The sequence below is a fragment of the Curtobacterium sp. MCPF17_046 genome, assembly GCF_003224295.1.
Classification (GTDB): Bacteria; Actinomycetota; Actinomycetes; order Actinomycetales; family Microbacteriaceae; genus Curtobacterium.
Window position 1 is genome coordinate 287,282 of sequence record NZ_QKLB01000001.1, and the last position, 55,685, is coordinate 342,966.

General features: G+C 72.0%; 57 protein-coding genes and 4 tRNA genes (1 of these 61 cut by a window edge). 35 read left to right on the top strand and 26 right to left on the bottom strand.

The genetic code is table 11. The features are described from left to right. The 5 genes in view from DEJ32_RS01320 to DEJ32_RS01340 are tightly spaced (at most 43 nt apart) and all read left to right on the top strand, a layout consistent with a single transcriptional unit that may run on beyond the window. A protein-coding gene (locus tag DEJ32_RS01320; protein WP_110825491.1) for a flagellar FliJ family protein crosses the window boundary here: on the top strand, positions 1 to 312 show its 3' portion. 114 nt of this gene lie to the left of the window's left edge; only the last 312 of its 426 coding nucleotides appear in the window; its start codon lies off the left edge, out of view; its stop codon occupies positions 310 to 312. After that, entirely contained in the window at positions 309 to 1,043 is a 735-nt protein-coding gene (locus tag DEJ32_RS01325; RefSeq protein WP_110900065.1) for a C40 family peptidase, read from the top strand. The genes DEJ32_RS01320 and DEJ32_RS01325 overlap by 4 nt, the downstream gene beginning before the upstream one ends. Next, positions 1,040 to 2,659 (top strand): flagellar hook-length control protein FliK, encoded by a 1,620-nt coding sequence (locus DEJ32_RS01330; RefSeq protein WP_110900066.1) that lies wholly within the window; start codon positions 1,040 to 1,042, stop codon positions 2,657 to 2,659. Before DEJ32_RS01325 ends, DEJ32_RS01330 begins: the two co-directional genes overlap by 4 nt. A gap of 26 nt (positions 2,660 to 2,685) precedes the next feature. Further along, positions 2,686 to 3,126: a flagellar hook assembly protein FlgD gene (locus DEJ32_RS01335; protein WP_110889747.1), complete on the top strand. Its 441-nt coding sequence runs from the start codon at positions 2,686 to 2,688 to the stop codon at positions 3,124 to 3,126. 43 nt (positions 3,127 to 3,169) lie between these two features. Continuing rightward, positions 3,170 to 4,345 (top strand): flagellar hook protein FlgE, encoded by a 1,176-nt coding sequence (locus DEJ32_RS01340; RefSeq protein ID WP_110825495.1) that lies wholly within the window; start codon positions 3,170 to 3,172, stop codon positions 4,343 to 4,345. An 80-nt stretch (positions 4,346 to 4,425) separates the two neighbouring features. Here the strand turns inward: DEJ32_RS01340 and DEJ32_RS01345 are convergent, their stop codons facing one another. From DEJ32_RS01345 to DEJ32_RS01370, 6 genes are all read right to left on the bottom strand, one after another. Then, positions 4,426 to 5,643 (bottom strand): MFS transporter, encoded by a 1,218-nt coding sequence (locus DEJ32_RS01345; RefSeq protein ID WP_110900067.1) that lies wholly within the window; start codon positions 5,641 to 5,643, stop codon positions 4,426 to 4,428. A gap of 63 nt (positions 5,644 to 5,706) precedes the next feature. Next, positions 5,707 to 6,690 carry an aldo/keto reductase gene (locus DEJ32_RS01350; RefSeq protein ID WP_110900068.1) on the bottom strand — a complete coding sequence of 328 codons (984 nt, stop codon included), beginning with the start codon at positions 6,688 to 6,690 and terminating at the stop codon, positions 5,707 to 5,709. Between the two features lie 7 nt (positions 6,691 to 6,697). Beyond that, positions 6,698 to 7,024 (bottom strand): carboxymuconolactone decarboxylase family protein, encoded by a 327-nt coding sequence (locus tag DEJ32_RS01355; RefSeq protein WP_110900069.1) that lies wholly within the window; start codon positions 7,022 to 7,024, stop codon positions 6,698 to 6,700. Then, on the bottom strand, positions 7,021 to 7,443 hold the full coding sequence (locus DEJ32_RS01360) for a cupin domain-containing protein (protein WP_110900070.1): 423 nt from the start codon (positions 7,441 to 7,443) through the stop codon (positions 7,021 to 7,023). Before DEJ32_RS01360 ends, DEJ32_RS01355 begins: the two co-directional genes overlap by 4 nt. A 29-nt stretch (positions 7,444 to 7,472) precedes the next feature. Further along, a complete protein-coding gene (locus DEJ32_RS01365) occupies positions 7,473 to 8,492 on the bottom strand; it encodes a zinc-dependent alcohol dehydrogenase family protein (RefSeq protein WP_110900071.1) in 1,020 nt (339 codons plus the stop codon). Between the two features lie 148 nt (positions 8,493 to 8,640). Then, positions 8,641 to 9,510: a helix-turn-helix transcriptional regulator gene (locus DEJ32_RS01370; protein ID WP_110900072.1), complete on the bottom strand. Its 870-nt coding sequence runs from the start codon at positions 9,508 to 9,510 to the stop codon at positions 8,641 to 8,643. A gap of 299 nt (positions 9,511 to 9,809) precedes the next feature. Between DEJ32_RS01370 and DEJ32_RS01375 the strand changes: the two genes are divergently transcribed. The 3 genes from DEJ32_RS01375 to DEJ32_RS01385 all read left to right on the top strand — a co-directional run bounded on the left by DEJ32_RS01375 (position 9,810) and on the right by DEJ32_RS01385 (position 12,841). After that, positions 9,810 to 11,375, top strand: coding sequence for an MFS transporter (locus DEJ32_RS01375; protein ID WP_258368863.1), 1,566 nt, complete (start codon positions 9,810 to 9,812; stop codon positions 11,373 to 11,375). Then, positions 11,368 to 12,054: an alpha/beta hydrolase fold domain-containing protein gene (locus DEJ32_RS01380; protein ID WP_110900074.1), complete on the top strand. Its 687-nt coding sequence runs from the start codon at positions 11,368 to 11,370 to the stop codon at positions 12,052 to 12,054. The genes DEJ32_RS01375 and DEJ32_RS01380 overlap by 8 nt, the downstream gene beginning before the upstream one ends. A gap of 130 nt (positions 12,055 to 12,184) precedes the next feature. Continuing rightward, positions 12,185 to 12,841, top strand: coding sequence for a hypothetical protein (locus DEJ32_RS01385; RefSeq protein WP_110900075.1), 657 nt, complete (start codon positions 12,185 to 12,187; stop codon positions 12,839 to 12,841). A 58-nt stretch (positions 12,842 to 12,899) separates the two neighbouring features. Here DEJ32_RS01385 and DEJ32_RS01390 read toward each other — a convergent pair whose 3' ends face one another. From DEJ32_RS01390 to DEJ32_RS01420, 7 genes are all read right to left on the bottom strand, one after another. Beyond that, on the bottom strand, positions 12,900 to 13,805 hold the full coding sequence (locus DEJ32_RS01390) for an NAD(P)-dependent oxidoreductase (RefSeq protein ID WP_181420547.1): 906 nt from the start codon (positions 13,803 to 13,805) through the stop codon (positions 12,900 to 12,902). After that, on the bottom strand, positions 13,802 to 14,995 hold the full coding sequence (locus tag DEJ32_RS01395; protein ID WP_110900077.1) for a cytochrome P450: 1,194 nt from the start codon (positions 14,993 to 14,995) through the stop codon (positions 13,802 to 13,804). Before DEJ32_RS01395 ends, DEJ32_RS01390 begins: the two co-directional genes overlap by 4 nt. After that, entirely contained in the window at positions 14,992 to 15,801 is an 810-nt protein-coding gene (locus DEJ32_RS01400) for a glycosyltransferase family A protein (protein ID WP_110900078.1), read from the bottom strand. The genes DEJ32_RS01395 and DEJ32_RS01400 overlap by 4 nt, the downstream gene beginning before the upstream one ends. A 70-nt stretch (positions 15,802 to 15,871) precedes the next feature. After that, positions 15,872 to 16,108 (bottom strand): hypothetical protein, encoded by a 237-nt coding sequence (locus DEJ32_RS01405; RefSeq protein ID WP_110900079.1) that lies wholly within the window; start codon positions 16,106 to 16,108, stop codon positions 15,872 to 15,874. Positions 16,109 to 16,250: 142 nt separating this feature from the next. Continuing rightward, entirely contained in the window at positions 16,251 to 17,138 is an 888-nt protein-coding gene (locus DEJ32_RS01410) for an SMP-30/gluconolactonase/LRE family protein (protein ID WP_181420548.1), read from the bottom strand. Positions 17,139 to 17,202: 64 nt separating this feature from the next. Then, positions 17,203 to 17,751: an alternate-type signal peptide domain-containing protein gene (locus tag DEJ32_RS01415; RefSeq protein ID WP_110889759.1), complete on the bottom strand. Its 549-nt coding sequence runs from the start codon at positions 17,749 to 17,751 to the stop codon at positions 17,203 to 17,205. 118 nt (positions 17,752 to 17,869) lie between these two features. Then, a complete protein-coding gene (locus DEJ32_RS01420) occupies positions 17,870 to 19,441 on the bottom strand; it encodes a peptide chain release factor 3 (RefSeq protein ID WP_110900081.1) in 1,572 nt (523 codons plus the stop codon). 138 nt (positions 19,442 to 19,579) lie between these two features. Between DEJ32_RS01420 and DEJ32_RS01425 the strand changes: the two genes are divergently transcribed. Next, complete coding sequence (locus tag DEJ32_RS01425; RefSeq protein ID WP_110900082.1) at positions 19,580 to 19,990, top strand: type II toxin-antitoxin system PemK/MazF family toxin; 411 nt, start codon at positions 19,580 to 19,582, stop codon at positions 19,988 to 19,990. Here DEJ32_RS01425 and DEJ32_RS01430 read toward each other — a convergent pair. After that, the gene (locus DEJ32_RS01430; RefSeq protein WP_110900083.1) at positions 19,914 to 20,315 is read right to left on the bottom strand and encodes a MerR family transcriptional regulator; all 402 of its coding nucleotides are present in this window, start codon (positions 20,313 to 20,315) and stop codon (positions 19,914 to 19,916) included. The genes DEJ32_RS01425 and DEJ32_RS01430 overlap by 77 nt on opposite strands. A 93-nt stretch (positions 20,316 to 20,408) precedes the next feature. Between DEJ32_RS01430 and DEJ32_RS01435 the strand changes: the two genes are divergently transcribed. The 3 genes from DEJ32_RS01435 (at position 20,409) to DEJ32_RS01445 (ending at position 23,226) form a co-directional block, all read left to right on the top strand. Then, complete coding sequence (locus DEJ32_RS01435; protein WP_110900084.1) at positions 20,409 to 21,110, top strand: SDR family oxidoreductase; 702 nt, start codon at positions 20,409 to 20,411, stop codon at positions 21,108 to 21,110. Positions 21,111 to 21,235: 125 nt separating this feature from the next. Then, positions 21,236 to 21,454 carry a hypothetical protein gene (locus DEJ32_RS01440; RefSeq protein ID WP_110889764.1) on the top strand — a complete coding sequence of 73 codons (219 nt, stop codon included), beginning with the start codon at positions 21,236 to 21,238 and terminating at the stop codon, positions 21,452 to 21,454. Positions 21,455 to 21,636: 182 nt separating this feature from the next. After that, entirely contained in the window at positions 21,637 to 23,226 is a 1,590-nt protein-coding gene (locus tag DEJ32_RS01445; protein WP_110900124.1) for a Na+/H+ antiporter, read from the top strand. A 63-nt stretch (positions 23,227 to 23,289) separates the two neighbouring features. Here the strand turns inward: DEJ32_RS01445 and DEJ32_RS01450 are convergent, their stop codons facing one another. Further along, entirely contained in the window at positions 23,290 to 23,889 is a 600-nt protein-coding gene (locus tag DEJ32_RS01450) for an ABC transporter ATP-binding protein (protein ID WP_110900085.1), read from the bottom strand. An 80-nt stretch (positions 23,890 to 23,969) separates the two neighbouring features. On the opposite strand from DEJ32_RS01450, the gene aztB reads away from it, so the two are divergent. The 17 genes from aztB to csrA all read left to right on the top strand — a co-directional run bounded on the left by aztB (position 23,970) and on the right by csrA (position 39,073). Beyond that, entirely contained in the window at positions 23,970 to 24,884 is a 915-nt protein-coding gene (gene aztB, locus DEJ32_RS01455) for a zinc ABC transporter permease AztB (protein WP_110900086.1), read from the top strand. Beyond that, positions 24,809 to 26,029, top strand: coding sequence for an ABC transporter (locus DEJ32_RS01460; RefSeq protein ID WP_110900087.1), 1,221 nt, complete (start codon positions 24,809 to 24,811; stop codon positions 26,027 to 26,029). Before aztB ends, DEJ32_RS01460 begins: the two co-directional genes overlap by 76 nt. Then, on the top strand, positions 26,026 to 26,949 hold the full coding sequence (locus DEJ32_RS01465; protein WP_181420549.1) for a metal ABC transporter substrate-binding protein: 924 nt from the start codon (positions 26,026 to 26,028) through the stop codon (positions 26,947 to 26,949). The genes DEJ32_RS01460 and DEJ32_RS01465 overlap by 4 nt, the downstream gene beginning before the upstream one ends. Before the next feature lie 26 nt (positions 26,950 to 26,975). Beyond that, positions 26,976 to 28,187: a hypothetical protein gene (locus tag DEJ32_RS01470; protein ID WP_181420550.1), complete on the top strand. Its 1,212-nt coding sequence runs from the start codon at positions 26,976 to 26,978 to the stop codon at positions 28,185 to 28,187. Positions 28,188 to 28,402: 215 nt separating this feature from the next. After that, positions 28,403 to 28,690, top strand: coding sequence for a flagellar FlbD family protein (locus tag DEJ32_RS01475; RefSeq protein ID WP_110900089.1), 288 nt, complete (start codon positions 28,403 to 28,405; stop codon positions 28,688 to 28,690). Position 28,691: 1 nt separating this feature from the next. Continuing rightward, on the top strand, positions 28,692 to 29,504 hold the full coding sequence (locus DEJ32_RS01480; RefSeq protein WP_110824883.1) for a motility protein A: 813 nt from the start codon (positions 28,692 to 28,694) through the stop codon (positions 29,502 to 29,504). Between the two features lie 2 nt (positions 29,505 to 29,506). After that, a complete protein-coding gene (locus DEJ32_RS01485) occupies positions 29,507 to 30,436 on the top strand; it encodes a flagellar motor protein MotB (RefSeq protein WP_110900090.1) in 930 nt (309 codons plus the stop codon). A gap of 66 nt (positions 30,437 to 30,502) precedes the next feature. Beyond that, the gene (locus DEJ32_RS01490) at positions 30,503 to 31,384 is read left to right on the top strand and encodes a flagellar motor switch protein FliM (protein ID WP_110825195.1); all 882 of its coding nucleotides are present in this window, start codon (positions 30,503 to 30,505) and stop codon (positions 31,382 to 31,384) included. Next, positions 31,381 to 32,094: a flagellar motor switch protein FliN gene (fliN, locus tag DEJ32_RS01495; RefSeq protein ID WP_110900091.1), complete on the top strand. Its 714-nt coding sequence runs from the start codon at positions 31,381 to 31,383 to the stop codon at positions 32,092 to 32,094. The genes DEJ32_RS01490 and fliN overlap by 4 nt, the downstream gene beginning before the upstream one ends. A gap of 5 nt (positions 32,095 to 32,099) precedes the next feature. Beyond that, positions 32,100 to 32,669: a flagellar biosynthetic protein FliO gene (locus tag DEJ32_RS01500; RefSeq protein WP_110900092.1), complete on the top strand. Its 570-nt coding sequence runs from the start codon at positions 32,100 to 32,102 to the stop codon at positions 32,667 to 32,669. Continuing rightward, positions 32,666 to 33,493: a flagellar type III secretion system pore protein FliP gene (gene fliP / locus DEJ32_RS01505; protein ID WP_110900093.1), complete on the top strand. Its 828-nt coding sequence runs from the start codon at positions 32,666 to 32,668 to the stop codon at positions 33,491 to 33,493. The genes DEJ32_RS01500 and fliP overlap by 4 nt, the downstream gene beginning before the upstream one ends. A gap of 24 nt (positions 33,494 to 33,517) precedes the next feature. Then, the gene (locus tag DEJ32_RS01510) at positions 33,518 to 33,793 is read left to right on the top strand and encodes a flagellar biosynthetic protein FliQ (RefSeq protein WP_110824888.1); all 276 of its coding nucleotides are present in this window, start codon (positions 33,518 to 33,520) and stop codon (positions 33,791 to 33,793) included. Further along, positions 33,793 to 34,554, top strand: coding sequence for a flagellar biosynthetic protein FliR (locus tag DEJ32_RS01515; protein WP_110824889.1), 762 nt, complete (start codon positions 33,793 to 33,795; stop codon positions 34,552 to 34,554). The genes DEJ32_RS01510 and DEJ32_RS01515 overlap by 1 nt, the downstream gene beginning before the upstream one ends. Before the next feature lie 4 nt (positions 34,555 to 34,558). Further along, the gene (locus tag DEJ32_RS01520) at positions 34,559 to 35,758 is read left to right on the top strand and encodes a flagellar biosynthesis protein FlhB (RefSeq protein WP_110900094.1); all 1,200 of its coding nucleotides are present in this window, start codon (positions 34,559 to 34,561) and stop codon (positions 35,756 to 35,758) included. Then, the gene (locus DEJ32_RS01525; RefSeq protein ID WP_110900095.1) at positions 35,755 to 37,809 is read left to right on the top strand and encodes a flagellar biosynthesis protein FlhA; all 2,055 of its coding nucleotides are present in this window, start codon (positions 35,755 to 35,757) and stop codon (positions 37,807 to 37,809) included. Before DEJ32_RS01520 ends, DEJ32_RS01525 begins: the two co-directional genes overlap by 4 nt. Next, the gene (locus tag DEJ32_RS01530; RefSeq protein ID WP_110900096.1) at positions 37,784 to 38,761 is read left to right on the top strand and encodes a hypothetical protein; all 978 of its coding nucleotides are present in this window, start codon (positions 37,784 to 37,786) and stop codon (positions 38,759 to 38,761) included. Before DEJ32_RS01525 ends, DEJ32_RS01530 begins: the two co-directional genes overlap by 26 nt. Before the next feature lie 63 nt (positions 38,762 to 38,824). Beyond that, the gene (csrA, locus tag DEJ32_RS01535; RefSeq protein WP_110824893.1) at positions 38,825 to 39,073 is read left to right on the top strand and encodes a carbon storage regulator CsrA; all 249 of its coding nucleotides are present in this window, start codon (positions 38,825 to 38,827) and stop codon (positions 39,071 to 39,073) included. Positions 39,074 to 39,177: 104 nt separating this feature from the next. Here csrA and DEJ32_RS01540 read toward each other — a convergent pair whose 3' ends face one another. From DEJ32_RS01540 to DEJ32_RS01565, 6 genes are all read right to left on the bottom strand, one after another. Beyond that, on the bottom strand, positions 39,178 to 41,313 hold the full coding sequence (locus tag DEJ32_RS01540) for an acyl-CoA dehydrogenase (protein ID WP_110900097.1): 2,136 nt from the start codon (positions 41,311 to 41,313) through the stop codon (positions 39,178 to 39,180). 345 nt (positions 41,314 to 41,658) lie between these two features. Next, positions 41,659 to 41,997, bottom strand: coding sequence for a hypothetical protein (locus DEJ32_RS01545; RefSeq protein ID WP_146234052.1), 339 nt, complete (start codon positions 41,995 to 41,997; stop codon positions 41,659 to 41,661). 68 nt (positions 41,998 to 42,065) lie between these two features. After that, complete coding sequence (locus DEJ32_RS01550) at positions 42,066 to 45,431, bottom strand: ATP-binding protein (RefSeq protein ID WP_110824896.1); 3,366 nt, start codon at positions 45,429 to 45,431, stop codon at positions 42,066 to 42,068. Beyond that, positions 45,428 to 46,243: a DUF4194 domain-containing protein gene (locus DEJ32_RS01555; protein WP_110900099.1), complete on the bottom strand. Its 816-nt coding sequence runs from the start codon at positions 46,241 to 46,243 to the stop codon at positions 45,428 to 45,430. The genes DEJ32_RS01550 and DEJ32_RS01555 overlap by 4 nt, the downstream gene beginning before the upstream one ends. Then, on the bottom strand, positions 46,240 to 47,760 hold the full coding sequence (locus DEJ32_RS01560; protein ID WP_110889783.1) for a DUF3375 family protein: 1,521 nt from the start codon (positions 47,758 to 47,760) through the stop codon (positions 46,240 to 46,242). Before DEJ32_RS01560 ends, DEJ32_RS01555 begins: the two co-directional genes overlap by 4 nt. A 114-nt stretch (positions 47,761 to 47,874) precedes the next feature. After that, positions 47,875 to 47,947: transfer RNA gene (locus DEJ32_RS01565), tRNA-Val, on the bottom strand. Positions 47,948 to 48,195: 248 nt separating this feature from the next. Here DEJ32_RS01565 and DEJ32_RS01570 point away from each other — a divergent pair. From DEJ32_RS01570 to DEJ32_RS01590, 5 genes are all read left to right on the top strand, one after another. Next, positions 48,196 to 48,267, top strand: a tRNA-Gly gene (locus DEJ32_RS01570). Positions 48,268 to 48,353: 86 nt separating this feature from the next. Next, positions 48,354 to 48,427 (top strand) — tRNA-Cys (locus DEJ32_RS01575). Between the two features lie 23 nt (positions 48,428 to 48,450). Then, positions 48,451 to 48,525, top strand: a tRNA-Val gene (locus DEJ32_RS01580). Between the two features lie 229 nt (positions 48,526 to 48,754). Beyond that, positions 48,755 to 49,075: a hypothetical protein gene (locus DEJ32_RS01585; protein WP_146234053.1), complete on the top strand. Its 321-nt coding sequence runs from the start codon at positions 48,755 to 48,757 to the stop codon at positions 49,073 to 49,075. Between the two features lie 29 nt (positions 49,076 to 49,104). Further along, a complete protein-coding gene (locus DEJ32_RS01590; protein ID WP_110900101.1) occupies positions 49,105 to 49,566 on the top strand; it encodes a hypothetical protein in 462 nt (153 codons plus the stop codon). Positions 49,567 to 50,647: 1,081 nt separating this feature from the next. Here the strand turns inward: DEJ32_RS01590 and DEJ32_RS15950 are convergent. The 4 genes from DEJ32_RS15950 to DEJ32_RS01615 form a co-directional block, all read right to left on the bottom strand. After that, the gene (locus DEJ32_RS15950) at positions 50,648 to 50,953 is read right to left on the bottom strand and encodes a hypothetical protein (RefSeq protein WP_181420551.1); all 306 of its coding nucleotides are present in this window, start codon (positions 50,951 to 50,953) and stop codon (positions 50,648 to 50,650) included. Positions 50,954 to 51,350: 397 nt separating this feature from the next. Then, entirely contained in the window at positions 51,351 to 51,881 is a 531-nt protein-coding gene (locus DEJ32_RS01605) for a hypothetical protein (RefSeq protein WP_110900103.1), read from the bottom strand. Between the two features lie 517 nt (positions 51,882 to 52,398). After that, complete coding sequence (locus DEJ32_RS01610; RefSeq protein WP_146234055.1) at positions 52,399 to 53,310, bottom strand: hypothetical protein; 912 nt, start codon at positions 53,308 to 53,310, stop codon at positions 52,399 to 52,401. Positions 53,311 to 53,353: 43 nt separating this feature from the next. Then, positions 53,354 to 54,100 carry a hypothetical protein gene (locus DEJ32_RS01615; RefSeq protein ID WP_110900105.1) on the bottom strand — a complete coding sequence of 249 codons (747 nt, stop codon included), beginning with the start codon at positions 54,098 to 54,100 and terminating at the stop codon, positions 53,354 to 53,356. A gap of 170 nt (positions 54,101 to 54,270) precedes the next feature. Between DEJ32_RS01615 and DEJ32_RS01620 the strand changes: the two genes are divergently transcribed. After that, the gene (locus DEJ32_RS01620) at positions 54,271 to 54,486 is read left to right on the top strand and encodes a hypothetical protein (RefSeq protein ID WP_110900106.1); all 216 of its coding nucleotides are present in this window, start codon (positions 54,271 to 54,273) and stop codon (positions 54,484 to 54,486) included. A 123-nt stretch (positions 54,487 to 54,609) separates the two neighbouring features. Here the strand turns inward: DEJ32_RS01620 and DEJ32_RS01625 are convergent, their stop codons facing one another. Further along, complete coding sequence (locus DEJ32_RS01625; RefSeq protein WP_110900126.1) at positions 54,610 to 55,647, bottom strand: LLM class flavin-dependent oxidoreductase; 1,038 nt, start codon at positions 55,645 to 55,647, stop codon at positions 54,610 to 54,612. Between the last annotated feature and the right edge of the window lie 38 nt (positions 55,648 to 55,685).

A 55,685-nucleotide genomic window follows, 5' to 3' on the forward strand; every position in this document is an offset into this window, starting at 1 on the left:
CGGATGGCCGCACGCCGCACCCTCGACGACGAGCCGCAGACGGTGACCGACGCAGCGACGCTCAGCGCCGTCGCGTCGGCCCGTGCCGCGACCCGGGGGATGCTCGAGGAACTCGACGCCGTCGTCCGGTCCCGCCGTGCCGACGCCGAGCGGGCGCAGGAGACCTACAACGCCGCACGCCGGTCCGCCCTCGGGCTGGAGAAGCTCGAGGGGCAGCACACCAGCCGTGTCGCCGCCGAGGACCTGCGTGCCGAACAGACCGCGCTCGACGAGATCGCCGCGCGCCGCCGCACCGAAGGGGGAAGCCGATGAGCATCGACGCCGTACTCTCGCGGATCAGTGAGATCCGCAGCCGGATCGAGACGCTGCAGGGCGGTACCACCGTGCCGACATCCGCCGCGTCCTCGTCCGCTTTCGCCGACGCCTTGGCCACCGCCACGGGTACCGGCACCGGCTCCGCCACGGCGGCGCCCGCCGCTCCGGCGAGCACGGCCGCCGCGTCTGCCGCCCCCGCGACCTCCGTCGACGCCGGGCACGGCACCATCGCGACCGGCAGCGGCGCGACCGGGGACGACGTCGTCGCCGCCGCGAAGCAGTACCTCGGCGTCCCGTACGTGTTCGGCGGCGAGACCCGGGCCGGCATGGACTGCTCCGGTCTCGTGCAGACCGTCTTCAAGGACCTCGGCGTGAGCATGCCCCGCGTCGTGCCGGACCAGGCCGACATGGGCGTCGCGGTGCCGTCGCTCGCGCAGGCGCAACCCGGTGACCTCATCATCCCGAAGGGCGAGGGGCACATCGTCATCTACCTGGGCGACGGCAAGGTCCTGCACGCGCCGCGGCCCGGCAAGGACGTCCGGATCGTCGACAACTGGTACTCGGACGGCGACATCGCCACCATCCGGCGCATCGTCCCCTCCGGCCAGGAGGCAGCAGCCGCTACCGCCGCGAAGTCCGTCCCGACGGTCGGTGCAGCGGGGACGCCGAGCACGACCGACCTGCAGACCGCGGCACTCAAGTCGCTCCTCGCCGGGAGCGCCGCATGAACGCCGTGACCGCTCCGCCGTCCGGAGTCGCCCCGGGGGCCGACGCGTCCCGTGGCCGGAGCACCAGCAGGCCGGACGCCGCTGCCGGCTTCGGACTGGCGTTGACGACCGCCGCCGCGCAGCTCGCCTCCGGGCGGTCCGACGACCGCGGTGTGGCCCCGGACGGCAGGACCTCGTCCGCGAGCCGGTCGTCGGCCGACACCGCCGCCCGACCGAGCGCCGACGCCGACGCCACAGCCCCCGCCGGCGACCCGTCGGTCGTCGACGCCGGTGTGGTCGCTCTCGGCGGGACCCTCCCGGTCGTGCCGACGAGTGGGACGGTGGCGTCGGGTACGCAGTCCGGTCCCGTATCCGCTGCGCCGGTCCCGGCGGCGAACGGTGGGACCCCGGGCACCGCAGACCCCGGCGAGCCGACCACGGCCGGCCCGGAGACCGTCGCGGTGACGACCGGCGGTCCGTCCGCCGCCGTCGCTGCCGCCGTCGCTGCCGCTCCGACCGGCCTCGACACGGCGGGAGCACTCGCTCCCGCGTCCGGACCGTCCACTACCGCCGCCGACCGGTCCTCGACCGGCAGCGAGACCACTCGTGCCGCGGACGTCGTCACGGCCGACGGCGCCGGTGGGCCCTCGGGCCCCTCCGCACCGATCGTCGCCGTGGGATCCCCGGACGCCGGCGCCGCGGTCGCGACGGGCGCGGTCCCGGCCATCGCGGTCCCGGCAGCCGCCGCCACCGGTTCCCCGAGCGGCTCGACAGCGGGCGCGACGGGCAGCGGGGTCGGTACGCCGACACCGGTCGCCACGGCACCGTCGGCCACCGGGCAGTCCGCTCCCGCTCAGGCAGACCCGGCACCGGCCACTCCCGCCCTGTCCACTCCGGCGCTGTCCACTCCGGCGCTGGCCACCCCGGCGCTGGCCACCCCGGCGCTGTCCACTCCGGCGCTGGCGGCCCCGGCCACGCCCGCTCCGACCACGGCCGGCGCGGCAGCCGGCGGCGCGCAGTCGGGCGCCGCTCGACCCGGCCACGCGGCGGGCGCAGCCGCTCCCGACCAGGGCGGGACGGGCCTCCCGGCCGTGACCAGAACAGACGCACCGGTCGTGCTCGCCGCCCCGGCGACCACCGGGTCGACCGCGGCGACCAGCGGCGCAACCGCACCCGCCGCCCCCATCGGCACCGCAGCGCCGAACCAGCCCCTCACCCAGCAGCTCGCGCGACCGCTGTTCTCGCTCGCGGCCGCCGGTCCCGGTCAGCACGTCGTGACCGTGCAGCTGACGCCCGACGCGCTCGGCCCGGTCACGGTCCGTGCCCACGTCACGGGGCACGGCATGCACGTCGAGCTGTTCGCCGCCTCCGACGCCGGGCGCGATGCCGTCCGCCAGATCCTGCCCGACCTGCGCCGCGAGGCCGCGGGCGGCACGACCCTCGACCTGTCCGCCCAGAACCGGCCGGGCGGTGACCCGGCCGACGCCGGAGCCCGCGACGGCCGCCGGGGAGCAGGTCCGGACACGGTCCGCACCGACCCCCGCCTGGCCGGCCGGGAGGCCCGCCTCACCGCTGCCTCCGACCTCCCCTCCGCCTCGACCACCGTCCGCACCGCGGGACTCGACGTCCTCGCCTGACCGGCCACCACGACAAGGAACACGACATGCCACTCGACGGGATCACCGGCTCCGTGGACACCGCCACGCAGGCCGCCGCCCTCGCGGCCGACACGGCGTCCTCGCGGTCGCAGACGATGGATTCCGAGGTCTTCATGAAGCTCCTCGTGACGCAGCTCCGCAACCAGGACCCGTCGTCGCCGATGGACACGAACCAGATGATCAGCCAGCAGACGCAGCTCGCGATGATGGAGCAGATCACCAACCAGACCACGACGGCCAACGAGGGCTTCTCGTTGCAGATGCGCATGGCCGCCGCGAACCTCGTCGGGAAGCAGGTCAGCTACACCGACGCCACCTCGGGCAAGGCCGTCACCGGGACCGCGACCGCGGTGTCCTACGCCGAGAGCGTGCCGACCGTGACCGTGAACGGGAAGGAGGTCGATCTCGACGTGATCTCCGGTATCTCCACCGCCTCCGGCTCCTGACCCTCCCTCTTCCTCCGCTTCCTCGTCCACGAAGGGACGCACCATGCTCCGCTCGCTCTACTCCGGCATCTCCGGCCTCCGCTCGCACCAGCAGATGCTCGACGTCACCGGCAACAACATCGCCAACGTGAACACCGTCGGGTTCAAGACCTCGACCACCGTGTTCCAGGACACCCTCTCCCAGATGACCCAGGGTGCCGGTGGCCCGCAGACCGGCATCGGTGGCACGAACCCCGCGCAGATCGGTCTCGGCGTGCAGGTCGCCGGTGTGTCGACCAACTTCGCCCAGGGCTCGGCGCAGGCCACCGGCAAGGCGACCGACCTGATGATCTCCGGCGACGGCTTCTTCGTCACCCGCCTCGGCAACGACACCGTCTACAGCCGCGCCGGCGCGTTCGACTTCGACGCCGACGGTCGCCTCGTCACCGCCGACGGCAAGATCGTGCAGGGCTACTCCGCCACCAACGGCGTCGTGAACGACGGCGGGCAGCTCACCGACATCACCCTGCCGCTGCAGGCCGCCGCGCCCGCCACCGCGACGAGTGCCGCCACCGTGTCCGGCAACCTGCCGTCCGACACCGCGGTGGGGGAGACCCTGAACCGCGACGCCACCGTCTTCGACCAGTACGGGACGAAGCACACCCTCTCGCTCGCCTACACGAAGACCGCGACCGGCTGGTCCGTCGCGGCCTCGAACGGGCAGGGCACCTCGGCCACCGGGACGATCGCCTTCGGCACCGACGGCAAGATCTCCCGCGGCGCCACCCTGCAGGTCGGTGGCATCGCGGTCGACATGACGCAGCTCACCGGCTTCGCGGCGCTGAACACCGCGTCGATCTCGTCGCAGAACGGCCACGAGGCGGGGTCGCTGCAGAGCTACTCCATCTCGAAGGACGGCACCGTGATGGGGACGTTCTCGAACGGTTCGTCGCTGGCCGTCGGACGGATCGCCCTCGCCACGTTCGCCAACCCGGCCGGCCTCGAGAAGACCGGGGCGTCGGGCTACCGCGCGACGGCGAACTCCGGCCAGGCGGCCGTCGGCGTCCCGGGGTCCGCGGGCGTGGGCTCCCTCGCGGCGGGCACGCTCGAGATGTCGAACGTCGACCTGTCGCAGGAGTTCACGAACCTCATCGTGGCGCAGCGCGGCTTCCAGGCGAACGCGCGCATCATCACCACCTCGGACGAGGTGCTGCAGGAGCTCACGAACCTGAAGCGCTGAGTCCACGGGGGACTCCGCCGGCTCCTGTCCAGGGGTGCTCCCGCAGTCCTGCGGGAGCACCCCTGTCCCTGTGGTGCGGCCTACGCGTCGTCGCTGGCGGGCCAGCGGGCGGGGAAGGCGGTGCGTCGGCCGACGAGCGTGAGCACGAACGCGACCATGCCGAGGACGGTCATCGTGGCGGGGAGCACGAGCCCGTCGAACGTCGTCAGGAGCAGGGCGCCGACGATGCCCGCGGCGAAGATCGCGACGTTGAAGGCGACGGGCAGGAACGCGCTGGCGACGTCCGCGTCGTCGCCGCCGGCGACGGTGAGGGCGGTCTGCAGTTGCGTCGACGCTCCTCCGAAACCGAGTCCCCAGAGCACCGCGGCGACGACGACCGCCGGGGCCGATGCGTGCACGGCGAGCAGGGTGACGGCGGCTGCGATGAAGACGAGGACGCTCGCGTGGAGGAGGGTCCGGGGGTGGCGGTCGATGACGGCTCCGGTGACCGCGACACCGCCGATGGAGGCGATGCCGTAGAGCAGCAGCAGCACGTCGACCCCGATGCCGTTCCCCGCGACGCGCAGGTACGGCTCGATGTACGTGTAGATGGTGTTGTGGCCGAGCATCCAGGCGGCGATGACGGCGAGCACGACCGCGACGCCGGGCTTGCTGATGACGCGTCGGACGGGAAGGCGCGAGGCGGCTGGTCGTCCCTCGACGTCGGGGACGACGACCACGATCAGCACCAGCACGACCACGCCGATGGCACTCAGGCCGCCGAATGACCACCGCCAGCCGAAGGCGGTGCCGAGTGCGGACCCGAGCGGTGTTCCGAGGGCGAACCCGAGCGGCGCACCCACGGACACGACGGCGAGCGAGAGGCCAGCACGGCTCGGTGGGCTGATCTTCCGGGCGTACGCGGCGAACATGCCCCAGACCACCCCGGAGGCGGCTCCTGCGAGCAGTCGGGATGCGAGCGAGAGCGCCACGACCCCGGACAGCGCGGTGAGGGTGTTCGCCAGCACCAGCACGGTGACCGCGGTGAGGAGCAGGGGCTTCCGGCGGAATCCGCGGGTGAGGGTGATCGCGGGGACCGTGACGACGATCGTGCCGAGGGCGTAGGCGCTGATCATCAGCCCGATGGTGCTCTCGCTGGTGCTGAGGCCGCTGGCGATCGCGGAGAGCAGCCCGGCCGGCATCGTCTCCATGGTGACGAGCACGAACCCCATGGCGGTGAGGAGGAACAGGCTGAGCCATGGCATGCGTTCCGGTGCGGCAGTCCCAGCAGGCGCCGCCGTCATCGCGTCGTTCGTCATGTCGTTCCTCTCGATCGGGGGAAGAGGCGGCCCGGCGGGAGCGATCCCGCCGGGCCGCTGGGGTCAGCGGTAGTAGCTCGGTCGGCGCAGGGCGTAGTGCCGCTCGAGGGCGTGCACCTCGTCGTCGGTGAGCTCGATGTGCACGGCCGCTGCGGCGTCGGAGAGGTGGTGCTCCTTCGTCGCGCCGACGATGGGTGCCGAGACGACGGGGTTGTGCAGGACCCAGGCCAGGGCCACCTGCGCCATCGAGACGCCGCGGCGTTCGGCGATCTGCTGAACGGCATCCACGACACCCTCGTCCTGATCGGTGAAGAGCGGGACGCCGTGCATGTCGACGTCGTCCTTGCCGGTGCCGCGGCCGGTGCCGGTCTGGTCCCAGGGACGCGCGACCATGCCCGCTGCCAGCGGCCCCCAGGGGATCGATCCCACGCCGGTGGACTGCAGGAGCGGGAACATCTCGCGCTCCTCTTCGCGCTGCAGGAGGCTGTACTGGTCCTGCATCGAGACGAAACGCGTCCAGCTGTTGCGTTCTGCGATGTGCTGCAGGGTCGCGAACTGCCACGCCCACATCGACGATGCCCCGATGTAGCGCGCCTTGCCTGACTTGACGACGTCGTGCAGCGCTTCCATCGTCTCCTCCATCGGTGTGGTGGGGTCGAAGCGGTGGATCTGGTACAGGTCGACGTAGTCGGTGCCGAGCCGGGTGAGGGAGGCGTCGATCTGCTGCATGATCGCCTTCCGGGACAGGCCGCGGTCGCCGGGGTTCGGCCCGGTCGGGAAGAACACCTTCGTGGCGAGCACGATCTGCTCACGGGAGGCGTACTCGCGGACGGCGCGGCCCACGATCTCCTCCGACGTGCCCTGGCTGTAGACGTTCGCCGTGTCCCAGAAGGTGATGCCGAGTTCGACGGCCTGCCGGAAGAACGGGGCTGCGGCCTGCTCGTCGAGCGTCCAGTCGAACTGGGTGCCCGGGGTGCCGAAGCTCATACAACCGAGGGTGATGCGGCTGACCTCCAGGCCGGAGGTGCCGAGACGGGTGTACTGCATGATGCTCCTAGTCGTGGAAGACGTCGCGGACGACGTTCGCGGCGGTCATGGCCTTCGGCCACCCCGTGGAGAAGGCGGGGTGGGTGATCGTCTCCACCAGTTCCTCCTCGGTGACGCCGTTCTCCTGCGCCCGGCCGAGGTGGAACCGGAGCTGTGCGGCGTCGCCGCCGGCGATGAGCGCCGCCACGGTGACGATGCTGCGGTCCCTGGCAGCGAGGCCGGGCCGGTTCCAGACGTCGTCGAACAGCACGTCATCGGTGAGGGCAGCGAGCTTCGGGGCGATGTCGCCGATTGCGCGGCGACCACCGCCGACCTGGCGGGGCTGGTTGCTCATCGAGTGGTACCTGCGGACGTGTGCGCGGCCTGGTACTGCTCGTCGGTGACGGGCTCGAGCCAACGCGTGGGGTCGGAGCCGTCCTCGTTCACGTCCAGCAGGGCGAGGTGCGCCATCAGGGTGTCGTCGGCAGCACCGTGCCAGTGTTCTTCCCCAGGCGGGGTCCACACGGTCTCGCCCGCGCGGATCCGGACCACTCGCCCGTCGCGGGTGCCGACGAAGCCGCTGCCCTCGACGCCGTGCAACGTCTGTCCGACGTCGTGGGAGTGCCAGTTGGAGCGAGCTCCGGGCGTGAAGCGCACCAGCGCGGCGGTGAGTCGGGAGGGTGCGGTCGGCCCGGTGATGGGGGTCACCCACGCGTCACCGGTGAAGGTGGTGCCGGGGCCGTGAGCCGTGGGCGTCACTGATCTGTGTTCCATGATGATTCCTTCGGGATGCTGGTGGCCGGTCAGAGGGTGAGGAGCACCTTCGTGGCGCGACGCTCGTCCATGGCCTTGTAGCCCTCGGCGGCCTGGTCGAGCGGGAGGGTGAGGTCGAAGACCTTGCCCGGATCAATCTCCCGGTCCCAGATGAGCTGGATCAGCTCAGGCAGGAAGCGGCGCACCGGCGCAGGTCCGCCGTGGATGTTCACACCGCACATGAACAAGGTGTCGCCCGTGATGGTCAGGTCGTGGGAGACGCCGACGAAGCCGAGGTGCCCACCGGGGCGGGTGGCACCGATGGCCTGGTCCATGGCGCCCTGCGTGCCGACTGCTTCGACCGTGCTGTGCGCGCCGAGTCCGTCGGTCAGTTCCTTCACCTTGGCGATGAAGTCGTCGCCGCGCTCCTCGAGCACGTCGGTGGCGCCGAAGTCGCGGGCCAGCGCCTGCCGGTCGGCGTGACGGCTGGAGACGATGATCCGGTCAGCGCCCAGCTGCTTCGCCGCGATCACCGCGCAGAGTCCGACCGCGCCGTCGCCGACGACCGCGACGGTCTTGCCGGGGCCGGCCCCCGCCGCGACGGCGGCGAACCAACCGGTGCCGAGCACGTCCGACGCAGCCATCAGCGACGGGATCAGGTCAGCGTCGGGCAGCCCGGGCGTCTTCACCAGGGTGCCGTCGGCGAGCGGGATGCGTGCCTTCGTGGACTGCGTGCCGATCGTACCCATCAGGACCCGGTGCGTGCAGAAGGACTGGTACCCGGCCTGACAGATCTCGCACGTGTTGTCGGAGGCCCAGAACGACCCGACGACGAAGGCGCCGGGCTGCACGGTCGTGACGTCGGCACCGATCTCCTCGACCACGCCGACGTATTCGTGGCCCATCGGCGCGTGGTCCACTGGCTCAGCGCCTCGGTACGGCCACAGGTCGGAACCACAGATGCACGTCGCTGCCAGCCGGATGACGGCGTCGGTGGGCTCGATGATCGTCGGGTCTTCGCGCTCTTCGACGGTGACGTCGCCGGGCGCGTTCATGACCACTCCACGCATGGGACTGCTCCTTGTTCGGGGACACGGCACCGGGCGGGGTGCCATGTCCTCCACTCAAGCGGTGGCTGCGCAGAAGAGGGAGTTCCTGGTGTGGGGTGTACGGAGAGAGGACCCCAGACCGGCGAGGACAGATCGGGGACGGGAAGGATCAATCGGTGCGCGTCGCCGAGGCCGCGGTCCACGACGCGAGCAGCTCGAGGGCGTGCGCGGTCGGGGACCCGGGTTCGGCTGCGTAGATGGTCATCGACAGGCCGGGATCGGAGAGCATGTCGACGCTCTCGTACGCGAGGTCGAGGTCCCCGACGACGGTGTGGTGGAACAGCTTGCTGCCCGCGCCGTGGAGGCGTACGTCTTGGCGGCCCCACCGCTGCCGGAAATCGGCACTCCGCGTGGAGAGCTCCCCGACGAGGTCCTGCAACGCCTTGTCGTGCGGGTCGCGACCGGCCTCCGTCCGCAGGATCGCGACGGCGGTGTCCGCGGCGACGTCCCAGTTCGGGTAGAAGCCATGGCTGTCGACGTGCAGGAAGGTGTAGCGGACGAAGTTCGGCGTCTCCCCCGGGTAGGCGTCGTAGAGCGCGGCATGCATGGCATGACCCAAGTGGTTCGCTGCGAGCAAGTCCATGCGACCGTTCCGGATGATGGCCGGGGCAGTGATGCTGTCGAGCACCCACTGCAGCGCCGAGCGTGGCTTCCACTGCTTCGCGGGACGCCGCCGAGGCCGCATGGCGGCGGCGGTGCCGTCGGCGGCCTGAGCGAGGTGGAACAGGTGCGCACGCTCGGCGTCGTCCAACTGCAACGCACGAGCCAGGGCGTCGAGCACCGACGCGGAGACGCCGGCGAGTGCACCGCGCTCGAGTTTGGCGTAGTACTCAGGGCTGACCCCGGCGATGGTCGCGACCTCACTGCGTCGGAGACCCTGGACGCGACGCACACCGGACACCTGGATGCCGGCCTGCTCCGGGCTGATGCGGGCGCGGCGCGAGGAGAGGAACTGTGCAGCGTCAGCGTGGTCGTCCATGTCGATGCACGATAGGCGATCGGCAACCGGGCAGGCACACCCTGCCGGTACACGTCGCGGCCGCTGTACGGGACCATGCCAGTGCCATCGCAGGGCACGCCGCCGTCCATCCGCCACCAGACCCGGCGCTCTGCGCTGCACTCGTCGCCGGTCGGCAACGTGGATCATCTCCTGCTGGCGCTCCGACGTTCCGTCCGTGTAGGGTCACGATCACTGAGGTAAAAGGCGCTGCTCTGTGCGGCGCACCAGCACGCGGCATCGAACGAGTCGCCACTTCTTCTCGCGAAGGAGTGTGCCCCGTGTCGCCCAGCCCCTCTCGTCTCTCCGATGCCTGGGTGGCCCTGGCGGGTCTCTCGTCGGTGTTCCTGTTCGAGATGCTCGACAACTCCGTGCTCAACGTCGCCCTGCCGAGCATCGGCCGCGACCTGGGGTCGACGACGACGGGCTTGCAGTGGGTGTCGGGTGCCTACTCGGTGACGTTCGGCGGCCTCATGCTGCTGTTCGGCGCCGTGGCCGACCGTGTCGGCCGTCGCCGAGTGATGCTGTCCGGCCTCGTCCTGCTCGCGGTGGCGAGCTTCGCCACCGCAGCGGTCACGACGACCGGGCAGCTCATCGCCGTGCGCGTCGTGATGGGCATCGCCGCGGCGATGACCACCCCCGGGTCGATGGCGTTGGCGTTCCGGCTCTTCGACGACGAGGGGCTCCGCGTGCGGGCGCTCACCGTCATCTCGACCGCGGGGCTCGTCGGACTGGCCGTCGGCCCGACGGTGGGCGGGTTCGTCCTCGCCGTCGCCCCGTGGCAGGTGCTGCTGCTGGCCGACGTGCCGATCGCGCTGCTCGCCCTCGTCGGCATCCGACTCGGGGTCGCCCGTGACGAAGCGTCAGCCCTCCGGCGCGACCCGGTCGACGTCATCGGCGGGCTGCTGGGCACCGCCACCGTGACGGCAGCGCTCGTGACGCCCACCCTCCTCGTCCACCCGGGGAGCACCTCCCGGTGGGGGTGGACCACCCTCGCCCTGGCCGCGGTGGCAGCGGCGGGCTTCGTCGTCCGCGAACGGACGGCGCCGCACCCGCTGATCGACCTGCACCTGCTCGCCCGACCGCTGGTGTCCAGCGGTCTCGCGTTCAAGGCCGCATCAGGACTCGCCGTGGCCGGGCTGTCGTACCTCGTGACGCTGCAGCTGCAGTTCGCCTGGGGGTGGCCGCCGGCACTGGCTGCGGTGGGGACCCTGCCGCAGGTCGTCGTCCTGCTGGCCGGCGGCAGGTTCGTCGGGCCGATCGTCCACCGGGTCGGCCTCGGCCGGGCTGCGTGGACGAGCGCAGCCGCGGTCGTGTCGGGTCTCGCCGTCTTCGGCGCCCTGAGCCGCCACGGCTACGTGTGGGTGCTCGTCGCGCTCGTGCTCGTCGCCGCCGGTATGCGGGTCGTCGGCGTCGTCGCCGGCGCTTCCGTGCTCACCGGTCTGCCTGCGGACCGCACCTCGGTCGGTGCCGCGCTCGTCGACACCTCGAGTGAACTCGCCGGGGGCGCCGCGGTCGCCGTGGCGGGAACCGTCGTCGCCGCCTTCGTCACCGGGAGCATCACCACGTCCGGGTTGACGGCCGTCCGCTCGGGCGCGTTCCAGGACGGCCTCGCCGTCGCAGGGCTCGGGCTCGCCTCCGTCGCCGCCCTGCTCGTCGTCGTCGGGATGCTCCGGACACGGATCGGCGACCGACCGGAGGACGCCGGCGGCGTGGACACTCCGGACGACGGCACCGCCCCGTCCGCCCAGACCGCCCCGTCCGCCCAGACCGCCCCGTCCGCCCAGACCGCCCCGACCGCCCCGACCTGTTCGACCACCCACACCGAGGAGACCACCCGTGCCTGAGACCACCGCCCTGCCCCGCCCGCCGTTCGACCCCGAGTTCGTCCCGTTCCTGACGGCCATGGACGAACGCGGCCGGTTCCACCTCACCGAGCACCCCGACCCCTACCCGGTCGAGGACTGCTACGCCGGCCTCGTCTGGACCGCCGAGCACGCCGACGACCTCGGCATCGACGCGGAGCGCATCGTCCTCGTCGGACAGAGCGCCGGCGCCGGGCTCGCCGCCGGCACCGCGATCCTCGCTCGTGACCGGCAGGGGCCGGGCGTGATCGGGCAGGTGCTCGTCAGTCCGATGCTCGACGACCGGGACGCCACCGTGTCGGCACGACAGTTCGACGGCGTGGGTGTCGCCGACCGGGAGATGACCGGGTTCGGCTGGGACGCGTACCTCGGCGACCGACGCGGTGGCGACGACGTGTCCGTCTCCGCCGCCCCCGGCCGGGCGACCGACCTCGCCGGGCTGCCGCCGGCGTACGTCGACTGCGGAAGCGCCGAGGTGTTCCGGGACGAGACCGTGGCCTACGCGAGCGCACTCTGGGCGGCGGGCGTACCGGCGGAGTTGCACGTGTGGCCGGGAGCGTTCCACGGGTCGACGAGCATGGTGCCGGAGGCGGTCCTGTCGCAGCGATCCGTCCGTGCCCTGCGGGAGTGGACCGGACGCCTCCTGGGGACCACCGCCTGACGGGACCCGGGCGGGCGCGCCCCCTCGTCGGGGGGAGGACGGTCCCGGGCCGTCTCCGCCCGGGACCCGTAGGCTCGGTGGTGGATCCGCCGGTGCACGGGGCGCACGGCGGGAGGCAAGGGGGAACCACATGTCCGTCACGTCCAGGATCACCACCGCAGCTGCGGCCGCCGTGCTCGTCGCCGTCGCACTGTCCGGCTGTGCCGGGAACGGGGGCACAGCGCCGCGGGCCGAGCGGTCCGCCCCGACGACTCCGGCGTCGACGACACCGACACCGGTGTCCCCGACGCGCACACCGACGGCGGAGGCGGCACCGCCCACCGACCTCACCTTCGAGGACGGCGCCGCCCTCTCCGCCAGCAGCCTGCCCGCGTTCAGCCTCGAGGTCTCGGGACTCGACGGGTGGGAGCAGACCGGCGAGGACCCGACCGCCGGGTCGCGGGAGTACACGAACGCGGACGGTTCGGTCGCCACGATCACGCAGCAGCGCATCACCGACCTCGACCCGGCCATGGGCGACCGGGCGGCCACGGTGCAGATGTTCACCGCGGCGGGCCTGCCGGCCGAGCAGCTCGAGGAACAGCTCCTGCCGACGATGACCGGTGGCACGGCACAGTTCCTGTCGATCGCGGGGCAGGGCAGCGACGGGTCGTGGTCCGCGACGGTGGCGCGCGCGTTCGCGAAGCCCGGAGCGGCGCTCATCGTGAAGGTGCGGACGTCCTCGCAGGAGGCGCTCCGCCCGGACCTGCACGACGTCCTCGTGCACGCGCAGGTCGCCCTGACCTGACCTGGTCGTCGTGCCCTCGACCGGGCCGGTCAGCACGACGTGGCCCGCCCGGACCTGCTCAGCTCGGGCGCAGGGCCGCGAGCCGTGCGAGGGTCCCCGGCTCGGGCGCCCACCCGAGGAGTTCCTCCGTCCCGCCCACGTCGTAGGTGCGCTCGAGACCGAGCTGCCGGACCGAGTACGGGGAGATGCCCGACCGGCCCCGGGCGACCGCGGCGACGTGCCGAGCGGTGCGCATCGGCACGTGCACGACCCGCAGCGGCCGGCCGACGACGGCCCGGAAGGCGTCCCCGATGGGGACCGGGTCGTCGTCCGTCACGTTCACCGCGTGCGTGCCGTCGACGTCGGCACGGAGTGCGGCGAGGACGGCGGCGGCGAGGTTGTCGACCCAGGTGAGCGCGTGGGGGGCGCGTCCGCCCAGCGGGAGCGGCAGCACCCCGTACCGCGAGGCACGCAGCACGCGGGGGAGCAGCGTGGCGTCGCCGGAGCCGTAGACGGCGTGCGGGCGGAGGATGACCGCCGACGCGCGGCGGGCCGCCACGAGCTGCCCTTCGTTCGCGAGCTTCGACTCACCGTAGGTGCCGAACCAGCGGTAGCGGCCCGTCGCCTCGGCCGGCTGGGCGCGGACGGACGGGCGAGCGAGGTCGTACACCGAGGACGAGCTGACGTGGACGACCCTGCCCGTCGTGAGGGCGAGCGCGGATTCCATGATCCGGGAGTTCCGGTCGAACATGCCCCGGTCGAACCCGTCCCGGACCTCCGCTGCGCAGTGGACGAGCGGCACGTCCCCGAGCCGCGGCACCCGGGCGCGACCGGCGGCGAGGTCGACGTGGACGTGCTCGTCGGCGCCGCCCCGACCGGGACGGCGCCCGAGGTCGATGACGTGGTGCCCCTCCCGCTTCAGGGCCGAGATGACCCGGCCCCCGACGAACCCGCTCCCGCCGGTGACGGCGACGGTGCTCGTCACGGCGTGCGCTCCGCACGGACGACGAGCCGGCTGTAGGAGGCGGCCATCGTGCGCTGCTTCCGCACCCGTGACCGGACCCGGAGCGGACCGGCCGCCGCGGCCGCACGGGCGAGCGCCGCTGCGAACACCTCCGCCTCGAGGGTGGCGAGCGGCATCCCGATGCAGAAGTGCGCTCCGGCGCCGAACCACAGCTGCCGCATCTCCTTCGGCACGGGGCGGGAGGGGTCGAAGTCGCCGGCCCGGGCACAGGCGAAGATGTTCGCGAGGATGATCCGCTCCCCGGCGCGGACACGGACGCCGTCGACGCGGTGGTCGCGGAGCACGCTGCGGATCATGACGGGTGAGGGCACGGTGACGCGCATCGCCTCCGCGACGGCCGCGGGGACGTCCTCGGGGTGTCGGGCCAGGTGGTCGAGGTGGCCGGACTCGATGACCAGGTTCGTGAAGCGCGGGACGAAGCTGACGATCGTCTCGGTCCCGGCCACGATCATCGCGGTGACGACCGACACGGTGTCCTCCTCGGTGATCCCCTCGGCTCGCATGAGCGCGGGGACCGTCCCGGGAGCGGCCGCTCGGTAGGCGGCGCGGGTGCTCGCGTTGAGGACGGCGAGCTTCTCGTGGACCACCGCGAGTTGCGCGTCCGAGAACTCCTTCGTCGTCAGGGTGACGAAGCCGAGGATCTCCCGGGCCCGGCCGAGCTGCGCCGCGGCGTCGTCCTCCGGGTACCCGGTCAAGCGACAGATGATGAGCGCGGCCGCGCGTTCGATGACGGCCACGACGTCGACGTCCTCGCGTCGGCCCACCGCGTCCTCGAACCGGTCCATCTCCGGGGTGAGCACCTCGTCGACGATGCTGCGGAGGAACCGCTGCGAGAACAGGGGGGTGAGCTTCCGGCGCAGGTGCGCGTGCTCCTCCCCGTCCATGTTGAGCAGGCCCCTCGGACCGATGATGGGCGTCCAGAGCCGGTCCGAGCCTCCCGGCCCGACCTTCGAGTAGGTGACCGGGTTGAGGAGGATCTGTCGCATCCGCGCCGCGTCGCTGACGACGACCCCGAGACCGGGGACCCGCACGACCCGGCCGAGCCGGGTGATCCCGCGGAGCGCCAGGTAGCCGGCACGGTGGGCGTGCAGGACGACGCGGCGGTCCTCCCGCGTGGCTCGTCGCGCGGCACGCGCGTCGATGCCGGTCACGGTCGGACGTCCACCGTGCTCGTGGACCGCGGGCGGTACCGGTGGCCGGCGTACCAGGCGAGCGACCGGACGATGCCCCACACGGCGATCCGGCGGACGGACATCGTGACGACCATCTCGCGGTGCAGGCCGTACCGGTCCGTCACCCGCCGGACGGCGTTGGTGAGGTCGCGGTCCTCGTGCGTGTCCTCGATGGCGGTCCGCGGGAACCCGCCGACGCGCTCGTACAGTTCGCTGGTGATGGCGAGGTTGTTCCCGGCGACCATCACGTAGGGGCCCTGGTACTGCCTGCCCCGGTTCTCCGGCAGGAGGCGCCCGCACCAGATCGCGACCTCGTTGACGACGCACAGGAACCGGTAGCGGAGCGGCCCGACCGGGAGGTCGTCGCGCCGTGGCAGCGTCAGGCCGCCGAAGAACAGGTGGTCCGTCTCGGTGAACAGGCGCTTGACGGTGGCGGTCCAGTCCGGGGCCGGGATGCAGTCCGCGTCCGTCCGGACGAGGTGCGTGCACCCGGCGGCGATCGCGGCGCGGGCGGCGGTGTCCGATGCGGCACCGGTGCCCTTCTGCCGCTCGACGACGACCTGCCAGGACAGGTCGTGCCGACGGACGTGGTCGGCGACGATCCGCTCCGTGCCGTCGGTCGACCCGTTGTCGCAGACGACGACGGTGAAGTCCGGGTCGACCTGGTCGCGGAGCGCGTCGAGCAGACCGGGGACGAGGCGCGCCTCGTTCCAGGCGGGGACGATGACACCGAGACGGATGCCGGCGCTCGTCTCGGGGTTGTCGGACGGGACGGTACGGGACATGGTCGCTCTCCGGACTGACGGAACTCGTGCGCGCGGTGCCGCCGAGGCGGGGTCGTGCGCGGACGGCTCGTCAGGCGACGGAGGACATCCCTGCGGCACCGGAGGTCCCGGCGTGCGCTGCCCTCGAGATGCCCTCGGCGGTCGACCGCGCTGCGTCCATGTCGGCGACCGCGCGGTCCCCGACGGCCCGGTCCGGACGTCCCAGGTGGCCGAGGACTCTCCGTCGGCGGCGGTCCTGCAGCTCGAGGACGACGAGTGCGGACACGACGAGCACGGCCACGGCGGTGAGTGTCAGGACGACGATCACGGTGTTCCCCCCTTCCCGGACGATGTCCGGTAGGGACAACCTAGCGGCCCGGGGACCGCTGCTGGGAACGGTCTCCTGGGAGCGTGTCGGATCGTCCCGGGGGACTGCCGTCCCGGGGACTGCCGTCCCGGGGGACTGCCGGTCAGGCGCCGTCCGGCGCGACAGTCGGCGGCCCGGGGACGGCGACCTGCACGGCACTGATCCGACCCGCGCGTGTCTGCGCGGTGGTGGCCGGGTCGTAGCTGTCCGCGGTGGCGAGGTACAGCGTCCGGCCGTCGGGTCCGCCGAGCGCGCAGTCGATCGCGCAGAGCCCGGGGGCGTCGATGCGGTCCGTGACCTCGCCGCCCTCGACGACGCGCAGGAACTCGCCCGTGTCGACCGAGCAGACCCAGATCGCCCCCTCGCTGTCCACCGTGCTCCCGTCGGGTGTGACCCCGTCCGGCAGCGCCGCCCACTCGCGTCGTCCCGTCAGGCTGCCGTCCGGCTCGATGTCGAACGCGGTCAGACGGCCGCCCCAGGTCTCGCTGACCACCAGGGTCCGCGTCCCGGGCAGCACGTTCGCACTGTTCGGGAACACCAGTCCGTCCGCGGCGAGCCGGGAGGAGCCGTCCCGGTCGATCACGTACAGCGGGCCGGGGCGCAGCTCCTCGCCGCCGTACAGGTCGTACCCGAACGCGCCGATGTACGTGCGGCCGCTCTCCGGGTCGACGACCAGGTCGTTCAGGAGCGACGGCTCGGTGGCGGACAAGTCCGCGAAGACGCTCGTCGTCCCCACGGCGTCCACCGCCACGACCGTGCGGGACTCCATCGCGCTGACGACGAGCCGTCCGTCGGGCAACCACCCGAGCCCGGACGACTGGCCGTCCACGGTGGTCTCCAGACGCGGCCCGTCCTCCGTGCCGGGGTCGATCGAGAAGACCTCGCCCGTGTGCATGTCGGAGTACCAGAGCCGCCCGCGGTACCAGCGGTTCCCCTCGGGGAAGCGGATACCGGTGACGACGTCGGTCGCGGACTGCAGGGTGGTGTGCACACCCCCAGCCTGCCACCCGGCCCGGCGTCCGCGCACGGGGAGGACGTGTGCCGGACGACCGGGCTCAGGGTCCGATCGGCTTCTGGGTGAGCGTGAACGCGATGCCACTGAGGTCGATGGACTGCCCCTTGCCCGTCGTGACCTCCGACGAGAGCCCGATCGTGAAGGTGACGTCGAGGACCGAGGTACCGTGCGTCGGTGTCACGGTCCACGAGGTGCGGCCCGCGGGCGCGAGGCTCGAGCTGGTGGAGGCGAGCGACAGGGACTGCGTCGACGCGGCGATGAGTTCCGCGTCGCCCGTGATGCTCTGCGGCACCCAGGTCAGGTCCGCCGTCAGGTCGTCGCCGGTCGCCGTCACGTCCAGCGTCTGGTGGAACTGGTACGCGTTGCCGGGGACCATCCGCACCGTCGTGATGTCGACCACGTCCGACCGACCGTTCGTGATGTCCGTCCACACGCCGTCCGGGTTCGCGGACAGCGCGAGCGTGCCGGAGGAGACCGTCGCCGGACGGGTGGAGGCCTCGGCGTTCCAGAGCGCGAAGGTGCCCGCGCCGCCGAGGAGGAGAGTGAGGCCGCTGGCGCTGGCGACGACACCGGTGACGATCTTGTGCATTGGGAGCCCGTTCGGGTCGGGTCGGTGGATGCCCCGACCGTACCGGTCCCCAGGAGTGCGGACACGGGACGCCCTCCGCTTCGTGCGGCCCCAGATCGAGGGGCACGCGCACCGCTGGTCAGACGGGAGCCGGCAGCTCCAGACCCGACAGCTCGCGCATCACCGAGTTGAGGTGCCACTGGTCGCGGAACAGCCCGTACCGGTCGCGGTCGGTGGTGACGATCTCGAGGTCGCGCCGCTTCTCGAGGATCGCGAAGTCCGCGTCCGTGACGGTGCGGACCATCGTCCACGGCAGTGGCTCGACCCGGACGGCGGTGCCGAACTCGGCCATCAGGCGTGAGGTGAGGACCTCGAGCTGCAGGGACCCGATGACACCGACCATCGGCGCCTGCGCGGTCCGGCGCTCGGAGTGCAGCAGCTGGACCACGCCCTCCCCGGCGAGCTGCTGCATGCCCTTCCGGAACTTCTTCGCCGTGCTCGGGTCGGTGGGGGCGACCGTCGCGAACATCTCGGGTGCGAAGCGGGGGAGCGGCTCGAACTCGACCGGTTCCTCGCTGAAGAGCGTGTCCCCGGGGTGCAGCATCGTCGCGTTGACCAGGCCGACGACGTCGCCGGGCCAGGCGAGGTCGACGGTGTCGCGCTCGCGTCCGAACACACTCAGCGCGTGCTTCGTGTTGAACCGCCGACCGGACTGGGCGTGGGTCAGCATCATGCCGCGGTCGAACCGGCCGGAGCAGATCCGGACGAAGGCGACCTGGTCGTGGTGGGCGGGGTCCATGTTCGCCTGCACCTTGAACACCTGCGCGGCGAACGGTTCGGTGACCGGCCGGGCGGCACCGTCCGCGGTTCGGCGGGGCAGGGCGGCGGGTGCGGCGTCGCGGAGGAAGCGGAGCAGGTCGACGGTGCCGACGTGCTTGGTGGCGACGCCGAAGAACACCGGCATGCTCATCCGGTCGTGGAAGTCGCCCTGGTCGGGCAGGCCGCGGACCTCGCGGGTGAGCTCGACCTCCTCGACGGCGGTCCGCCAGGCGGCACCGAGCATCTCGGCCGCCTCGTCCGCCGACCGCTCGGTCGTGACCGGCAGATGCCCGCCGCCGCTCGACTCGAAGGTCGTCAGCGTCCCCTTCGCGGTGTCGACGAGGCCCTGCAGGTGCCCGGCCTCGCCGACCGGCCAGGTCACGGGCGTCGGGGTCCGGCCGGTGCGCTCCTCGAGTTCGTCGAGCAGGTCGAGCGCCTCGCGTCCGGGCCGGTCCCACTTGTTGACGACCGCGATGACGGGGATGTCCCGCGTGCGGCAGACCTCGAACAGGCGGATCGTCTGCGCTTCCATCCCCTTGGCGGCGTCGATGAGCATGACGGCGCAGTCGACGGCGGCCAGTGCGCGGTAGGTGTCCTCGGAGAAGTCGGCGTGACCGGGGGTGTCGACGACGTTGATGAGCGTGCCGCCCGCGTCGAGCTGCACGACGGCGGAGCTGATGGAGATCCCGCGACTGCGCTCGATCTCCATCCAGTCGGAGACGGTCGCTCGGCGGGTCGCCTTCCCCTTGACCGCACCGGCTTCGTCGATGGCGTCAGCGGCGAGGGTCAGCGACTCGGTCAGGGTCGACTTGCCGGCGTCCGGGTGGGCGATGACGGCGACCGTGCGGCGGCGCTCCGCTTCCCGCTCGATGACCGTGGCCTCCGCCGTCATGCCGAGACCCGGCCGTGGCGTCGTCCGACGGTGTCCTCTGGGCGTTCCGGCATCTGCACCCGACGACGATACCGACTGCACCTGACACCAGACGAACGACGGGGGTAGCCGTCGCCGGACGGGCGCCGGTATGACCGGTTGCAGCAGGACTGGCTCCTGGCGAGCGACATCGCGACCGTCCTCGTGGTGCCGCTCACGTCGGACACCGCCCTGGAGGCGTTCCCCGGCAACGTGTTCGTCCCACGTGGGACGTCCGGGTCGGAGAAGGACTCGGTGGCGGTCGTGTCCCAGATCGGTCCGGTGAGCCGCGAGTACCTCGACCCGTACCCGGCGGGCCGTCTGCCGACCTACCTGCTCCGCGAGGTCGGTGCAGGGGTCCGGCTCGTCACCGGGATCTGCAGCAGCACGCCGTCACCGGTCGAGCCGGACCACCGGCCCGGCGGCGGACTGCCCACCGGCAGCGGAACGCCCGTCAGGCCGCCGCCGCGCCGACCGTCGACGGCTCCGTCCGGAGCGCCGGGCAGTGCTCGGGTGTCGGGTGCTCGCTGATGTCGATGACCTCGTCGAGCCGGTCCCGCGCCGCCGTCAGCTCGGCGAGCTGGGCCGTGATCCGGTCGCGCTCCTGCACGAGCAGGGCGAAGCTCTCGGGCGTGGCCTGCCCGGCGTCGACGCACGGCAGCAGTCGGACGATGGTCCGGCTCGGCAACCCGGCGGCGAACAGCTGCTGGACCAGCCGGACCCGGTCGACGGCGTCCGAGCCGTAGGTCCGCTGCCCGCTCGCGGTGCGGGTGGCGGCGAGCATCCCCTGCTCCTCGTAGTAGCGGAGCGAGCGGACGCTCACCCCGGTCTCGGCAGCGAGGTCCCCGATGCGCATGTCGTCTCCGTCCCGGGTTTGCCCCTGACACTGATGTGAGGTCCTACCGTAACCGAGCCGGAGCGGGACGGACCCGTCCGGCGGAAGGACACCATGGACATCACCGGATCGGTCGCGCTCGTCACCGGCTCGAACCGCGGCATCGGACGCCGCTTCGTCGAGCAGCTCCTGGAGCGCGGCGCCACGAAGGTCTACGCGACCGCACGCCGTCCCGAACTCGTGGACGTCCCCGGCGTGACGGTCCTGCCCCTCGACATCACCGACCCCGCGTCGGTCGCGGCGGCAGCAGTCGCAGCGCCCGACGTCACGCTGCTGGTGAACAACGCGGGCATCTCCTCCTCCGGATCGCTCCTCACCGACGACCTCGCCGACGCCCGCCGCGCGGTGGACACGCACCTGTGGGGCACCCTCGAGGTGGTGCGTGCGTTCGCCCCCGTCATCGAGCGGAACGGCGGCGGTGCGATCGTCAACGTCCTGTCGGCGCTGTCCTGGTTCGCCGCCCCCGGCGCGGGCGGCTACTCCGTCGCGAAGGCCGCCGAGTGGAACATGACGAACGCCGTCCGCCTGGAGCTCGCGAGTCGCGGCGTGACGGTGCAGGGCCTCCACCTCGGCGCCGCGGACACCGACATGATGGCCGGCTACGACGGCCACATGACCGATCCGGCCGACGTCGCCCGCGCGTCGCTGGACGGTGTGCAGGCCGGCGCGGCCGAGGTCCTCGTCGACGACTGGAGCCGCATGGTCAAGGCGTCCCTCGCGGCCGACCCGACGCTGCTGACCGACCAGCTCGGCTGACCGGCCGCCGGCGGCACCGCCCGGGGCCGGACGCGGCCCGGGCCGGACGTGGCCCGAGGTGGACGGGAGGCCCGGCGCACGACGTGTGCAGCGCCTCCCGTCCGTCGATGCGGGAGGATGGGGACGTGGACGGACAGGGACAGCAGCCGCGCTGGCGGACGACGTGGTCGATGGTGCAGGTCGGGGTCCTCACCGCTGCGGTGGTCGGGTGCATCGTGCTGCTCCTGACCGGCGACGGGACGCTCGACCGGGTCTACGCGGTCGCGCTCGTGTTCTTCGGGATCGCCCTGCTCGGCCACGTGACGTTCCTGGTCCTCACGAAGCGGGCCGAGCGGGGGCGCTGAGCCGCTCCGGACGCGCTGTGGCCGCGCCGCTGCTCCGCGCCGTTGCTCCGCGCCGCTGCTCCGCGCCGTTGCTCCGCGCCGCTGCTCCGCGCCGTTGCTCCGCGCCGCTGCTCTGGGGCGCGGTTCGCTGTGCGGACCAGGCGTGAGCGCGGACACCACCGCCCTGGCAAGCTGTGCTCCTCATGGAACTCATCGCACCCGAACTCGTCGTCGTGCTCGTGGTCGCGATCGCCGTCGCCACCGCCGTCTCGAACCGGCTGCGTGTCGCGCCCCCGGTCCTGCTGCTCGCCTTCGGTGCGGGGATCGCGTTCATCCCGGTGTTCCGCGAGGTCGAGCTGCCCGCGGACGCCGTGCTGCTGCTGTTCCTGCCGGCACTGCTGTACTGGGAGAGCCTGACGATCTCGCTCCGGGAGATCCGTGCGAACCTGCGCGGCATCGTCCTGATGGGGACCCTCCTCGTCGTGCTGACGGCCGGCGGGGTCGCGACGCTCCTGCACCTGCTCGGCATGCCGTGGGGTCCGGCCTGGGTGCTCGGTGCCGCGGTCGCCCCGACCGACGCGACCGCCGTCGGTGCGCTCACGCGGTCCCTGCCGCGGCGCAACACGACGGTCCTCCGGGCCGAGTCGCTCGTCAACGACGGCACCACGCTGGTGATCTACGGCATCGCGGTCGCGGTGACGGCGGGGGAGCAGGAGCTCACCTTCTGGAACGTGTCCGGGATGCTGCTGCTGTCCTACGTCGGCGGGATCGCCGCGGGGCTGCTGACCTCGTGGCTCGGGATGCTCGTCCTCCGTCGGGTGCACGCGGTCGTGCTCGAGAACCTGCTGACGCTGCTCGTGCCGTTCGCCGCGTTCCTGGTCGCCGAGGCGGTGCACGCCTCCGGTGTGCTGGCGGTCGTCGTGGCGGGCCTGGTCGTCAGTCAGGTCGCTCCGAAGCTCGACCGGGCGGAGACCCGGCAGCAGGTGCGGTCGTTCTGGTCGTTCGCCACGTTCCTGCTCAACGGCGCGCTCTTCGTGCTCGTCGGCATCGAGGCGACGATCTCGGTCCGGGCCCTGACGGGCGGGGAGATCGCGGTCGGCCTCGGGCTGATCGGCGCCGTGTCGGTGGCCGTCGTCGTGCTCCGCTTCGCGTTCCTCAACCTCACCTGGGGCACGGTGCGGCTCGTGACCCTCCGGACGGGAGGCTCGCCCCGCGAAGGACACCGCGACCGGTTGGTGAGCGGGCTGACCGGGTTCCGCGGCGCGGTCTCGCTCGCGGCTGCGGTCGCCGTCCCCCGGATGGTGGAGAGCGGCGGCGCGTTCCCGGACCGGGACCTCATCGTCTTCGTCACCGCCGGCGTCGTCGTGGTGACGATCGTCGGCCAGTCGCTCGTGCTGCCGGCGGTCGTCCGCTGGGCGGCGTTCGACGGCAGCAACGAGGTGGTCGAGGAGCGTCGGTCCGCGGAGCGCGTCGCGATCGAGGCGGCGCTCGACGCCCTGCCGAAGCTGGCGCGCCGCGTCGGCGCCGACGCCGAGATCGTCGACAGGATCCGCGACGACTACGAGGGCCACCTCGCGCTCGTGAAGGCCGAGGAGAGCGACGACGACGACCACCCGTTGCTGCAGCAGCGCGGGACGGCGGTGGAGCTCGAACTGGCGCTCGTGCGACTCAAGGCGGCCACGGTGCTGCGGCTGCGGGACGAGGGGGAGATCGACGACCTCGTGCTCCGACAGGTCCGTGCCGAGTACGACGCCGAGGAGACCAGGCTGCTCCGCCTGGACCAGCGCGGCTGACCGGCTCGACCAGCGCGACCGACCGGCCACGCGGACGGTCCGGTGACTGGACGGTCGCTCGCGTCAGGTGAGGGTGCCGCGCTCGAGGGTGAGCACCCGGTCGGCTGCGGCGAGCGCCTCGGGGTCGTGGGCCGCGTGCACGACGACCGCACCCCGGCCGGCTTCGGCGGCGAGGGCGTCGAGGACCAGCCGGAGCGAGCGCGCGTCGACGCCGGCGGTCGGTTCGTCGACGAGCAGCACCGCAGCCTGCTGCGCGAGTCCCATCGCGACGAGTGCGCGCTGGCGCTGCCCACCGGACAGTGTGTCGAGCGGGCGGTCGGCCAGCCCGACGAGGTCGAGGCGCGCCAGTTGCTCGTCGACGACCGCGCGGTCGCGGGGCCGCAGGGGGCGCCACCACGGCACGGATGCCCACCGGCCCATCGCCACGGCGGCACGCACGGTGAGCGGCGGGCCCGGGGTCGACACCGACTGCGCGACGTGCGCGACCGAGCGCGGCGACACGCCGCTGACGGTGCCCTCGGCCGCGGGGAGGACCCCGGCGACCGTCTCGAGCAGGGTGGACTTGCCGGAGCCGTTCGCGCCGGCGACGACCGTCACGGCACCGGGCTCGAAGACCGCGTCGGCTCGGTGCAGGACCGCCCGCTCACCTCGTCGGACGGTCACGGAACGGAGTTGGACGGATCGGGGCGACACCTGAGCAGATTAGCAGTAAGGAGAATCATTCCCATGTAGCGTGGTCGCCCGTGACCTGGCTGACCGACCCGTTCTCCGTCGACTTCATGCTCCGTGCCCTCGTCGCCGGAGCCACGGCCGCGGTGCTGTGTGCCGTCGTCGGGACCTGGGTGCTCGTCCGGGGGATGGCGTTCCTCGGCGAGGCGCTCGCGCACGGCATGCTGCCCGGCGTCGCGGTCGCCACCCTGACCGGCGTCCCGGCCGTGCTCGGCACCGCCGTGAGTGCCGGCGTGATGGTCGCGGGCGTGCAGGCGCTCCGTCGCCGTGGCGGCCTGTCGTACGACACGGCGATCGGCCTGCTCTTCGTCGGCATGCTCGCGCTCGGGGTCATCATCGTGTCCGGGTCCCGGTCCTTCGCCACCGACGTCACCGCGATCCTGTTCGGCGACGTGCTCGCGGTCACCACCGCCGACCTCGGCACGCTCGCGGTCGCAGCCGGTGCCGCCCTCGCCGTCGCCGCGGTGTTCCACCGACCCTTCACGGCCGCGGCGTTCGACCCGCGCAAGGCCGCGACGCTCGGCTTGCGGCCGCGCCTGGCCGAGGTCGTCCTCGTGGCGCTCGTGACCCTCGCCGTCGTCGCCTCCTACCGGGCCGTCGGGACGCTGCTCGTCGTCGGGCTGCTCCTGGCCCCCGCCGCGGCCGCCCGTGCGTGGACCCGCGGCACCGGCCCGACCATGGCGCTCGGCGCGGTGCTCGGGGTGGCCGCGGTCGCGACCGGCCTGCTCGTCTCCTGGCACGCCGGCACCGCCGCCGGCGCGAGCATCGCCCTCGTCGCGATCGTCGCCGTCGTCGTCTCGCACGGTCTCCGCCGTGCGACCCGTCTCCTCGTCCACCGTCCCCGGAAGGAACCATGCACCACCTCCGCACCCGACCAGCCCCGATCGCCGTCCCGGCAGCGCTCGGCGTCGCTGCCGCGCTCCTCCTGAGCTCCTGCTCCGCACCGGACGCCGACCCGCCCGGCGCCTCCGGTGGACCGTCGTCCGCCTCGGCGAAGCCGCACGGGTTCGTCGAGGGCGCGTCCGAGGCATCCGAGCCCCAGCTCCGGCTGCTGCTCGCCGACGCCGCCGGGAGCGTCGCCGTCCACGACCTGCTCGCGGCCGAGACCGAGTCGCTCGACGACGTCCCGGCTCCCGAGCACGCGGCGACCGACGGCCGGTTCCTCGCCACGAGCGACGGGGAGCGGACGACGATCGTCGACGGCGGCGCCTGGACCGTCGACCACGGCGACCACACGCACTACTACGACGCCGCGGCCCGGGTCGTCGGCAGCCTCGACGGCGCAGGGCCGGTCACGATCGCCTCCTCGGAGTCGACCACGACCCTCGCCTGGTCGGCGTCCGGCCGGGCGGTCGCCCTCGACCGCGACGCCCTCGGCCAGGGCGAGGTGCGGGAGACCGCGAGGGTCGACGACGCCGGCGTCCTCCTGCCGCTCGGCACGCTCCTCGTCTCCGGTGACTCGGCTGGGGACCGCGTCCGGGTGCTCGACGCCGCGGGGGAGCCGACCGGCGTCGACGCCACGTGCGTCGACCCGGCCGGCGGCATCGTCACCCGTGTCGGCGCGGTCGTCGGGTGCGCGGACGGCGCGGTGCTCGTCACCGAGGACCCGGACGGCGGCGACCCGGTCGTCGAGACGGTCGGCGTCGCTGCCGGGTCGACGCTGCCGCGCGCGACCGACTTCGCGAACCGCACCGGTCGGCCGACCGTGGCCGCCCTCGCCGGGGACACCGGCTACTGGTTGCTCGACACCCGGGAGCGCTCCTGGCAGCACGTCCCGACCGACCGCCCCCTGCGCCAGGTCGTCGCGGTCGACGACACCGACGAGCACGTGGTCGCGCTCGATGCGGACGGACGGGTCCTCGTGTGGTCCGGGGGGGACTCCGCTCCCGTGACGACCGAGCCCCTCGTGTCGTCCGCTGCCGGTGCGACCCTGCAGCTCGACGCGCAGCGCGCCTACCTCTCCGACCCGGAGGAGTCCGTCGTGCACGAGGTCGACTTCGCCGACGACGCCCGGGTCGCCCGCTCCATCGACGTGCCGGTCCGGCCCGACGTGCTCGCCGAGGTCGGCCGGTGAGCGGCGTCAGGCGGCTCGCGGTCGTGGCGGCCGTCGCGGTCGTGGCCCTCGGCACGACCGGGTGCTCCGCGGCGGAGCGTGACGACCGACCACTCGTCGCGGTCACGACGAACATCCTCGGCGACGTCGTCGAGCGTGTGGTCGGGGACAGTGCCGACGTCATGGTGCTCATGCCACGCGGTGCCGACCCGCACTCGTTCGAGGTCTCGGCGCAGGAGGCCGCCCGGCTGCGGACCGCGGACCTGGTCGTGGAGAACGGCCTCGGGCTCGAGGAGGGCGTCGCACGCCACGTCGCGGCTGCCGCTTCCGACGGGGTCCCGGTGTTCACCGCGGGGGAGGCGGTCGACGTGCTCGAGTGGACGAGCGAGGACGCCAGCGGCCTCGATCCGCACTTCTGGACCGACCCGGCCCGCATGACCGCCGTCGTGGACGCGCTCGGCGAGGAGCTCCACGAGGTCCCCGGGCTGGACGACGGCGCGCTCGACAGGGCACTCGAGGGCTACCGGGACGACCTCGAGGCGCTCGACGGGGACATGACCGCCGCGTTCGCCGCGCTGCCGGAGGACCGCCGTGCCCTCGTGACGAACCACCACGTGTTCGGGTACCTCGCCGACCGGTTCGGCTTCCGCGTGGTCGGGGCCGTGATCCCGAGCGGCACCACCCTCGCCTCGCCGAGCGCCGCGGACCTCCGCGACCTCGCCGCGGCGATCGAGGACGCCGACGTGCCGACGATCTTCGTCGACGCGTCCCAGCCCGCCCGTCTCGCCGAGGTGCTCGCGGACGAGGTGGACGTGCACGTCGCGATCCGGTCCCTCGCCACCGAGTCCCTCACCGCCGAGGGTGAGGGCGCGGCGTCGTACCTGGAGATGATGCGCTCGAACACCGACGCCATCGTCGACGGCCTGTCGGTTGGCGGATGAGAATGAGAATCAATACAGTGTCGGTCATGACGAAGAAGACCCTCCTCGCCCCGGCCGTGCTGCTCGGCGCGTCCGCCCTCCTCCTGACCGGGTGCGCCGGCTCCGGGACCCCCGCCGCCAGCGACAGCGCGTCGCCCGGTCCGGACGCAGCGGGTGCCGACACCGGCCACCGCATCGCCCTCACCTACGACGGCGGCCTGCTCGTCCTCGACCGCGACCTGCAGGTCGTCGGTGACCACGCCGTCGGCGGCTTCACCCGCGTCAACCCGGCCGGCGACGACCGCCACGTGATGGTGACCGTCCCCGACGGCTTCCGCGTGCTCGACACCGCGGCCGGCACCAGCGCCGACTCCGCCCTGACCGACGTCACGTTCCCCGCCGACACCGGTGGGCACGTCGTCGTCCACGGCGACCGCACCGCACTCTTCGCGGACGGCTCCGGCGACGTCACGACGTTCGACACCGCCGACCTGGCGAGCGCCGTCGAGGGCGGCGGACTGCCGGAGGTCGACACGACCGAGTCGGAGGCCGCACACCACGGCGTCGCGATCGAGCTCGAGGATGGCACCCTCCTCACCACCATCGGCACCGAGGAGTCGCGCTCCGGCGTCCGCGCCCTCGACGCCGACGGTCAGGAGACCGCCCGCTCCGAGGAGTGCCCCGACGTGCACGGCGAGGGCACGGTGGCCGACGAGGTCGCCGTCTTCGGTTGCTCCGACGGCGCGCTCGTGTACCGGGACGGCGTGTTCGAGAAGGTCGACGCCCCGACCGAGTACGGCCGCAGCGGGAACCTGTTCACGACCGAGTCGTCGAGCATCGCGGTCGGCGACTTCAACGACGACCCCGACTCCGAGGGCTACCTCCTCGACCAGATCGCCCTGATCGACGCCGCGACGGGCGACTACCGTGTCGCCGACATGCCGGACGGCGTCGGCTTCACCTTCCGTGACCTGGCCCGCGGGCCGGAGGACTCCGCGGTGGCGCTCGGCAGCGACGGCGCCCTGCACGTGTTCGACGAGGAGACCGGCGAGGAGCTCGACAGCTTCCCCGTCATCGACGAGTGGGAGGGCCCCGCCGAGTGGCAGGACGCCCACCCGGCGCTGAAGGTCCTCGACGACGTCGCGTACGTCACCGACCCGGCCGAGCGCACCGTCACGGCGGTCGACCTCACCAGCGGTGACGTCATCGCCACCAGCGACCGCCTGCCGGGCGTCCCGAACGAGATCGCGGTCGTCTGACCGGTCCGCCGCGACCCGACGGACGGGAGGCTCGCCACCAGCCGGTGACGAGCCTCCCGTCCGTCGTCCGGTCGCCCCGGGCGAACGCGCCTCGGCTGCGTCCGCACTTACGGGGACGCGCCGGGAGCCGATAGTGCGCACTGACCACCCACGGACGGGCGGTCGAACACCTGCCCCACGGACGGCGGCGGGTCGATCGAGAACCAGGACGGGCCATGATCGTCGTCACACGACTCAACGGCAGCGGATTCGCTGTCAACCCCGATCTCGTGGAGCGCATCCAGGAGACGCCGGACACGACGCTCATCATGGTCGACGGGGCGAAGTACATCGTCCGCGAGTCCCTGGCCGAGGTCATCGAGCGGATCGCCGCGTACCGCGCCCGGATCGTCAGCATGGCCTACGGGACGGACCTGCCGTCGACGCGGGACCTGACCACCACCGGGCCGCAGCCCACGCTCGCCCCCGTGGCGACCCTCCGCTCGCAGGACGGGGGGCGCTGAGATGGACATCGCGACCATCATCGGGATCCTCCTGGCCTTCGGCGCCCTGTTCGGCATGGCGCAGATGGAGCACGTCGAGATGGCGGGGCTCTTCCTGCCCGCACCGATGCTCCTCGTGTTCGTCGCCACCATCGGCTGCGGCGTCGCGAGCACGACCCTCAAGGACGCCCTCGCCGCCTTCAAGACCGTGCCCAAGGCGTTCACGGGCAAGGTGACGCCGCCGCAGACCGTCATCGACGACGTCGTCGGGCTCGCCGAGACGGCCCGCGCGAACGGCCTGCTCGCCCTCGAGCAGGAGGCCGACAAGCACGACGACCCGTTCATGAAGAAGGCCCTGCAGAACATCGCCGACGGCACGGACGGCGACGAGCTCCGGATCCTGCTCGAGGACGAGATCGAGTCGAACGCGGCGCCGATGCGGAGCGCGAGCGCGTTCTTCATGGGCCTCGGCGGTTTCGCCCCGACAGTCGGCATCATCGGCACCGTCGTCTCGCTCACCCACGTCCTCGCGAACCTCGGCAAGCCGGACGAGCTCGGGCCGCTCATCGCGAGTGCGTTCGTCGCCACGCTCTGGGGCCTGCTCACCGCGAACTTCCTCTGGCTGCCCTTCGGCGGCAAGCTCCGCAAGCTCGCGCAGCTCGAGTCCGACCGGCAGACGCTCCTCATGGAGGGCCTCCTCGCCGTGCAGGCCGGCAGCCAGCCTCGGCTCCTCGGGGAGCGCCTCACCGCGATGGTGCCGCCGAGCGCCCGTGGCGCATCGGGCAAGGGCGGGAAGAACAAGTCCGACGCCGACGACCAGCAGCTGGCGGCCTGACCGTGAGCGCGAACCCCCGCGGTCGCGGACGCGGCCGGAAGAAGGGCGGCCACGACGAGGCCGAGCACCCCGACGAGCGCTGGATGGCCTCGTACATGGACATGATCACGGTGCTCATGTGCATGTTCCTCGTGCTGTTCGCGATGTCCTCCGTGGACCAGGACAAGTACATGGCCCTCAAGGAGTCGCTCGCCACCGGGTTCGGCGAGGTCGAGTCGCAGAAGATCGACACCGCCTCGGGGACCATCGTCACGAAGGACGAGGTCGAGGACGGCACGGGCTACTCGGTGGACAAAGCACAGGCCGACCACTCCACGGCGGCGTCCGGTGCCGAGGACACGAACGCCGACCCAGCGGCCGCCGTCGTGCCGGCATCGGCGACGAAGGCCGACCTCGCGGCGGCGAAGGAGGAGCTCGACGACCTGCAGGCCATCGAGCGGGCCATCTCGGGGAACCTCGAGAAGGCCGGGCAGGACGCCAACGTCCAGTTCCGCCTCGACTCCCGCGGCCTCACCGTCCGGCTCGTCGGCAGCGACACGTACTTCGGCACGAACAGCGCCGACCTCTCCGACCAGGCGAAGCAGATCATGGACGCCATCGCGCCGGTGTTGCGCGGTGCCGACCACGACGTCAGCGTCGAGGGGCACGCCGACAGCCGGAACTCCACCGCCCCGTACGCCACGAACTGGGAGCTCAGCTCGGCCCGCGCGACCGGGGTGCTCCGGGACCTCGTCGAACGCGGTCAGATGCCGGCCGAGCGCATCCAGTCCGTCGGCTTCGGGTCGAGCCGCCCCCTGGCCAAGGGGACCCGGGAGCAGGACCTCGCCCTGAACCGCCGCGTTGACATCGTCGTCCTGTCGAACGCCGACCAGGACGTCAGCGCCCTCATGCCGGCCCTCGCCTCCGCGCAGGACGGGGTTCGCACCGGGTAGCGCCACGTCGCCCCAGAAGAGGGGCCAGAGCTGACGGCCGCCCGCCGGTGGCCGAGAGTACGCTTCGTGACCGAGACCCTGACCGCGCCCGAGGTGTACGACTTCGCGCGCCCGTCGACGCTCGCGCGTGAGCACGCCCGGGTCCTCGAGCTCGCCTTCGAGACCTTCGCCCGCCAGTGGGGCACGCAGCTGACCGCGAAGGTGCGCGTCCTCAGCCAGGTCACGTGCGAGCAGGTCGCGATGATGACCTACGACGAGTACGCCGCGTCGCTCCCCGCGCTCACCGGCATGGTGCTGCTGCCGATCGAGGACGTCGCCGCGAAGGGCGTCCTGCAGGTGCCGCTCGACGCCGCCCTGACCTGGGTGTCGCACTCGCTCGGTGCCTCGAAGCCGCTGCCGACGCCGGAACGCACCTTCACACCGATCGAACAGGCACTCGTCCGCCGCCTCGTCGAGGACGCGCTGGACGACCTCCGCTACTCGCTCGGTGGGCTGCTCGAGCGCCCGGTGTCCGCCGGCGCCTTCCAGTTCAACAGCCAGTTCGCCCAGGCCGCGCAGAAGTCCGACCTGATGATCGTCGCGTCCTTCGAGATCCGTGTCGGCGACCGCATCGCCGACGGCACCCTCGCCCTCCCGGCCGAGGCCGTCCTCCCGCAGCTCGTCGACCGGCCCGCCGACGTCTCGACGGCCGACGCGAAGGCCCTCATCGACGCCCAGCTCGCCGCCGTGCCGGTGGGCGTCGCCCTGCGCTTCGCCCCCGCGACCGTGCTGCCGGCCCAGGTGCTCGGCCTCGCCGTCGGCGACGTCCTGCCCCTGCCGCACCCGCAGCACCGCCCGCTCACCATCTCCGTCGACGGTGAACCCGTCGGCACCGCCGCCGTCGGCGCGAACGGCTCGCGGCTCGCGGGCGTCGTCGTCACCACCACCGCATCGGAGCCGTCCGCATGACCGTCGTCACCTCCACGCTGCACACGACCGCCGCCGAGGCGCTCGCGAGCGCGTTGCCCACCCCCGTCCCGCTCGTCGCGACCGTCCAGCCGGGAGGCCCCACCCCCGACCTGCAGGCGCGCGCGGTCGACGCCGTGGTCGCCTCGTTCGTCGGCGGCGTGTCCGCGGACCTCGCGGTGGTCCTGCTCGACCTGGGCGGCATCACCGCCGCCGGTGGCGTCGAATCCGGGCTCGTCTCGGTGGCCGACGTGCTCCGCCCGTCGCTCGAGGCCGCGGTCGCACCGCTCGGCGCCGGCGTGCTCGGCGAGGGCCGCCGCGAGTCCGCCGCCGCGCTCGTCGCCGACCCGGAGACCGTCGTCTTCGCCCTCAGCGGTGCCGGGGCCCCGGCCGGCTGGGTCGCCGTCCGGATCCGCGAGAACGGCACCGTCGCCGAGACCGTCAGCGCGGCGCCGACCCTGCCCGCGGGCAACCTCGGCCGCATCAACAGCGTCGAGATGACCCTGACCGTCGAGATCGGTCGCACCCGGATGTCCGTCCGCGACGTGCTCGGCATGGAGCCCGGCGCGGTCGTCGAACTCGACCGCTCGGCCGGGGCGCCCGCCGACGTCCTGCTCAACGGCCGCCTCATCGCCCACGGCGAGGTCGTCGTCGTCGACCAGGACTACGCGGTCCGCATCACCAAGATCCTCGACGTCGCCGAGACGGTCTGACCCCGGTGGACACGCTCGTCATCGCGCTCCGCGTCGCGCTCTCCCTCGGCGTCGTGCTCGCCCTCATGTGGGTGCTGCACCGACGCATGCAGAAGGGGCAGTTCGGCGCCGCCCGCGCGCGCGGGCGTCGATCGGCCTCGGTCGAGGTCGTCGGCCGTCAGGCGATCGGCGGCAAGGCGAGCGTCGTCGTGGTCGACGTCGATGGTGAGCGGCTCGTCCTCGGCGTCGCCGAGCAGGGCGTGACGCTCCTCACGAGCGGGCAGGCGCCCGCACCGGAGCTGACGATCGTGACGGGTCCGGTCGCGCTGCCGACGGCCGACGCGTTCGGCGCGGAACTCGACCGGCAGGACCAGGCCGCACCGGGCCTCCCGGCCGTCGCGACCGCCCCGGCCGACGCCGAGGGACGCGTCACCGACCCACTGCCGCTCCGGCCGCGCGGCCGCCGTGCCCACCGGACGGTCCGTGCGGCGGACACGCGGGTCGTCCCGACCGCGGCCCAGCTGCAGGGGTCGATCCTCTCGGCGGACACCTGGCGCCAGGCAGCGTCGGTCCTCCGCTCGCGGCGGACCGGGTGAGCGCCGCCCGCACGGGCAGGCTCCTGCTGTTCGTCCTCCTCGGGCTGACGGTGGTCGCCGGCTTCCTCATGCTCACGACCACCGGAGCGCACGCCGCCGGCGTCGTCGAGCCCACCGCCCCCGCGGCGCCGTCCGCGCCCGCGACCCCGTCGACGGGTGGTTTCAGCGTCGACGTGAACGGGCCGGACGGCACCCCGTCGTCCGCCGTCGTCACACTCATCGGGATCACGTTGCTCAGCGTCGCCCCGGCGCTGCTGCTCATGATGACGTCGTTCACGAAGATCTTCGTCGTCCTCGCGATGACCCGGAACGCCCTCGGCCTGCAGTCGATCCCGCCGAACCAGGTGATCGCCGGACTCGCGCTGTTCCTGTCCCTCTTCGTGATGGCACCGGTGATCGGCCATGTGAACGACGACGCCCTGCAGCCCTACCTCGCCGGGAAGATCGACTTCCAGCAGGCCGTCGACGCCGGGACCGCACCGCTGCGCACCTTCATGCTGCACCAGACCCGGGACGAGGACGTCGCCCTCATCACCCGCGCGGCCGGTCGGGACAACCCCGCGCGGATGGCCGACGTGCCGATGACCACGGTCATCCCGGCGTTCGTCATCTCCGAGCTGCGCAGCGCGTTCATCATCGGGTTCGTCATCTTCATCCCGTTCCTCGTCATCGACCTCGTCGTCTCCGCGGCCCTCATGTCGATGGGCATGATGATGCTCCCGCCGGTGATGATCTCGCTGCCGTTCAAGATCCTGCTGTTCGTCCTCGTCGACGGATGGGGTCTCATCATCACGTCCCTCATCGAGAGCTACCACGTTGTCTAGCGCGGTCCGGCCCGGGAGGCACCCGTGAACCAGCAGGCGGTCATCGACCTCACCCTCCAGGCGCTCCTCGTCGCGGGGAAGCTCGCCGCGCCCGTCCTCGTCACCTCGCTCGTGGTCGGGTTCGCGATCTCGCTGTTCCAGTCCGTGACGCAGATCCAGGAGGTCACGCTCTCGTTCGTGCCGAAGGCCCTCGCCGTCGCCGTCGCGCTCGTCGTCTGCGGCAACTGGATGATCTCCGAGATGGTCGCGTTCACGCACGTGGCGTTCGACATGATCCCGAAGCTGCTCGGGAGCGGCTGATGGAGCTGCTGTTCGACGCGGCCCGGCTCGAGGGCACGATGCTCGCCGGCGTCCGGCTCGTCGCGTTCTTCGTCGTGGCCCCGCCGTTCTCCTACCGCGCGTTCCCCGGCGTGGTGAAGGTCATCCTCGGCCTGGGGCTCGCGATCGGCGTCGCACCGAAGGTGACCGCCGGCTACGAGCAGCTCGACACCGCGACCTTCCTCGTCGCGCTCGTGACGCAGCTGCTCGTCGGCCTCGTCCTCGGCTTCATGGTGTACCTCGTCTTCGCCGCGGTGCAGTCCGCCGGAGCGCTCATCGACCTGTTCGGCGGCTTCACGCTGGCGCAGGCGTTCGACCCGCAGTCGCAGGTGAACGGCGCGCAGTTCACCCGCCTGTTCCAGATGGCGTCCCTCGCGCTGCTGTTCGCCTCCGGCGGGTACCAGCTCATCATCGGGGGACTCGTCCGCTCGTTCGACGGGGTCCCGCTCGTGGACGGACGGTTCCCCATCGACGGTGTCGCCCCGATGCTCGTCGCGGCCTTCGGGCAGATGTTCCTCGCCGCGCTGCAGATCGCCGGGCCGCTCGTGGTCGTGCTCTTCCTGGCCGACGTCGGCCTCGGGCTGCTCACGCGTGTCGCCCCCGCCCTCAACGCGTTCCAGATGGGCTTCCCGATCAAGATCGGGCTCACCGTCCTGTTCGCCGGCGCGCTGTTCATGGCGCTGCCGAGTGTCGTGTCGTCCCTCACCGGCGACGCCGTGCAGGCCATCACGGGCAGGGGGTGACGGCATGTCGGACAGCGGAGAACGCTCCGAACAAGCGACCGCGAAGCGGATGCGCGAGGTGCGCCGGAAGGGGCAGCTCGGCCGGTCGCAGGACCTCAGCGCCTGGATCGGCATCGCCGCCGCCGCGCTGATGTTCCCCTCGCTCATCGGGCACGCGTCGGCCGCCGGACAGCAGCAGATGCGCGCCGTCGCGCTCGTCATCGCCGACCCCACCGTCGGCACCATGCGGCACGTGTTCGACGAGGCACTCGGCTCGATCGGCGCGACGCTCGGTCCGATGCTCGGGGTCGTCGCGGTCGCCGTGCTCGCCACCTCGGTCGCGCAGGGCGGGGTGCACGTCAAGAAGCTCACGCCGGAGCCCGACCACTTCGACCCCGTGGCCGGCCTCAAGCGGGTGTTCGGGACGCAGGCGCTGTGGAACGGCGTTAAGGCACTGCTGAAGACCGCGGTGGTCGGCCTCGTGCTCTGGTTCGCGGTGCAGGGACTCGTGCCCGTCCTCATGTCGAGCGGGTCCCTGCCGCTGACCAGTGTCCTCGAGGCGGCCGGTGCCGGCGCGGGCACCCTCCTGCAGGCCGCCGTCGCCGCCGGACTCGTGCTCGCCGCCCTCGACGTGTTCGTCGTCATCCGCCGGAACCGCAAGCGCACGATGATGACCAAGCGCGAGGTGAAGGACGAGAACAAGCAGGCCGAGGGCGACCCGCTCGTGAAGTCGCAGCGCCGGTCCCGACAGCTCGCCGCCAGCCGCAACCGGATGATCGCGGCCATCGGCACCGCCGACGTCGTGATGACGAACCCCACGCACTACGCCGTGGCGATCAAGTACGAGGCCGGCAAGTCGGCACCGAAGGTCGTCGCGAAGGGGGCCGGCCCGGTCGCCGACGCCATCCGGCAGAAGGCCGAGGAGGAGCGCGTGCCGATGGTGCGGGACGTCCCGCTCACCCGTGCGCTGCACGCGGCGTGCGAGCTCGGCCAGGAGATCCCGGTCGACCTCTACACCCCGGTCGCCCGCGTCCTGTCCTTCGTCATGACGCTCGCCGCGCACGGCGCCGCGAGCGGCACGCACACCCCGCCCCGCCCCACCACCCCGGAGGAGGTCGCCACCGTGCTCGACCCGACCACGCTCAGCGGCGACGTCCGCCCCCGCAAGCTCCGGACACCGCGTCCCGCCACCGACCACACTCCCGGAGAGGCCCTCCCCGCATGAAGCGCGCCGACCTGCCGAAGTTCGCCGTCCCGGTGCTCATCGTCGGCATCATCCTGCTGCTGATCCTGCCGGTGCCGCCGTTCCTGCTGGACGTCCTCATCATCTGCAACATCCTGCTGGCGCTGGTGATCCTGCTCACGACGCTCTTCGTGAAGAAGCCGCTCGACTTCTCGGTGTTCCCGTCGCTGCTGCTCGTCGCGACGCTGTTCCGGCTCGGGCTCAACGTCGCCTCGACACGACTCGTGCTCGCCCAGGGGTTCGCGGGCGACGTCATCCAGGCCTTCGGGCACGTCGCCGTCGCCGGCTCGGTCATCATCGGCGCGGTGATCTTCCTCATCCTCGTGGTGATCCAGTTCGTCGTCGTCACGAAGGGCGCCGAGCGCGTCGCCGAGGTCGGCGCCCGCTTCACCCTCGACGCCATGCCGGGCAAGCAGATGGCGATCGACGCGGACCTCAACGCCGGGCTCATCACGGACGTCCAGGCGAAGGAGCGCCGCGCGGCGGTGTCCGCCGAGGCCGACTTCTACGGCGCGATGGACGGTGCGTCGAAGTTCGTCAAGGGCGACGCGATCGCCGGCATCCTGATCCTCGTCATCAACCTGGTCGGCGGGATCGCCATCGGCATGCTGCAGAACGGCATGTCGATCACCGACGCGCTGTCGCACTACGGCATCCTCACCATCGGCGACGGCCTCGTGTCCCAGATCCCGGCGCTCCTCATGGCCGTGTCGACCGGCATGATCGTCACCCGCTCGGGCGCCGAGTCCGACATCGGCACGTCGGCGTCCGACCAGCTCTCGCAGTCCCGCACCGCGCTGATGATCGCCGGTGCGGCGGCGATCGCGATGGGGTTCATCCCCGGCATGCCGATCCTGCCCTTCCTGCTGATCGGCGCGGCCCTCCTCTTCACCGGGTGGCGGATCGGCCAGAACGCCAAGCGTGCCGCAGCGACGGCTGCCGAGCAGCAGGCCATCGCGGCCGCAGCACCCCCGAGCGACACCCCCGAGGACCTGCTCGAGCAGATGCGCGTGCACGCGCTGGAGATCCTCCTGGCGCCGGACCTCGTCGACATGGTCTCCGGCGCGTCCGACGACCTGCTCGGCCGGGTCCGGGCCCTCCGCCGGAAGATCGCCGTCGACATGGGCATCGTCGTGCCGCCGGTCCGCACCCGGGACAGCATCGACCTGCCGCCGTCGACCTACGCGATCCGCATCGCCGGCGTCGAGGCCGGCCGTGGCACCGCCCCCGCGCGGAGCGTGCTGGCGCTCGGCGAGCAGCTCGACGGACTGCCGGGCGACCCCACCGTCGAGCCGGTGTTCGGACTGGCCGGCAAGTGGGTGCCCGCGGAACTCCGGCACGCCGCCGAGATGACCGGCGCGACCGTGATCGACCGGGTCTCCGTGCTCGTCACGCACCTGCAGGCCGTGATCGGCGACAACGCCGCTCGTCTGCTCACCCGCGAGGACGTCAAGGTGCTCGCGGAGGGCGTCAAACAGGTGAACCCCGCTGCGGTCGAGGAACTCGTCCCCGGCATGCTCTCGATGGCCGAACTCCAGCGCGTGCTGCAGGGCCTGCTCGCCGAGCGCGTGCCGATCAACGACCTCGGGCGCATCTGCGAGGCGCTGACCCTCCGTGCGAAGGTCTCCACCGACCCGGAGGGTCTCGTCGAGTCCGCGCGGGCCGCGCTCGGTCCGGCCCTCGCCGCCCGCCACCTGGACGGCGCCGTGCTCCGTGTGATCATGATCGACCCGGTGCTCGAACAGGCGATGCTCGAGGGGCTCCGTCCCTCCGAGCAGGGGACCCAGATCCTCCTCGACGCGCACCGGATCGAGCAGGTGCTCGGTTCCGTGCGGGAATCGGTCCGCGCCGTCGAGGAGCAGGGGCTCTCCGCCGTCCTGGTCTGTGCCCCGCAACTCCGCCCGGCCGTGCACCGCATGGTGTCCGCGCAGGCCAACGGCCTGCCCGTGCTCTCGTACCAGGAGGCCACGGCAGCGGGGTCCACCATCGAGACCGTGGGAGTGGTCCGTGCCGCCGATCCGATCGCAGCGTAGCGGCGCCACGCTCGACGAGGTCCGTGCTGCGATCCTCGCCGAGTTCGGACCCGCGGCCCGCATCGTCGCCGCCGAGCGGGTGACGACCGGTGGGGTCGCCGGACTGTTCCGCCGGGCGCACGTCGAGGCGACGGTCGAGTTCCCGGACCCCCTCGACCCGCCGACGGCCCGCGTCACGATCGCCGCGTCACCCGCCAGGCGGATCGGCATCGCAGCGCTCCTCGCCGACGCCGAGGCGGCCGAGGCCCGGATCGCGGACACCGACGGGACCTCCACCACCCGGGCCGACGCCTTCGCCTCGGTGCTCGACGGCTTCGCGGCCGACGGACTGGCCCCGCCGCGCCGGGCCGTCGCCGGTCCCGTGCCGGCCGAGCCGGGCCTCCAGGACGTCCCGTCCGGGGCGGCGTCCGCCGCGCCCGGTGCGTCGACCACATCGGTCGCGTCCGCCGTGACGGGAGGCCCGGACGCGGACCCGAGGGCCGCGGACCCGTGGGCCGACCTGCGTCCCGAGCTGCCCGCCGCCGCGGCTCCCGCGCCCGTCCGGACCCCCGCACCCGCGGTCTGCTCGGCCGACGGCGACCTCGTGCTCCTCGTCGGTCGCGCGGCCGACGTCGACGCCGCCGCCGGGGTCTTCGCCAGCAGGCACGGTCTGCGGGCGACACCGGCGTCCGACCGACGCAGCGGGATCCTCGCGCGCGCCGACGCGGTGCGGGACGGCGTGGCGCTGCTCGCGGTCGCGGCGTGGACCGACGTGGCGACGACCACCTCGCTCGCACCCGACCAGGTCTGGGTCGTGATCGACGCCGGGCGCAAGCACGAGGACGCCCTCGCGATGCTCGCCGCGGTGGCGGACGCTCCGGTGCCGCTCGCCGGTGTGCTCGCCATCGGCACCGAGGAGACCGCGACCCCGGACACGGTGCACCTGCTTGGCCTGCCGGTCCGGACGCTCTGACCACCCGACGCACCGCACCGTGTCCCGGCCGGGGCGGCGACGTGGAGTCGGTAGGCTTGCCGGGTGCTGGTACTCACGCGCAAGGTCGGCGAGCGGATCCTCATCGGTGACGACATCGTCATCACGGTGCTCGACTCCCGCGGGGACGGCGTCCGCATCGGCATCGACGCGCCCCGCGGTGTGAAGATCCAGCGCGAAGAGGTCGTCCGTGCCGTGGCCGAGGCGAACGTCGCCGCCGCTGCCGGAGCCGACGACGACGCCGAGGCGAGGCTGCGCGCAGCGCTCGGCGCCCCCCGTCCGCCCGTCGGCTGACGGGCGACGGGGTCGGTCAGATCCTCCGGATCAAGCCCAGCGGCTCGACCTGCTCGGCATCGAGCCGAGCGGCTTGATCGGCGACCTCCGGCCGGGTCCGCCGATCAGGGGCGGGGCTTCTTCTCCTGCTCCGGCAGCCGTCCGGCGGCGCGCTCGGCCTCGTACCACGCGCGGGCCTCGTCCTGTCGTGCCTGCTCCGCACCGCTCGCGATGGGCGAGCGCACGTGCGACGGCTCGTACCCGAAGGACGCGATGAGCTGCGGCACCACCGGACGGAGTCGAGCGACCAGCCGGTCCACGTACGCCGACACGGCCCGGGCCCGCTGCGCCGAGATCCGCCCGTGCAGCAGGTGCCAGTCCAGGTGCTGCTCGACGAGCCCGAGCGCGAACAGGTCGCGGAGCCAGACGAGCACCGTGCGGGTGTCGCCCGGGGGGACGTCGTCGATCGCCTCGGTGAACGCCTCCCACTGCATGAGTTCCGCGTGCGCCTTCGACGCCTCGATCAACTCGTGCTGCGAGCGGTTCAGCAGCACGGCGGCGCGGGCGCGGTCCTTGCCGGCGGTGCGGAGGCGCATGCCGATCTCGGTGACCATCGTCTCGACCCGACCGACGAGCAGGGCGCGCTGCGTCTCCGGGTCCTGCAGGTCCGCGACCGAGGCCGCGAGGGACCCTCGGTCGGACACCGTCTGCCCGAGTCGGCGCAGACCGGTCGCGTCCGCCAGCTTCGACCCGACCTGCGCGGCGACGAACTTCGCCGTCGACGCCGCGTCGCGCGGCGCGGCCTTGCGGAAGTCGGTGAGCAGACGCTTGCCGACGAGCTGGAGGAGCACCGTGTTGTCGCCCTCGAACGTCACGTAGACGTCGAGGTCGGCACGGAGGCCCGTGATCCGGTTCTCGGCGAGGAAGCCCGCACCGCCGGTCGCCTCCCGGCACTCCTGCAGCGTGTCGAGGGCGGACCAGGTCGACATGGCCTTGAAGGCGGCGGCCTGCGTCTCGAGGTCCTCCCGGCGCTCCGGGGTGTCCTGCCGGCCGCTGAAGACGTCGTCGAACGTCTGCAGCAGCTTCTCGTGGGCGAACGACTGGGCGAACACCGTCGCCAGGCGGGGGATGAGCCGGCGCTGGTGGCGGCCGTAGTCGAGCAGGACCCCCTCCTGGCCGTCGCCGGTCGGGAACTGACGGCGCTCCATGGCGTAGGTCAGGGCGATCTGCAGCCCGATCTTCTGCGCCACGACCGCGGCGCCGTCGAGGGAGACACGTCCCTGCACCAGGGTGCCGAGCATCGTGAAGAAGCGGCGCCCGGGAGAGTCGATCGGGGAGGAGTACGTGCCGTCCTCGGCGACGTCGCCGTAGCGGTTGAGCAGGTTCGTCCGCGGGACCCGGACGTGGTCGAACCAGAGCCGGCCGTTGTCGATCCCGTTCAGACCGCCCTTGACGCCGTCGTCCTCGCCGCCGACGCCGGGCAGGAAGGCACCCGCGTCGTCGCGCAGCGGGACGTAGAAGGCGTGCACGCCGTGGTCGACGCCCCTGGTGACGAGCTTGGCGAACACGACGGCGGCCTTGCCGTGCAGGGCGGCGTTGCCGATGTAGTCCTTCCACGCACCGCGGAACGGCGTGTGCACGACGAACTCCTGCGTCTCCGGGTCGTAGGTCGCGCTCGTGGCGATGTTCTGGACGTCCGAACCGTGCCCGGTCTCGGTCATCGCGAAGCACCCGGGCACGTCGAACTCGATGATGCCGGGCAGGAACTCGCGGTGGTTGCGCTCGGTGCCGAGATGGTGCACCGCGGAGCCGAACAACCCCCACTGCACCCCGGCCTTGATCTGCAGCGACGGGTCCGCGACGGTGAGCTCCTCGAACGCCGCCAGGTTCCCGCCGTGGTTGTCCTGGCCGCCGAACTCCGGCGGGTACGGACGCTGGATCGCGCCGGCGTCGACGAGGATCCGCAGCTGCTCGAGCGTGCGCGCACGGTGCTCGGCGAGGGGCTGCCCCTCGATCTTGTGCAGCGCGGGGTCGCGGACGAGACGGCGGGAGATGCGGCGGTCCTCGGCCCAGCGGCCCAGCAGGTGCTCGGCGAGCAGGTCGACGTCGATGCGGACGTCGGTGTCGGTGCCGCCCGCGGGCGTCCCGGCTGCGGTGTCCCCGGTCGCGTCGGCCTTCGGCGCGCTGACCCCACCGGTGCTGGTGCGGATCGTGCTGCCGGCGGTGGTGCTGCTGGTGCGGCTCGGTGCGGTGTCGACCATCGGGTGCCTCCTGGACTGCGCGGTTCCGGACCGCGCCACTGCCACGGCGGTCCGACCCCACCAGCGTAGGCACCCGTGTTGCACATGACATGACCGCCGTGCCGCCCCACAAACACCACCCGGCGTCGCCTCGTCCCGATGGTGGGAACCCTCCAATGCCCGGCGTCCGGCGTCCGGTAGCCTTGACGCAGCCACACCGGCCCCGGACCACGAGGAGTCACCCCATGCTCGAGCTCATCGCAGGCATCATCATCGGCATCGGCGTCATCGGTGGTGTGGGCACCTGCATGGCGGCCGCCGCGATGATGAAGGCCGGCTCCGAAGAGTACTGATCCTGCTGACCGGTCAGGACGCTCCGGCGTCCACCGGCTCGGTCACCGGGTCCATCGGGACCGGGACCAACTGACGACTCTGGACGGTCGCGCGCTCGAAGGGGCCGCGGCCGTCCGTCGTGTAGGCGGGCTCGTCGAACTCGACGACCCACGCCACCCGGACCCCTGCGCCCGCGTACCCGGCGAGCTGGGCGCCGCCCGGCGCGACGATGAGCCCGATCGGCTCGTCCGCCCACTGCTCGCCGCGGTCCGACGGCACGACCCGCACGACGGCCCCGATGCCGAGCACAGGCAGGTCCGGCACGCCGGACGCGTCAGGGGCAGCGGGGCGGGGGTCACGACGTCCGAACACGCGACGACCCTACCGCCGCGTGCCCCGGAGGAGCCCGCCAGACCTCCGCCGACCCCGCCGGACCTCGGTCAGGCCCGACGGATCTCGGTCACGGACGAGTACCCGGTGTCCGGGTGCTTCCGCATCGAGAGCAGGCGCTCCATGGACGGCTCGAGCGCCGTGACCTTGTCGAGCGGCGCGCTGACGACGAGCTGGAAGCCGAGCCGGAGCCATGCCGTCACCGCACGACCGGCGAACTCCGAGTCCGCCTTGATGAACGCCTCGTCGAGGAACACCGGGGCGAACCGGGGCCGGGGCCGGGTCTCGTCACCGAGCTGGTACCGCAGGGCCGCGCCCACGATGAACGCGACGAGCTCCTGCGTCTCACCGCCGGACTTGTCGCCGAGGGACGAGTACACGCCCAGGTCGTTGCCCTCGACGTCGTAGCGCACCGCGGTGATCTCCATGTGCCGCCGGACGTCGAGCACGGCGTCGCGCTGCGTCGTCCGGCCTCGGGGTGCTTCCGGGTCACGCCGGATGACGCCCATGAACCGCCGCAGTCGCCGGAAGCGGGTCTCGAGCACGTCGTCGGTCAGTTCGGCGTCGACCGATGCCGACAGCGCGCGGAGCTCCTTGCGGAACTGCGTCACGTCCTCGCGGGTGACGCGGCGGATGACGATCTTCAGCCGGTCGCGGTTCGCCCCGAACGGCAGGTCGCGGAGGATCTCGTTCACGGGTTCGAGCCGCTCCTCGATCTCCACGACGGCGCGGTCGAACGCGCCGGAGAGCGGGACGAGGTCCTCGCCGCTCCACTGTGACAGCCGACGGCGCCACTCGCTCCGCCGGGCGTGGAGGCCCGTGGCGACGATCTGGTCGAGGATCGCGCGGTAGTCCGGGTACGAGGCCACCCCGGTCCCCAGGTTCGGGTCCGGCCAGGCGTCCTGGTACCGCTCGAACGTCGTGGTGAGCGCCACCGACGCCGTCGCGGCGCCGTCGAGCGCCTGTGCGAGTCGCTCCTCGAGGCGACGGCGGAGACGTCTGGTCGCGTCGTCGAACCCGTCCACCCCGTCGGGGGCGCCGACCTCGTCGAACGCCTCGGCGAGCAGGCGTTCCTGCTGTTCGTCCGGCAGCCGGTCCGGTGCGTCGGCGAACCGTTCGAGGATCTCGGCGGCCGCGTCCTGACCGTCCACGAGCACGGCGTGCCGTTCCTCCAGGCGCTTCACGCCGAGCCGCGCGGCGGACCGTCGGTCGGCGGCCTCGTCGAGCGCGGCGCGCAGGCGGGCGACGGACTCGCGGAGCGTCCGCAGTCCGTCGTCGGCGGCGAGCAGCGCGTGGCGCTCCTCCTCGAGGCGGGCGAGGGCGGCGTCGGCACCGGCGACGTCGACGGCGTCCCACGTGACGTCGACGCGGTGCTGGTGCGCTGCCCGGAGCACGTCGAGTGCGGCGAGGTCCTGCGCGACGTCGGTGCGCCGGGCCTCCAGGGCGGTCAGGTCCGCCGCGATCTCGGCGAGCTCGGTCTCCACGGCACGGACCCGCGACTCGTTCGTGAACCCGATGACGTTCGCCTGGCGTCGGTCGCCGTGTGCACCGCGACGGCCGTCGCGGAGCTGGCCGGACACGGTCACCCGACGGCCGCCGCCGCCGAGCTCGGCGGCGTCGGCGACGCAGCGGGCGTCGATCCGGTCGGACTCGATGCGCTCCCGCACCCACGTGCTGAACGGCGAGGCCTTGATCGCGAGCTTCCCGGACACCATGGCGCGGTCGCCGGGCAGGTCCAGGTGCGGGCCGAGCGGCACGCCCTCGAACTGCACACGCACGGGCAGACGGAGGCCGTCGATGGCGGCGCTGAAGTCGTCCAGCCGGTCCTCGTCGACGAGCAGGGTCCGGGCGACCGGGGCGAGCACGGACTCGATGGCGGTGCGCCACTGCTCCTCGGCCGGCAGCACGTCGAGGAGCTCGGCGACGAACGGCACGTCCGCCGGGTCGAGTCCGGCGGCCCGGGCCATCGCGACCCGCGCCTCGTGCATCGGCAGCGGCATGGCGCCCTGGCGGTGCTCGAGCGACCGGCGCTCCTGGCGCAGGGTCCGTTCACGGTCGAGGAGCGGGTACTCCTCACGGGTCAGGGCGTCACGCCGGGCGTCGAGCTCGTCACGTCGTGCGGCGTAGGTGCCGAGGAACTCGTGGCTCGCCCGCTGCGCCTCGGTGAACGCCGACTCGGTGGTGACCGGTTCGTCGAGGGGTGCGGTGCGCTCGTCGAACACCTCGCGGGAGCGGGCGACGGCGGCACGCTCGCGGGTCCCGCGGTCGATGCGGTCCTCGAGCTGTGCGAGTGCGTTGCCGCCGGAGTCCCGGAGCCGCGCCTCGGCGTCGCGGAGCTCGACCTCCACGGCGGCGTGCCGGGCGGACGCCGCCTCGACCTCGGCGCGTGTGGCGGTCCGCTCGCGGGCGTTCCGCTCGACCTCGAGGTCGAGCAGTTCGCGCTTCCGCGACGCCGTCCAGTGCGCGAACGGCGAGACGTCGGCGCCGGTGGCGATGCCGTCGAGCGCTGCGGCCGCGGCCCGGGACCGCTCGATCTCGTCGTGCAGGTCGGTGATGGGGGAGAGGATGCGGACCTTGCGCTCCTCGGTGTCCATCGCCTCGTAGGCCTCGTCGAGCGCCGCGAAGTGGGCGAGGGCACGGTCGGCTGCCTCGTAGGTGCCGGGCGTCTCGAGCACCAGGGACTTGTAGAGCGCGTCGACGGTCGGCATGTGCTGCCCGGCCTGGATCCGGGCGAGGAGACGCATCGCCCGGTTGCCGCCACCGGAGTCACCGATGCCCAGGCGCGTCTGCAGCGTGTACGCGAGCTCCTGGTACGTGTCGCGGATGACGAGCCCCGGGATCCGCCCGGTGAGTTCCAGGTGCGCGAACCGGGAGGGCACGAAGTCCTCGAGCCGCCGCAGGTCGAACACGTCGTCGACCGTCGCCATGGTCATCTGGATGTCCGCCACGCCCCGGGCACGACGCGGCACGATGTACGCGCGAAGGACCGTGAAGCGGCGCTCGTCGTCGTTCCGGAACGTGACCGCGACCGCGCCCCACGTGGTCTGCTCCTCGCCGCGCAGGGTGACGTCCTGCAGCGCACCCGTCTCCGGGTCGCGGCGGGTGTCGACCTTCCCGCGCAGGTACGTCAGCAGGTTGCGCTGGTCGGCGCTGCGGGCGCGTCCCGTCGTCGCGTCGTTCGAGGCACCGTTGAACGGCACGTCGGACGGCATCATCACCGCCAGGTATGCGTCCATGAGCGTCGACTTGCCGGTCCCGGACGCGCCGGAGATGAGCGTCGCCGTGCCGGACAGTTCGACGTGACGGTGGCCCTGGAAGCCGCCCCAGTTGACGACCTGCATGGACTCGGCCCGCCACTGGGCGACGGTGTCGAACAGCGCGGGGATCCCGGTGGTGTCGACGTCGACGGTGCTCACGCGCGGTCCTCCTCGTTGTCGTCGGCGTCCGTGCGGGCGTCGGTCTCGACGTCGCCGTCGCCGGTGACGTCCGCCCCCGTCGGACCGGCCGGGAGGCTCGTCCCGGCCCCGTCGGTCGGCTCACCGCCGCCGGTGGCCGCGGTCCGCAGCCAGGTGTCGAGCTCGACGAGACGCTCCAGCGGGAGCAACACCTCGACGACGCTCGCGACCCGGAAGCGGTCCGGGTCGGTGGTCTTCAACAACACCCGAGCCGTGACCAGGCGCTCGATGGCCTTGGCGACGCGGGCCTCGTCACGGGTGCGGTCGGTCGCGGTCGCGGGGCGGAAGCCGGACACGTGCCCGAGGATCTCGGACCGGTCGACGACGACCTGGTCGGGCCCAGGACGGGCGTCGGCGCGCAGACGCATCCGCAGGTAGACGAGGACGATCGTCTCCTCGCGCGTGTACGGGGCGTCGCGGAGCAGGGTCGGGAAGCCACGACGGGTGCTCTCCGATCGGGCCTGCCGCTTGAAGGCCACCTCGCGGTCGCGGTCGACGTGGAGTTCGAGGAACAGGTCGTTGAGGCGGGAGCGGAGCTGGTGCTCCGCGTCGAGGACCGCACGCCACTCGTCGACGTGCGTCCGGGCGCTCACGTACGGGTGCCGGAGCAGCGCGACCAGGGCCCGACGCTGCGGTTCGTCGAGTCGGCCCTCGTCACCCTCGAAGAGGGCGAACGTGCTCTCGTCGCGCTCGGCGAGCTCGTCGACGAACACGCCGGAGGCGTCCTCGAACGCGACCTCGTCGTCGACGGGTGCTGGTGTCGTGTCGGTCACCGTGCCTCCTGGCCGGGTTCGTCGTCGGGGTGTGCCGTCCGGCCCTGATGGGGCAGCGCGGCGGTCGGCATGTGGAAGGTGACCGGTCCGCCGTCCGGCCGGACCGTGCGGTGCGGTGCGGTCTCGGTGCCGGCCTCGAAGTCGTCGTGTCCGGTGAGCAGGTGCGCGAGCCCGAAGAGCTCGACGGGACGACGCTGGTCGGGTGGCAGCTCGTGGAACGCCTCGACGCTCGATCCGGCGGTGGAGGCGTCGAGGACCGACCGGAGTTCGGCGAGGAGCGGGCCGCCGTGTCGACGCAGCGACTCGACGTCGATCTCCTCGAAGACGTCGTCGTCCGGCTCCTCGATCGGCGGCGGCACCGACTCGGCGTCCGGGTCGTAGAACTTCTCACGCAGCGTGCCGACGGCGGCGGACGGGGGCAGCAGGCCGAGCGGGACGCGGTCCCGGGCGGAGCTGACGTCCATCCACGCCGCCAGGCCGCGGTTCACCGAGCGGAGCACCGCGTCGAGTTCGCGGTCCCGCACCACGTCGTGGGCGACGATCTGGTCACGGAGCGTCGCGGTGAGCATCCGACGCTGGGCGAGGACGTCCTCGATGCCCTGCCGGAGGATGCCGACCGTGCCGCGGAAGGTCCGGCGCTCGGTCGGACTGAGCGAGGCGGCGAACGGGTGCTCGAGGATCGTGGTGATGTCGTCGCGGAGCCGCAGGAGCAGGGCGTCGTCACGGAGGAGCTCGAACGCGCCCTGGAACGCCCGGCCCTCCGGCGTCGACTCCATCAGGTTGTCCGTGCGCGCGAGGTAGTCGTCGAGGATCTCGCCGATCGGGCGGACCTCCTGCCGGAAGTCCTCGACGATCTCGCGGTGCATGGTCGCCACCGCCTCCTCGACCCGCTTGAAGTCGCTCGGCAGCTGCCGGATGAGGTCGGTGATGTTCGCGTAGCCGTCACGCATCCGGTCCTCGTCGACCGTGACGACCTCGTCGCCGCGGGCGAGACGGTCACGCTCGGCCTGGAGTTCGGCGATCTGCGCGTCCAGGCGTCGCACCTGGGCGTCCCGGTCCGGTTCGGCCCGGTCTGCCCAGCGGTGCACGGCGTCGACGATCATCGCGAGACGGCTCTCGCTGATGAGGGCCCGCTCGGCGGACAGGGCGTCGATCAGGCTGAGCGCCTCGAGGGCGTGGCTCGTCAGGCTGTACTGCTCGTCGCCGTCCGAGGAGTTCGAGCGCACCAGCCACTGTGCGGCCACCCACTCGCGGCAGAGGGACCGACCGTTGGGCCGGGACACCTCGCCCTCGGGGGAGTCGCTCGCCGGCACCCGCGCACCGGTCGCCTGCAGGCGCGCGACGTGCTCCTCGACCTGCAGGTGCATCCGCTCGGCAGGGACGTACTGCACGTCACGGTCGAACACCGTGCGGAAGACCGAGACCACGGCCGCGCTCGTCGGACGCGACATCAGTCGGAGCGTCGGCCGGTCGAGCACCTGCCTGACCCTGGCGAACTCGAGGTCGACGTCGGTCATGGTGCCCCTGGTGGTCGGACGGGTCGCGGGATGCGAAGAGGTCGTGGGATGCGAAGAGCCCGACGCGGTTGCGTCGGGCTCTTCGGGGTGTTCTTCCGGCCCTGGACGGGCACGTGGGCGATACCAGACTCGAACTGATGACCTCTTCGGTGTGAACGAAGCGCGCTACCAACTGCGCCAATCGCCCCCTGCACTTGCGTGCGGATCGATAGTAGCGGATGTCGGGCTGTGCTCCGAACACGCGTCGCCGGTCGCGCGCGTCGCTCACGGCCAGACCGGCCGGGAGGCCCGTGGAGACCCCGCCGATCCGCATCGCTCCGGGGGACACGCCCGGTTGACGGAACCGGTTTTGGAGAAACAGCGTGATCTGGGTACAGTTTACGAGTCGCCGCGAGAGCGGGTCGGACAACACCGGTGTGACTCAGGTCAGACCATGCGGATGTGGCGCAGTGGTAGCGCATCACCTTGCCAAGGTGAGGGTCGCGAGTTCGAATCTCGTCATCCGCTCGAGGTGCCTGTCTTCTCCGGAAGACAGCAACTCTCCAGAAGAGGTATCCCACCGATCGGGTACTACGCCAGACGTGGACCTTGATGGTGGGGTGGCCGAGAGGCGAGGCAGCGGCCTGCAAAGCCGTCCACGCGGGTTCGAATCCCGTCCCCACCTCCAGTCCGCTCCGGCGGAACTCATCTGGGCGATTGGCGCAGCGGTAGCGCGCTTCCCTGACACGGAAGAGGTCACTGGTTCGATCCCAGTATCGCCCACCAGAACGAAAGCCCCCGGGAGACCGGGGGCTTTCGTCGTTCTCGGCAGCCGGCGTCTGCTCGGCCCTCGCTACGTTTCTGGCACTTCGTGGACCCGGCCCGAGTCGCCCCGTACAGCCAGCGATGGCGGACTGGGCCACCGCGGGACAGAACCTGCTCGACGAGCAAACGTCCGTCGCCGGGCCCGGAGGACAGCCACGCCGTCGTTGCATGGATGGGAGTTCGGAACGTCTTGCTCCAGGAGCTCGGGCAGGGAGATCCTCTCGCCGGAATCGGTCGTGGATTGAGTGATGGCCACAAGCAGGACCCGACCGAGCCGAGCTTCGGGGCAACCACCTTCCGAGCTGACGGGACCGGAGAACTCGAGCGCGTCGCGTCCCACAACGTGCACGCCGGAGACTCGGGATACCTCGATGGTGGCACCGAGTCTCTCCGGAATGTCGCCCTCGCGACGACGGGCCAGCAGGACAGAAAGACCCCTTATGTCCCGAAGGGCCTCACGCCGTACGAGCGGATGGTCCTCTTCCCGTTCGGAGAGTGGTTCGACAGATGATCGAAGTGGGAGTACGAGCACGATCGACGATGGGCTTCGTCGTCGCGGTGCTCGCGGTGACGGTACTCGTGGAATGCACACAAGGAGGTCCTGCCACGACCGCGGACGATGCGAAGCGGACCATCGTGGACGTTGTCGACAAGTCGGCGGCCGCTCTCGGCGGTGACTGGAAGGTCAGGAGCGGCCCCGCCGTCGGAGTCTGCTCGAAGACAGGCGGTGGCCGCGGTGCGGCCTACACGTACGTAGTCGACCGGCTCGACACCGGCGAACCGGCGTCGGACAGCGCCATGATGGAGGACCACTGGAAGCGGGAGGGGATCACGACCGAGCGGTACGAGAGCGGCGGAGAGGAACCCCTCCTCGGGGTCGACGGCACCAGCGACGAGGTCTACTCGGTCTCGTTCCTCGCCAATCCGAAGCGGTACAGCATCACCGGGGTGTCGGTGTGCTTCGACGGGGACGCCGCTGAGATGCAGGGCAACGGAGAGTGACGGGCGGTTACGTCGTGCCCACGTCGACTCCGCTCCGGCGGAACTCATCTGGCCGATCGGCGCAGCGGTAGCGCGCTTTCCTGACACAGAAGAGGTCACTGGTTCGGTCCCAGTATCGCCCACCAGGACGAAAGTCGAACGTGCTCACTTGTCGGCGCGGCTCGCGCTGTGCCGGTCGCCATCTGCACGACCGCGAGGTGGATGCCGACCGACCCGGACGACCTGGTTGGCGGACCGCGGTTGTGACGGTCCGCCAGCTGCCGGCCTCTGGCATGCTCGATCGAGGGGGAGACACCGTGTCGGGGAACACTGTCGAGGGGCGCGCTGCACGGCGCTGCCGCACCATCGGGCGACTCATCCTCGTGGCGGTCATCTTCGTCATCATCGCTCTCGCCTTCCGCGCCTGCCAGGGCGACCGGCCGTACGTTGCCTCGCGAGGTGAAGCGGTGCAGCAGGACGACCGCACCATCGCAGCCGTGAACGCGTTCATGGAAGCGAACGGCGGGTTGTCGCAGTGGAAGGACCACTACGACGAGGGTGCGTCCCGGCCGGAGCCGTTCGGTGAGCTCACCGGGTACTCCGTCTGCTCCAACCGGACATCGCCGGATTCACCACCGCTGACGTCGGCGAACGGCAGGAGGTGGACCTCACCAGCACCTCGAAGGTCACCCCGCGGGAAGTGCTCGAGAACGCTGATCGAGTGTGGGCGAAGTACGAGATCACACGCCGCGGCGCGACCGCGGTCAGAGCTCGTGGACGCAGGTCACCTACGACGGCGGCCGCACGGGGCCGACGTTCTACGTCAGCTACTTCGGCGACGACCCGACACGAAAGTCAACATGATCATCCGCGCCGCTTCTGTGTGCCGCGACTTTCCCGGAAGTGACCGCTTGTCGGAACTCGTGATGGAACCATCTGCCGAGCATCGTTGTGCGCAGCGGGTAGCGCTCTTGTCCGAGGGGCAGGTGTCCCGTCCATGCCGTGGTTCCGAAGTGCAGCCTGTGGCAGCAGCGTTCGCCGGCTGAAGGACGAACCGGTGCCCACCCCGAAGAGTGAGCAGCCGGTTCGGCGTGTCGCGGTTTCAGTCGTGGACGTACTCGTACGTCGGTTCGGGGCGCTCCCGGTCGCCGACCCAGAAGCCGAGCGTCTTCCCGCTGCGGACGCCACTCATGACGAGGGTGTCCCCGTCGAAGAAGAAGATCTCGATCGGGTTGTTCTCGACGAGCTTCCACGTGCCGGAGAAGGCCACCGGATAGCTGCCCTGACACTCGTCAGGGTTGCTGGCAGGCAGATCGTGCGTGCAGGCGACGCTCTGCGGGACGCCTTCCGCGGTGAAGGTGTGGTCGCTTCGCAGGTCGATGGTGCTGTCCCAGTCCGCTGTCGTCATCCTCCAGGACCCGACAGGGTCCGCCATCGGCTCGAAGAACGATGACGAGCAGCCCGTCGCCGTCAGCAGTGTCGCCGCGGCGACCGCTGTCGCGACCACCCACCTGTTCCGCATCGCGTCCCCTTGCCCGTTTCGAAGGTGAGCCTACGTGTTGCCGGGGTCGGTGGCTGGCCTTGCGAGGACCGCTGTCACGTAGCGAGATCGTGGGGAGGCGTTCCTCGACGCGGTCCCATCGGTGAGTACCGAGAACGAACGTGGACGGCTCACTCCCCGAGTCGCACCACAAGCGGGAGCTGCTGGAACTGTGCTCGGCGGAGCTCGCAGACGGTGGCCGTCGGCGTCGTGCTGTCTCGGCTCATGCGGGCCCTGTGCCGGGCGCCGCATGACGGGCGGGCTGCTACCCGGGCAGCCCGGCGGCTTCGCAGTCAGCCCACTGCTCCGGCCGGCGTTCAGCGAGCCACGCGGTGAACTCCTGGTACCCGCGGTACCCGGTGAAGACCATGAACAGCTTCTTCCGCCGTTCGTTCCAGCCGGTGAGGCTGTAGAACGTCGGCCCTCCGTTGGACTGCGATCCGAATCTGAGGACGGCGATGTCGTCCGCGTCGACGCGACGGAACTTCCCGAGGCCGACACGCACATCCAGGTGCTGGTCGTACCCATGAACCCGGGAGCCGTCGAGCGCTGCTGCGAGCAGCAGGCACAACAGCCCACCACCACCGAAGAAGAACAGGAAGAACCCCAAGCTCGTCCACCCGTCAGGCTTCCCGGACAGGACGTCGGAGAGCCCACCGATGACACCGGTGGCGATGAGTCCCCACCCCATGACGTGCCACATCAATACCTGCCACCGCGGACGCCGTGCGACGAACAACGGCTTCGCCGCAGTCTTCGTCGCTGTGCCACCCCACGTGTTGATGTCGTCGCTCATCGTTTCCCCCTCCAGCCGACGACGGTACCGGACAACACGGCTACTCGTGCCGATGCGCCCGAACGGTCAGTGGCCGACTGGTCCGACGTACTCGACTCCGGGGAGGAGGGCCTCCACCCATGTTCCCGGCTGACGGATGACGTGCGCGTTCCTCAACGCGTACGTGTCCGGTTCCGCTTCGTCGCGGCGCACCAGGACCGCCGACGGCGGAACAGTCGGTCCCGGGCGGCAACAGCGGTGCGGTGGACCTCCGCGGTGGATGGTGCGCGAACACGGCGAACCTGGTGGTCGTCGAAGTGGGCCTGCACCGGCCCGCTGAGCGCGTACAGCGGGACCCGGTCCGGGGCTCTCCACCTGTGCCACGGGGGAGCTCGAGGCGTCGGCTCCGCGCACAGAGGAACAGCGGCCGATGGAACGCGAGCAACACCATTGGGATCGTCAGGACGGACGAGTACGGCATCAACGCCGCGTTCGCACTCGCACCCGAGGTGCCGTTCCGATGGCCATCGACTCGGACTCAGCCGACCCCGTCGACGCTGTAGATCGTCGGTGCCGGCACGAAGCGGAGCCACGGGGTGTGCGTTCGGAACCAGAACGAGCCGCCGCCGACCGTGAAGACGTGCGGGCCCTCCGTCCGGTTCAGCGTGCGGGCGACGGCGTCCTGATTCTCGGAGTCGACGCCGCGGGACAGTGTCAGCGGACCGCATTCGGACGTGTCGATTGCGACAGCCGGGTGGGACGAGCCGATGCCTCTCGTCGAGCGGTTCGACACCGTCACGGCTTCAGCCGCGGTGATGGTGCACGTCACCTGCTGTTTGTGTGCGTCGTCGTAGGCGACAGCGACCCACAAGCCGGGGCACATCAGCAGCGAGACGATGAAGAAGCCGACGATGAGCACCATGGTGAACAGGCGGTACACCGGCCGAGGTCGTGTCTGGACGGTGAGCTTGCTGAAGAAGTCGGAGAACTCCGCCCACGGCTCGGCCGCGTTCTGTTCCAACCATCCGACGAGCACGTCGTGGTGACGGTGGTACCGGTCCGTCGTGAATCCGCGCCCGCGAGCGGTCACACCACTGATGACGGTGTTGCCCTTCCCCGAGGCGCGGAAGTGGACGAGCTCACCGGGCCTGATGACCTGCGTCCGGAAGATCCCACGGGTCACTTCGAGCCGGTCCGGGAACACCCGCACCCCGGCGAACAGCGCGCTGACAGACGACACGAGCGCCAACGTGCCGACGAGGAGCAGCATCCCGCTCGTCCACACACGGGTGAACACAGCTGCCCCGAACACGTCGCGGCTCCACGCCAGCCAGAGCCCCGTCGCGAACACGCCTGCAGAGAGGGCCGTCCACGCGATCGGCGTGATCATGCTCCCGCGGACCGTCACCGGGCGCTCACCACGCACCACACTCGTTGCTTCCCCCGTCACGAGTCGACCGTACCGAAGCGCACCGACCGCCGAGCGCCATCGGTCAGTCCTCCGGCAGCGTGCGGACCCAGTGTTCGAACGTCACGGCGTCCTCGTCGACGATCACTGCGGCCGGGCGGGAATCGTCCTTCTCGTCGATGAGCACGAGGGTGTCATCTGGCAGACCAGCTGTCGCCTCGCCGATGACGGAATCGGGCGCTGCGACGCCGACCCGGGTGAGGAACGTCAGCCGCTCTCCCGGGATGGACTCCACCGTGTCCGTCTCCTTGTCGAAGAAACCCGCGAGTTCGGAGACACGGAAGCGGGTGGCGCCGTCCCGGGTGGTGATGGTGACTGCGGGCACGGTGCGGCGTCCGAACGTGTGGGTGGTGGGCTCTGCGGTGACATCGGACCCTGACCACGGCTTCGCTGCCGCCAGCGGCACCTTGTCCACCTTCGACGGCTTGGTCTTCCGGGGGAACGCAGCCGTCACCGCGAGGCCGCCGGCAATGACGGCCAGGAACCACGCCGGGCCGGAGACGACCTTCGTCCAGAGCAGGACCCAGAAGACGACGAGCCATCCGGCCCAGGTCAGGTTCGACAGCCACTTGGAGTCTTGCCGCTCGCCGAGGAACCACAACCCGGATCCGTACGCGAGCCCGGCCGCCGTCGGCAACCAGAACGCCACTGGATCGCTGCTCAGCACCGGCCGGTGCAGGACGGCCGAGGTGATGACTGCGACGACGGCGATGGTCCCGAGGAGGTACCGGTTGGCGCGGCGGTCTCGTTCCCGGGCGGTGAGTGTGGCCATCGGTGGTCCCCCTGTGCTTCGTGGCGTGCTCGTCGGGCGGCAGATGCGGCACGACGTCCGGAATCCCGCTCGATGCTGCCCAGTCAAGCAGAGCTCGGGGTTCGCTTCCGGCCCGCTCGCCGCATCGGACCCGCCGACGGTACCGCTCCTCCACCGCATACCCTGCGTACATGACCGCTCGACGCCCCATCACCATCACCGGTGCCGTCTTCGCCGCCATCGGTGGAATCATCTCCGGCACGGGCTGGGCCATCCTCGTGATCTCGGCGGCGGTCGGTGGCAGTTTCCCGTTCGGCGCGGCCTTCCTGGCGTTCGGCGGGGTGCCCTTCCTCCTCGTCGGCGTGACGCTGCTCCTCGTCGCCGCGTTCACCAGGCCACTGCCCTGAGGTGGCACCGTCCTCCTCGTAGGGCGTCGCGCTCGTTCAGCGGTCTGTGGCTGCGCTCCCGTCAGCGGCCTTGCTGTGTGGTCGCCGTTGCGCGATGAGCCCCTCGACTCGTGGTGCTCGACGTCATGGTGCCGCCAGACCGCTGTCGTGCGGCGCCCACCCGAGTTCCGGCCCGAGTCGCTCGGCGATGTCCGAGACGATCTGCGCGTACTCGTCGGGTTCGAACGAGAACGGCAGTGCGAACGCGACCTCGGTGGCGACCTGGTACCCCGCGTCGGCGCGCAGCCGGTCCGCGATCTCGACCGACGAGCCGACGAGGTCCGCGGCGAACAACAGTCCCGCCGGACCCGTCGGGACACCGACACGGCCGGCGCGGCGTTCGGCGTAGGCCCGGTACCGCGCCTCCTGCTCCCGGGTGGCCGTGTCCGTCGGGATCACCACGAGGCCCTGGGAGACGCGCGCGGTGCTCGGGTCGGGGTGTGCGTCGAGGTAGGCGTCGACCTGGGCGCGCTGGTTCGCGGCGAAGTCGGTCCCGATCTCACTCCGCGTGACGCTCGAGGTGAGCAGGTGGAACCCGTTGCGGGCCGCCCAGACCGCGGACGCCGTGCTGCCCGTGCCGTACCAGAGCCGGTCGACGAGCCCCGGACTGTGCGGCTGGACTCCGGTGGCGAACTCCTCGAACCCGCGCCGCTCGGCGACGGGGACGACCGCGTCGCCGCGCACCAGGTCCCGGAAGCGCAGGAGCCGGGCGTTGCCGAGGTCCTCGTGCTCGGCGGTGTCCGGGTAGATCGCCTCGCGGTAGAGGTCGAAGTTCATCGGGGTCCCGACGGAGAAGCCCGGGTTGAGTCGTCCGCCGAGGAGCACGTCCACGGTGGCGAGGTCCTCGGCGAGACGGAACGGGTTCTCCGCGCCGATCGGGGTGACGGCCGTCCCGAGCGCGATGCAGCTGGTGCGCTGCGACGCGGCCGCCATCACCGCGACGGGGGAGGAGACGCCGTGCTGCAGGTGCCGGTGCCGGAGCCACGCGCTGTCGAGGCCGAGCGCCTCGGCGCGTTCGATGACGCGGAGCGTGTCCTCGTGACCGGCAGCGGGGCGGGCCGGGTCGAAGGTCCCGATGGTCAGGAAGCCGAGGCGTGCGAGGGGTCGTCCGTCAGTGGGCATGCTCTGATCGTCCCAGACGGGTGCCATCGCGGCATCCG

What these genes read in the sequence shown, in the direction of transcription:
- DEJ32_RS01515 (WP_110824889.1), top strand. Translation starts at nt 33,793, where the DNA reads ATGGAGCTGCTGTTCGACGCGGCCCGGCTCGAGGGCACGATGCTCGCC.
- DEJ32_RS01460 (WP_110900087.1), top strand. Translation starts at nt 24,809, where the DNA reads ATGCACCACCTCCGCACCCGACCAGCCCCGATCGCCGTCCCGGCAGCG.
- DEJ32_RS01355 (WP_110900069.1), bottom strand. Translation starts at nt 7,024, where the DNA reads ATGAGCAACCAGCCCCGCCAGGTCGGCGGTGGTCGCCGCGCAATCGGC.
- fliN (WP_110900091.1), top strand. Translation starts at nt 31,381, where the DNA reads ATGACCGTCGTCACCTCCACGCTGCACACGACCGCCGCCGAGGCGCTC.
- DEJ32_RS01445 (WP_110900124.1), top strand. Translation starts at nt 21,637, where the DNA reads ATGGAACTCATCGCACCCGAACTCGTCGTCGTGCTCGTGGTCGCGATC.
- DEJ32_RS01525 (WP_110900095.1), top strand. Translation starts at nt 35,755, where the DNA reads ATGAAGCGCGCCGACCTGCCGAAGTTCGCCGTCCCGGTGCTCATCGTC.
- DEJ32_RS01470 (WP_181420550.1), top strand. Translation starts at nt 26,976, where the DNA reads ATGACGAAGAAGACCCTCCTCGCCCCGGCCGTGCTGCTCGGCGCGTCC.
- DEJ32_RS01430 (WP_110900083.1), bottom strand. Translation starts at nt 20,315, where the DNA reads ATGCGCATCGGGGACCTCGCTGCCGAGACCGGGGTGAGCGTCCGCTCG.
- DEJ32_RS01605 (WP_110900103.1), bottom strand. Translation starts at nt 51,881, where the DNA reads ATGAGCGACGACATCAACACGTGGGGTGGCACAGCGACGAAGACTGCG.
- DEJ32_RS01345 (WP_110900067.1), bottom strand. Translation starts at nt 5,643, where the DNA reads ATGACGAACGACGCGATGACGGCGGCGCCTGCTGGGACTGCCGCACCG.
- DEJ32_RS01615 (WP_110900105.1), bottom strand. Translation starts at nt 54,100, where the DNA reads ATGGCCACACTCACCGCCCGGGAACGAGACCGCCGCGCCAACCGGTAC.
- DEJ32_RS01480 (WP_110824883.1), top strand. Translation starts at nt 28,692, where the DNA reads ATGGACATCGCGACCATCATCGGGATCCTCCTGGCCTTCGGCGCCCTG.
- DEJ32_RS01335 (WP_110889747.1), top strand. Translation starts at nt 2,686, where the DNA reads ATGCCACTCGACGGGATCACCGGCTCCGTGGACACCGCCACGCAGGCC.
- DEJ32_RS01325 (WP_110900065.1), top strand. Translation starts at nt 309, where the DNA reads ATGAGCATCGACGCCGTACTCTCGCGGATCAGTGAGATCCGCAGCCGG.
- DEJ32_RS01590 (WP_110900101.1), top strand. Translation starts at nt 49,105, where the DNA reads ATGGGCTTCGTCGTCGCGGTGCTCGCGGTGACGGTACTCGTGGAATGC.
- DEJ32_RS01560 (WP_110889783.1), bottom strand. Translation starts at nt 47,760, where the DNA reads ATGACCGACGTCGACCTCGAGTTCGCCAGGGTCAGGCAGGTGCTCGAC.
- DEJ32_RS01415 (WP_110889759.1), bottom strand. Translation starts at nt 17,751, where the DNA reads ATGCACAAGATCGTCACCGGTGTCGTCGCCAGCGCCAGCGGCCTCACT.
- DEJ32_RS01365 (WP_110900071.1), bottom strand. Translation starts at nt 8,492, where the DNA reads ATGCGTGGAGTGGTCATGAACGCGCCCGGCGACGTCACCGTCGAAGAG.
- DEJ32_RS01520 (WP_110900094.1), top strand. Translation starts at nt 34,559, where the DNA reads ATGTCGGACAGCGGAGAACGCTCCGAACAAGCGACCGCGAAGCGGATG.
- DEJ32_RS01340 (WP_110825495.1), top strand. Translation starts at nt 3,170, where the DNA reads ATGCTCCGCTCGCTCTACTCCGGCATCTCCGGCCTCCGCTCGCACCAG.
- DEJ32_RS01540 (WP_110900097.1), bottom strand. Translation starts at nt 41,313, where the DNA reads ATGGTCGACACCGCACCGAGCCGCACCAGCAGCACCACCGCCGGCAGC.
- DEJ32_RS01350 (WP_110900068.1), bottom strand. Translation starts at nt 6,690, where the DNA reads ATGCAGTACACCCGTCTCGGCACCTCCGGCCTGGAGGTCAGCCGCATC.
- DEJ32_RS01400 (WP_110900078.1), bottom strand. Translation starts at nt 15,801, where the DNA reads ATGTCCCGTACCGTCCCGTCCGACAACCCCGAGACGAGCGCCGGCATC.
- DEJ32_RS01385 (WP_110900075.1), top strand. Translation starts at nt 12,185, where the DNA reads ATGTCCGTCACGTCCAGGATCACCACCGCAGCTGCGGCCGCCGTGCTC.
- DEJ32_RS01625 (WP_110900126.1), bottom strand. Translation starts at nt 55,647, where the DNA reads ATGCCCACTGACGGACGACCCCTCGCACGCCTCGGCTTCCTGACCATC.
- DEJ32_RS01620 (WP_110900106.1), top strand. Translation starts at nt 54,271, where the DNA reads ATGACCGCTCGACGCCCCATCACCATCACCGGTGCCGTCTTCGCCGCC.
- DEJ32_RS01475 (WP_110900089.1), top strand. Translation starts at nt 28,403, where the DNA reads ATGATCGTCGTCACACGACTCAACGGCAGCGGATTCGCTGTCAACCCC.
- DEJ32_RS01435 (WP_110900084.1), top strand. Translation starts at nt 20,409, where the DNA reads ATGGACATCACCGGATCGGTCGCGCTCGTCACCGGCTCGAACCGCGGC.
- DEJ32_RS01330 (WP_110900066.1), top strand. Translation starts at nt 1,040, where the DNA reads ATGAACGCCGTGACCGCTCCGCCGTCCGGAGTCGCCCCGGGGGCCGAC.
- DEJ32_RS01360 (WP_110900070.1), bottom strand. Translation starts at nt 7,443, where the DNA reads ATGGAACACAGATCAGTGACGCCCACGGCTCACGGCCCCGGCACCACC.
- DEJ32_RS15950 (WP_181420551.1), bottom strand. Translation starts at nt 50,953, where the DNA reads ATGACGACAGCGGACTGGGACAGCACCATCGACCTGCGAAGCGACCAC.
- DEJ32_RS01370 (WP_110900072.1), bottom strand. Translation starts at nt 9,510, where the DNA reads ATGGACGACCACGCTGACGCTGCACAGTTCCTCTCCTCGCGCCGCGCC.
- DEJ32_RS01420 (WP_110900081.1), bottom strand. Translation starts at nt 19,441, where the DNA reads ATGACGGCGGAGGCCACGGTCATCGAGCGGGAAGCGGAGCGCCGCCGC.